The sequence below is a fragment of the Kitasatospora sp. NPDC094028 genome (assembly GCF_049543595.1).
GTDB lineage: Bacteria > Actinomycetota > Actinomycetes > Streptomycetales > Streptomycetaceae > Kitasatospora.
The window spans coordinates 55,417-97,256 of record NZ_JBMVFA010000033.1 but is presented as its reverse complement, the minus strand read 5'-3'; the positions used below and the strand labels follow the sequence as shown (position 1 = coordinate 97,256).

The 41,840-nt window shown below is 72.3% G+C and carries 30 protein-coding genes and 1 pseudogene (1 of these 31 running past the window's edge); 14 read left to right on the top strand and 17 right to left on the bottom strand.

What is annotated here, in order from left to right:
• Positions 1 to 175: 175 nt before the first annotated feature.
• Genes ACPC54_RS33840 through ACPC54_RS33830 form a run of 3 tightly spaced genes read right to left on the bottom strand, consistent with a single transcriptional unit; the run spans position 176 to position 3,576 of the window.
• Positions 176 to 1,102, bottom strand: coding sequence for a PhzF family phenazine biosynthesis isomerase (locus tag ACPC54_RS33840; RefSeq protein ID WP_498970278.1), 927 nt, complete (start codon positions 1,100 to 1,102; stop codon positions 176 to 178).
• Positions 1,099 to 2,622, bottom strand: coding sequence for a leucyl aminopeptidase (locus ACPC54_RS33835; protein WP_498970277.1), 1,524 nt, complete (start codon positions 2,620 to 2,622; stop codon positions 1,099 to 1,101). Before ACPC54_RS33835 ends, ACPC54_RS33840 begins: the two co-directional genes overlap by 4 nt.
• Positions 2,623 to 2,664: 42 nt before the next feature.
• Complete coding sequence (locus ACPC54_RS33830; RefSeq protein ID WP_498970276.1) at positions 2,665 to 3,576, bottom strand: DMT family transporter; 912 nt, start codon at positions 3,574 to 3,576, stop codon at positions 2,665 to 2,667.
• Between the two features lie 163 nt (positions 3,577 to 3,739).
• On the opposite strand from ACPC54_RS33830, the gene ACPC54_RS33825 reads away from it, so the two are divergent.
• Together ACPC54_RS33825 and ACPC54_RS33820 are read left to right on the top strand one after the other, a co-directional pair.
• Positions 3,740 to 4,693 carry a LysR family transcriptional regulator gene (locus ACPC54_RS33825; RefSeq protein ID WP_498970275.1) on the top strand — a complete coding sequence of 318 codons (954 nt, stop codon included), beginning with the start codon at positions 3,740 to 3,742 and terminating at the stop codon, positions 4,691 to 4,693.
• Complete coding sequence (locus tag ACPC54_RS33820; protein ID WP_498970274.1) at positions 4,690 to 5,649, top strand: DUF2510 domain-containing protein; 960 nt, start codon at positions 4,690 to 4,692, stop codon at positions 5,647 to 5,649. Before ACPC54_RS33825 ends, ACPC54_RS33820 begins: the two co-directional genes overlap by 4 nt.
• An 80-nt stretch (positions 5,650 to 5,729) precedes the next feature.
• Here ACPC54_RS33820 and ACPC54_RS33815 read toward each other — a convergent pair whose 3' ends face one another.
• Positions 5,730 to 8,267: a collagenase gene (locus tag ACPC54_RS33815; RefSeq protein WP_498970273.1), complete on the bottom strand. Its 2,538-nt coding sequence runs from the start codon at positions 8,265 to 8,267 to the stop codon at positions 5,730 to 5,732.
• Positions 8,268 to 8,584: 317 nt separating this feature from the next.
• Here ACPC54_RS33815 and ACPC54_RS33810 point away from each other — a divergent pair, with 317 nt between their 5' ends.
• Positions 8,585 to 10,567, top strand: a complete 1,983-nt coding sequence (locus ACPC54_RS33810; protein WP_498970272.1) for a hypothetical protein — start codon at positions 8,585 to 8,587, stop codon at positions 10,565 to 10,567.
• 85 nt (positions 10,568 to 10,652) lie between these two features.
• On the opposite strand, the gene ACPC54_RS33805 is transcribed toward ACPC54_RS33810, so the two are convergent.
• The gene (locus ACPC54_RS33805) at positions 10,653 to 11,921 is read right to left on the bottom strand and encodes an RNA polymerase sigma factor (protein ID WP_498970271.1); all 1,269 of its coding nucleotides are present in this window, start codon (positions 11,919 to 11,921) and stop codon (positions 10,653 to 10,655) included.
• Positions 11,918 to 12,292, bottom strand: coding sequence for a YciI family protein (locus tag ACPC54_RS33800; protein WP_498970270.1), 375 nt, complete (start codon positions 12,290 to 12,292; stop codon positions 11,918 to 11,920). Before ACPC54_RS33800 ends, ACPC54_RS33805 begins: the two co-directional genes overlap by 4 nt.
• A gap of 248 nt (positions 12,293 to 12,540) precedes the next feature.
• Between ACPC54_RS33800 and ACPC54_RS33795 the strand changes: the two genes are divergently transcribed.
• On the top strand, positions 12,541 to 14,028 hold the full coding sequence (locus ACPC54_RS33795) for an MFS transporter (protein WP_498970269.1): 1,488 nt from the start codon (positions 12,541 to 12,543) through the stop codon (positions 14,026 to 14,028).
• A gap of 397 nt (positions 14,029 to 14,425) precedes the next feature.
• Positions 14,426 to 16,522: a transglycosylase domain-containing protein gene (locus ACPC54_RS33790; protein ID WP_498970268.1), complete on the top strand. Its 2,097-nt coding sequence runs from the start codon at positions 14,426 to 14,428 to the stop codon at positions 16,520 to 16,522.
• Positions 16,523 to 16,561: 39 nt separating this feature from the next.
• Here the strand turns inward: ACPC54_RS33790 and ACPC54_RS33785 are convergent, their stop codons facing one another.
• Positions 16,562 to 17,203 carry a TetR/AcrR family transcriptional regulator gene (locus ACPC54_RS33785; protein WP_498970267.1) on the bottom strand — a complete coding sequence of 214 codons (642 nt, stop codon included), beginning with the start codon at positions 17,201 to 17,203 and terminating at the stop codon, positions 16,562 to 16,564.
• A gap of 145 nt (positions 17,204 to 17,348) precedes the next feature.
• Between ACPC54_RS33785 and ACPC54_RS33780 the strand changes: the two genes are divergently transcribed.
• The 8 genes from ACPC54_RS33780 (at position 17,349) to ACPC54_RS33745 (ending at position 28,057) form a co-directional block, all read left to right on the top strand.
• Positions 17,349 to 20,615: a bifunctional cytochrome P450/NADPH--P450 reductase gene (locus ACPC54_RS33780; protein WP_498970266.1), complete on the top strand. Its 3,267-nt coding sequence runs from the start codon at positions 17,349 to 17,351 to the stop codon at positions 20,613 to 20,615.
• 227 nt (positions 20,616 to 20,842) lie between these two features.
• Positions 20,843 to 22,438 carry a flavin-containing monooxygenase gene (locus ACPC54_RS33775; RefSeq protein ID WP_498970265.1) on the top strand — a complete coding sequence of 532 codons (1,596 nt, stop codon included), beginning with the start codon at positions 20,843 to 20,845 and terminating at the stop codon, positions 22,436 to 22,438.
• A 202-nt stretch (positions 22,439 to 22,640) separates the two neighbouring features.
• Positions 22,641 to 23,420, top strand: coding sequence for an amino acid ABC transporter ATP-binding protein (locus tag ACPC54_RS33770; RefSeq protein ID WP_498970264.1), 780 nt, complete (start codon positions 22,641 to 22,643; stop codon positions 23,418 to 23,420).
• A 30-nt stretch (positions 23,421 to 23,450) separates the two neighbouring features.
• Positions 23,451 to 24,275: a glutamate ABC transporter substrate-binding protein gene (locus ACPC54_RS33765; RefSeq protein ID WP_498970263.1), complete on the top strand. Its 825-nt coding sequence runs from the start codon at positions 23,451 to 23,453 to the stop codon at positions 24,273 to 24,275.
• A 78-nt stretch (positions 24,276 to 24,353) separates the two neighbouring features.
• Positions 24,354 to 25,019: an amino acid ABC transporter permease gene (locus ACPC54_RS33760; protein WP_498970262.1), complete on the top strand. Its 666-nt coding sequence runs from the start codon at positions 24,354 to 24,356 to the stop codon at positions 25,017 to 25,019.
• Positions 25,016 to 25,951, top strand: a complete 936-nt coding sequence (locus tag ACPC54_RS33755; RefSeq protein ID WP_498970261.1) for an amino acid ABC transporter permease — start codon at positions 25,016 to 25,018, stop codon at positions 25,949 to 25,951. The genes ACPC54_RS33760 and ACPC54_RS33755 overlap by 4 nt, the downstream gene beginning before the upstream one ends.
• A gap of 340 nt (positions 25,952 to 26,291) precedes the next feature.
• Entirely contained in the window at positions 26,292 to 27,095 is an 804-nt protein-coding gene (locus ACPC54_RS33750; protein WP_498970260.1) for a papain-like cysteine protease family protein, read from the top strand.
• Between the two features lie 14 nt (positions 27,096 to 27,109).
• On the top strand, positions 27,110 to 28,057 hold the full coding sequence (locus ACPC54_RS33745; RefSeq protein WP_498970259.1) for a hypothetical protein: 948 nt from the start codon (positions 27,110 to 27,112) through the stop codon (positions 28,055 to 28,057).
• Positions 28,058 to 28,370: 313 nt separating this feature from the next.
• Here the strand turns inward: ACPC54_RS33745 and ACPC54_RS33740 are convergent, their stop codons facing one another.
• Together ACPC54_RS33740 and ACPC54_RS33735 are read right to left on the bottom strand one after the other, a co-directional pair.
• Complete coding sequence (locus ACPC54_RS33740; RefSeq protein ID WP_498970258.1) at positions 28,371 to 28,814, bottom strand: SRPBCC family protein; 444 nt, start codon at positions 28,812 to 28,814, stop codon at positions 28,371 to 28,373.
• A 156-nt stretch (positions 28,815 to 28,970) separates the two neighbouring features.
• A complete protein-coding gene (locus ACPC54_RS33735; protein ID WP_498970257.1) occupies positions 28,971 to 29,564 on the bottom strand; it encodes a TetR/AcrR family transcriptional regulator in 594 nt (197 codons plus the stop codon).
• A gap of 166 nt (positions 29,565 to 29,730) precedes the next feature.
• On the opposite strand from ACPC54_RS33735, the gene ACPC54_RS33730 reads away from it, so the two are divergent.
• Entirely contained in the window at positions 29,731 to 30,678 is a 948-nt protein-coding gene (locus tag ACPC54_RS33730) for an alpha/beta hydrolase family protein (RefSeq protein WP_498970256.1), read from the top strand.
• A gap of 415 nt (positions 30,679 to 31,093) precedes the next feature.
• On the opposite strand, the gene ACPC54_RS33725 is transcribed toward ACPC54_RS33730, so the two are convergent.
• From ACPC54_RS33725 to ACPC54_RS33690, 8 genes and pseudogenes are all read right to left on the bottom strand, one after another.
• Positions 31,094 to 32,434: a GH1 family beta-glucosidase gene (locus ACPC54_RS33725; RefSeq protein ID WP_498970255.1), complete on the bottom strand. Its 1,341-nt coding sequence runs from the start codon at positions 32,432 to 32,434 to the stop codon at positions 31,094 to 31,096.
• Positions 32,435 to 32,822: 388 nt separating this feature from the next.
• Positions 32,823 to 32,894: a 50S ribosomal protein bL37 gene (locus tag ACPC54_RS33720; protein ID WP_498970280.1), complete on the bottom strand. Its 72-nt coding sequence runs from the start codon at positions 32,892 to 32,894 to the stop codon at positions 32,823 to 32,825.
• A 38-nt stretch (positions 32,895 to 32,932) separates the two neighbouring features.
• Complete coding sequence (locus ACPC54_RS33715; protein ID WP_498970254.1) at positions 32,933 to 33,754, bottom strand: SDR family NAD(P)-dependent oxidoreductase; 822 nt, start codon at positions 33,752 to 33,754, stop codon at positions 32,933 to 32,935.
• 479 nt (positions 33,755 to 34,233) lie between these two features.
• Positions 34,234 to 36,675 (bottom strand): sensor histidine kinase, encoded by a 2,442-nt coding sequence (locus ACPC54_RS33710; protein ID WP_498970253.1) that lies wholly within the window; start codon positions 36,673 to 36,675, stop codon positions 34,234 to 34,236.
• Between the two features lie 457 nt (positions 36,676 to 37,132).
• Positions 37,133 to 39,979, bottom strand: a complete 2,847-nt coding sequence (locus ACPC54_RS33705; protein ID WP_498970252.1) for a hypothetical protein — start codon at positions 39,977 to 39,979, stop codon at positions 37,133 to 37,135.
• Between the two features lie 168 nt (positions 39,980 to 40,147).
• Positions 40,148 to 40,324, bottom strand: a complete 177-nt coding sequence (locus tag ACPC54_RS33700; RefSeq protein WP_498970281.1) for a hypothetical protein — start codon at positions 40,322 to 40,324, stop codon at positions 40,148 to 40,150.
• Between the two features lie 67 nt (positions 40,325 to 40,391).
• Positions 40,392 to 40,499, bottom strand: a pseudogene (locus ACPC54_RS33695) (2-polyprenyl-3-methyl-5-hydroxy-6-metoxy-1,4-benzoquinol methylase); the annotation flags it as partial.
• Between the two features lie 189 nt (positions 40,500 to 40,688).
• Positions 40,689 to 41,840, bottom strand: the 3' portion of a protein-coding gene (locus ACPC54_RS33690; RefSeq protein WP_498970251.1) for a cytochrome P450. The gene runs 267 nt beyond the window's last position; 1,152 of the gene's 1,419 nt are visible here — the last part of the coding sequence; its start codon lies off the right edge, out of view; it ends in the stop codon at positions 40,689 to 40,691.

The window sequence follows — 41,840 nt, the reverse complement described above, 5'->3', positions numbered from 1 at the left end:
CAGGAAGTGGTGTTTCAAGGGATTGGCCGCCCCGGGACCGTCCGCGCCGATGCGTGTCCGGTGCTCCCTGCCGAGCGACTGGGAGACAGTACCCCTATTCAACGCCCGAAACAAATGCCGGGGCCAGGCCGCACAGGCGCCAGCGCCGCCCGCACGGCCCGGCCCCGGCCTCGGGTCAATGCCGCAGCTCGGCCCGGAAGGCGACGGCCGCCTCGCCGGTGACCGACGCCAGCACCCTGCCGCCGCCGTCCGTCTCGGCACGGACGTGGACGTCGCCCGGCCGCCCCATCGCCACGCCCTGCCGTCCGGTGAAGGCGAGTCGGCCGCCGGGCGCGGCCACCAGGCCGTACCGGAGCAGGTAGGCGCCGAGCGGGCCGTGGCCGTTGCCGGTCACCGGGTCCTCGGGGATGCCGATGGCCGGCGCGAACATCCGGGACCAGGTGAGCGGGCCGGGTCCATCCACGGCCAGGGCGGCCCGGGTCGCCCTGGCCCCGAGGGCGAAGACGAAGAAGCCGTTGCTGCCCACCTCGTGGCTGAGGGCCGTCAGCGCGCCCGCGTCCGGCCGCAGGGCGTCCACCGCGGCACGGTCGCGCAGTCCGATCAGCACCTTGGAGTGGCCGGTGGACACGATCCGGACCGGGCCGTCCTCGGCGAGGTCGGCGGGGGCGGCGCCGAGCGCCCGCAGGAGCCGGCCGACCTGGGACCGGTCAAGTTCCGGGCCGAACTCGGCCGGCCCCTGGTGCATGCCGATCCGGACCCGGTCCCCGTCCGCGTGGACCTCCACGCGCTGCAGCAGTCCGCCGCCCGTCTTCTGGACCACCGTGCACGACGGCAGTCCGTACTCCACGGCCCGGGCGTAGTGCGTGCCGATGGTCGCGTGCCCGCAGGTCGGGACTTCGGTGGTGGGGGTGAAGAAGCGGACCCGCACCTCGTGGTCGGGGCCGTCCGGGGGGAGGACGAAGGCCGTCTCGGAGTTGTTGAGCTCGCGGGCGATCGCGAGCATCTGCCCCTCCGTCAGCCCGTCCGCGTCCAGCACCACGCCGGCCGGGTTGCCAGTGAACGGTGTCGTGGTGAAGGCGTCGACCTGGTAGAGGGCCCTCATGGGGCGACCTCCCGGGCCGCGGTGTCGGCCTCCCGGGCCAGCCGGATCAAGGTCCGGACCGCCGCGCCGGTGCCGCCGGTGGGGGTGTAGCCGTGGGCGGCGCCCTCGTTGAAGGCCGGGCCGGCGATGTCCAGATGGGCCCAGCGCGTGCCGTCCGGGACGAACTCCTTGAGGAACAGGCCCGCGGCCAGGCCGCCGCCCATCCGCCCGCCGCTGTTGGCGAGGTCGGCGACCGTCGACTCCAGGCCGTCCAGCAGGTCGGCGGGCAGCGGCAGCGGCCAGGCCTGTTCGCCGCCGGCCGCCGCGGCCGCGAGGACGCGGTCGCGGAAGGCGTCGTCGTCGGACATCACGGCGAAGACCTGGTTGCCGAGCGCGATCCGGACGGCGGCGGTCAGGGTCGCCACGTCGACGATGGCGTCCGGCCCGTCCTCCCCCGCGCGGACGATGGCGTCGGCGAGCACCAGACGGCCTTCGGCGTCGGTGTTGCGCACCTCGACGGTCCGGCCGCCGTACATCCGGAGCACGTCGCCGGGGCGCAGGGCCGAACCGGACGGCATGTTCTCCGCCAGCGCCAGCCAGCCGGTGAGGTGGACCCGCAGGCCGAGCCGGCTCGCGGCGACCACGGCGGCGAGCACCGCCGCCGCGCCGGACATGTCGCGCTTCATGATCTCGTTGAAGCCCACCGGCTTCAGCGAGATGCCCCCGGAGTCGTAGGTGATGCCCTTGCCCACGAGGGCGAGGCGGGTCGTCGCGTCCGGGTGGGCGTGGACGATCCGCACCAACCGGGGCGGTCGGGCCGATCCCCGGCCGACCCCGAGGAGGCCGCCGTAGCCGGCCCGGGCCAGGGCCGGCTCGTCGAGCACCTCGACGGTGAGCCCGTGCTCCTCGCCGACCGCCCGGACCGCGGCGGCGAAGCTCTCCGGATACAGGTCGTTGGGTGGGGTGTTGACGAGGTCGCGGCAGCGGTTCAGCTCCTGGGCGATCACCGTGCCGCGGTGCGCGCCGGCCTCCGCGGCCTTCCGGTGGCCGGGGTCCGCGAGGATCACCAGCTCGCGGACCGGGGGTTCGTCGTCCCGGCCGGTCCGGTAGACGCGGAAGGCGTACGCGCCGAGCAGGCCGCCGAGCGCCACCGCCTCGGCCGCGTCGGCGGACGCGGTCGGAAGGGCGAGGACGGCCCTCCCGGTTCCGGCCAGGGCCCGGGCGGCCACGCCGGCCGCCCGGCGCAGCGCCTCGGCGTCGGGCACCCCGTCCGGCCGGGCCGGGCCGAGGCCGACCGCGAGCACCATCCGGGCCGAACTGCCCGCGGGGGCGGGGAGTTTCACCGCCTCGCCCTCGGCTCCGGTCATGCCGAGGGTGCGGAGGCCGGCGAGGATTCCGGCGAGTCCGTCGTCGAACGTCCCGGCGACGGCCTCCGCTCCGGACACGACGGTCGGGCCGGCCGGGCCCTGGACGACACCGATCACGACGGAATCCGCGGGCAGCGCCCCGGCGGAGGAATCACGCACCGTCAACACGGTCATGTTCTGGGGTCCTTCTCGTTCAAAGGGGGGCGGGTGGGTCTGTCAGCTCGCGGACCGGGCGGACGGACCGGCGGCGATCGGCGTCCCCTTGAGCCGGGTCAGGGCGACGCCGGCCAGCACGATCACCATCCCCAGGGCGACGCGCGGGCTGACGGGCTCGTCCAGGACGAGGGCACCCAGCCCCACCGAGACGACCGGCAGCAGGTAGCCGACCGTCGCGGCGTGGGTGGCGCCTTCGTTCGCGATGATCCGGTAGGTGAGGTGGAAGGTGATCCCGGTGGCGCAGATGCCCAGGACGGCCGTGGCCAGCAGGCCCTTCGCGTCCGGGTGGATCGGCGTCAGTCCGCCGGCCGGCAGGGTCAGCGCGGTCAGCGCGGTGGCGGCGAGGAGTTGGGCGGCGGACAGGGCGATGGTGGGAACGCCCCGGCCGACCAGGGTGCGTCCCATGTAGACGAATCCGATGGCGTAGCTGATCGCCGCCACGACGATGGCCGACGCGCCCCAGCCGACCTGCCCGGCCCTCTCCCAGGGGGCGAAGATCAGCAGGACGCCGCCGAACCCGAGGAGCAGCCCGCCGAGGCGGACCCGGCGGACGGCGGGCTCCGCGCCCAGGACGATGCCGATCAGCAGCGACCACAGGGGGGTCATCGCGTTCAGGACGCCGGCCACCCCGGAGTCGACGGTCTGCTCGCCGATGCTGAACATGGCGAACGGGAGCGCGTTGCAGAAGAAGGCCGCCGTGAGGATCCGGCCCCAGATCGCGCGACCGCGCGGGAGGCGGTGCCCGGCCTTCAGGCACCCGACCGTCAGGACGCCGGCCCCCAGCAGGCAGCGGGCGAGGGTGACCTGAACGGGAGACAGCACGGTCAGCGCCAGCTTGATCCACAGGAAGGTCGATCCCCACAGCAGGGCGAGCACGGCCATCCGCACCGACGCCCTCGTTCCGTCCTTCACCCTTCTCCTCCCAAGTCCGTGGCCGGCTCCGTGGCCGGCTCCGTGGCCGGCTCCGTGGCCAGGTCCGTAGCCACGTCCGTGGCCCGGCCGACGCCTTGAACGATGCCCGGGGCGATCTGGAAGGACAAGCGAAGAAAACTGCACGAGCGTTAAGCTGAGCTGCATGCTTGATGTGAGACGGATGCAGGTTCTGCGGGCCGTGGTGAGCAGCGGGTCCATGACGGCGGCAGCGGAGCAGTTGGGGTACACGCCCTCCGCCGTCAGCCAGCAGGTCGCGGTGCTGGAGCGGGAAGCGGGGATCGCGCTGCTCGAACGCTTCGGCCGCGGTGTCCGGCCGACCGCGGCGGGCCGGCTGCTCACCGGCTACACGGACGTCATCAGTCGGCACCTCGCCGAGGCGGAGACGGCACTCGCCGACCTGCGCGCCGAACGCTCCGGCCGGCTGGCGGTCCGCTATTTCACGTCGGTCGGCTCCACGCTCGTGGCGCCTGCCGTGGCCCGGGTGCGGCGGGAGCATCCGGGCGTGCGGATCGACCTCAGGCTGGGCGAGCAGCAGGACCCGCTGGCCGAGGTGGAGCGGGGTGACGCGGACGTGGCCGTGGTGGTCCGGCCGGACGGCAGGGGCCGCCCCGGTGTCCGGCTGATCCCCCTCATCGACGACCCGTTCCACGCCGTCCTGCCGGCCGGGCACCCGCTCGCCGCACGGCGGGCGCTCGCCCTGGCCGACCTCGCCGCCGAGCCCTGGATCGGCAGCGAGCCGCCGGGCCCCTGCCTCGACATCATGACCGACGCCTGCGCGGCGGCGGGCTTCACCCCGAACGTCGTCGCGGCCAGCGAGGATTACGCCTCGGCGATCGGTTTCGTCGCGGCCGGCCTCGGCGTGGGCCTCGTCCCCCGGCTCGCGTTGGGCGGTCGTCACCCGGGGGTCGCCGTGCGCAGGCTGCACCGCCCGCAACCGGTTCGGTCCGTCTACCTGGCGGTCCAGGAAGCCGCCGCGGCCCAGCCCGCCTTGCGCACCCTGCTGGACGCTCTGCACGAGGCCGCCGCGGCGCGGGGGCGGGAGACGCCGACCCGCGCTGTCCGGGCCGGGACGCGGCCGGATACCGTACGCCGGTGAGCGATTCGATGTCTCCCGGGTGGTACCCGGTACTCGGTGCGGACGGCACCCCCGGTCACGAGCGCTGGTGGGACGGCCGCGCGTGGACCGACGACGTCCGCCCACTCCTTGCCGACGCCCGGCCCCAGACCTGGCAGGCCCAGGCCCCGGCCCCGTACCCGCAGGCCGGTTACGGCTATCCGCCTGCCCCCGGGTACCCGGGCTACCCCGGCCAGGAGGCCTACCCCGCTCCGGCCTACCCCGGCCCGGGCTACCCTCCGCCGAGCCCCCGGCGGAGCCGGACGGGCGTGCTCGTCGGCGTCGCGGTCGGTGTGCTGGCCGTGGGCGGGGCCGTCGCGGCGTTCGTGTTCCTCCAGGGCGGTGACCCGAAGGCCGGCCCGACCCCTGGCCCGACCGTCGTCGTCAGCCGCAGCGACAGCCCGTCGCCGAACCCCACGCCCAAGCCGGCGCCGTCCGCCACCGGCGTCGCGCCGGACTCCCAGCACGCGATCACCGTCCCGCTCCTCGACGGCTGGAAGACGGAGGCCGGTCACCCGGGCGAGTCGCTGTTCCTCAGCACCGGCAGCTACACCGGGCCGAACGGCAAGCCGTGGGTCCGGGGCGATTTCATGGTGGAGAAGGACACCGTCAAGGGCGCCACGGCCAAGGAGGCCGCCGACACCGCGATGCCCCGCTGGGCGGAGGCGATGTACCACGGGATCACCGAGCACACCGACTACGGGTCCGGCGAGACCACCGTGGACGGCGTGCCCGGCTACGTCACGCGCTGGCACGTCCGCAGCTCGTCCGGCGTCCAGGGCTACGTGCTGGTGGCCACCTTCCAGGCCAAGGGCGGCGGGTACGTGATGTTCGTGGGCTCGGTGGACGACGACGCGCAGGCGCCGGACAAGGACGCGCTGGAGAAGATCCTCGGCGGCGTCAAGGTGGACTCCGGCGGTTCCGGCAGCAGCACCTGATCCCGACCGCTGCCGGGAACGGGCGGCGGCCCGGAGGAGTGCTCCGGGCCGCCGCGCGTGGATCGGTACCGAGTGGGGGCTCAGTACTGGGTGCTGATGGTCACGCCGCTGAAGTCGGTCTGGGCGTAGAGGCTGATGTAGCGGTAGCCGGCCGTGGTGTTGGTGACGGTCAGGCTCTGGTTGGTGCCGGCGTTGGTGGAGCCGTTGGTGTAGGCGTTCGGCGTGGCCCAGGTGTTCGGGTTGTAGAGCAGGTACGCGGTGCCGGTGCCGCCGGAGCTGTTGACCTTCAGGGTCGTGTTACCGGCCGGCAGGTAGATGTAGTAGTACTGCAGGTTGCCGGCGGTCGCGGACTGGCCGGTCCGGGAGCAGTTCTTGTCCAACACCCGGGTGTCGGCCGCGGTGCAGGCGTTGGGGCCGGTGACCGTGACGGACTGCGAGATGCTGTTGGTCCTGCCGCCGTTGTCGGTCACCGTGAGGCTGACGGTGTAGCTGCCGGCCGCGCTGTAGGTGTGCGAGGGGCTCTGGGTGGTGGAGGTGGCGCCGTCACCGAAGTTCCAGGCCCAGGAGGTGAGGCTGCCGCTGCCGGACTCCGTCGACTGGTCGGCGAAGTTCACGGTCAGGCCGGAGGGGGCGGCGGCGAAGGCGGCGGTCGGAGTGCTGCTCGCCTGGCAGGCGCCGGCGGCGCAGGCGTCCAGCCAGGTGTTGAACTCGGCGTCGTACGCGGTGCCGATCGAGTTGTAGGTCGCGTAGCCGCCGGCGTAGTCACCGGTGCGGAAGTGGCTCAGCATGGTCGAGATGACGTCCGGGTGCTTCTCCTCCATGAAGCGGACGGCCAGGTAGCCCCACGGGTAGGTGCGGGTGGTGTCGCTGTTGTCGTAGGTGTTCTGGAACAGCGTGCTCAGCTGGTAGGTGTGCTTGGGCGCCTCGGCCATCGCGCCGGTGTCGGTGACGCCCCGGTAGGTGTAGGAGACGTACTCGGCGACGCCCTCGATCCACCAGACGTCCGGCACGGAGATCTGCTGGGTGAAGTTGCCCTTCATGTCCAGGCGGCCGTCGAGCGCGTGGGTGTACTCGTGGTTGAGGTTCCAGATGCCCGCGGTGAAGCCGTCGTTGCCGTTCTGGTAGGTGAGCGAGAGCGGCTGGTTGTCGGCCTTGGTCGGGTCGCCGATCAGGGTGATGCCACCGTTGTTGGTGCTGACGTCGTAGATGCCGGGCGCGTAGGTCTGGTAGTCCAGCGGGGAGGCGAACACCACCATCTGCAGCGAGTTCTCGTACTGCCCGGGGATCGGGCCGTTGTCCTTGACGAGCTTGTGGACGAAGGTGTCCTGGTTCTGCAGGCTGGCGCAGACGGCGGCCAGGTCGGCATCGGTCAGGCTCTGCGCCAGGATGCTGTGCGTGGCGTCGCAGGTGTGACTGATCGGCAGGGCGGCCGCCTTGAGCTTCGCGGACAGGTCGCAGACGCCGTAGTAGGAGCAGTTCGCCTGGTCGTAGAAGGCGACCTGGTTGGCGACGCCGACCCAGAGCCCGGCGGTCGGGCCGGTGATCGACGAGATGTCCAGCAGGCCCTTGGCCAGCGGCCGGACGGTGTTCACCAGCGCCGGGTGCTCGACGAACCGGGCCGTCTCCAGACCGGCGTTGGACGCCAGGAAGGAGTTGGTGCCGCCGAGCATGCCCTTGTGCTTCAGCGCGAAGGCGTCCAGCGTGTTGATGATGCTCGGGTCGGCGGTGACCGCCGCGACGTAGTCGGCGTTCTGGTGGCCCCGGAAGATCGGGGTGTACACGCTGTTCGCGAAGTTCACCATGTACCAGGACGAGTCCCACGTGCTGTCGTACGCGTTCAGCACCCGCTGGTAGGTGCCGAGGAAGTGGGCCTGCAGGTTGGCGCTGTCGGTGAGGATCATCGCCTGGCCGGCGACCTGGCCGTTGCCGTCGTTGACGTCCAGGAAGTGCGGGCTCGCCACGAGGGTGTCGAGGGCGGCCTGGACCGCGCCGGTCAGCGTGGAGTCGTACGGGCCGACGTCGTTCGAGTCGTAGTACTGCACGAAGTAGCCGGCCTGAAGGAAGTAGACCAGCTGGTAGATGCCGGTCGAGTTGTCGCCGGTGTAGGTGGCGGCCGCGCTGCGCAGGCCGTTGGCGACCGCGATCATCTGGCTCTGCTTGAACACCCCGTTGGCGGCGCGGCCGGTCAGGTGGAAGAGCGAGCTGATGCAGTCGACGCTCGCGCCCTGGACGTACGCGACCAGGTCGGCGCCGGTGCGGCTGCTGAAGTCGGCGGGCGTGCAGGAGGTGCTGGCCGCGCGGACGGCCGGGTTCGCGGTGCCGGTCGCCTTGGCGAGCTTGGGCGTGGGGGCCTTCGGCGCGGCGGACTGCGGTGAGCGCGGCGGCAGTTGCGCGGGCGCCAGGCGGCCCTGCTGGGTCTGCGCGTCGGTGTGGAGACCGAAGGCGCTGCCGGTGGGGGCTATGCCGTCGCGGTGCGCGGCACCGGGGGCCGGGCTGGCCTGCTGGCCCGTCTTCGCCGTGGGGGCGGCGAAGCTCGGGGCGGCGGCCAAGCCGGTGACGGCGGTGGTTGCGGCGGCGAGCACGGCCATCATCTTCGACAGCCGGATTCCGTGACGCATCGTCACTCCTTGCGTGGGGGTGTGGGGTCGAGCCCCGGAGCGCGAACGCGTCGAGGTCTCGCTCGGCACGGTGTCACGTGTGACCGGTCACAATCAATAAGGTGTGACATAGCAATGAACGGCCGATGGCCATAGCACGGCAGAGGGCACCGACCCGAAGCCGCACTGGAGACGGACGAACAACCGTGCGCTAGGTTCTCCGGGGGCCGACCGCGATCCGACCCCAACCCTCCTGTCCCGCAGGACTGTTGAACCGGAGTCGGCCCGACTCGCCCTCCCCGCACCGCTGACACGCACGAAGGGATCCCTCACCCGTCATGCGCAAGCTGACACTGCAAGCCGCCGCCACCTCCATGGCCCTCCTCATCGGCGGCGGCGCCCTGACCACCGCGGCGGCCCAGCCCGCCGCCGCCGAGACCGCCGTAACCGCGACGGCGCCGGCCGCGCCGGACCCCGGCCCGACCCAGCCGGCGACGCTGGTGCCTCCGAGCACGGGCACGACCACGGGCACGACCGCGGCCGTCGTGGCGACGCCGGCGCAGGGCAGCGCGCCGGCGACCGCCGCGACCGCCCCCGGCCTCGCGCTCTCCTCCTACGACTCCGCCAGCGGCAGCGCCGTGCTCGCGCCCGCGCCCGCCGCCGCCGGAACGCGGGCGCCGTCCGTCGCGGCCGCGAACCCGGACGCGAACCCGAGCGCCGACTCGGCCACCGCGGCCGCCGTCCAGCCCGGGCAGCTGATCGACAGCCCGCCCACCCCGGCGGCGCCGCACGGCGCGCTGGTCGCCGTCACCGGCGTGCAACCGGCCGCCGACGGGAAGGTGACCGTCAGCACCCGCCCCGCCACCCTCCCCGAACTGCTCGGTGCGACCAGCACCAGCCTGCACAGCGCCGTCAGCCCCGCCGCCTTCCAGGTCCAGCCGCAGATCGGCGGGATCCAGGTCACCACCGACCTCGGGGCGTCCGCCGGCTCGGGCTCCGTGTCCGGCAGCCTGGGGCTGAGCGCCAACGCCACCGTCCCGCTGTCCGACGGCAGTTCGGCGACGCTCTCCGGCTCGGTCTCGCTCACCCCGGCCATCGACTTCTCCTACCGGGGCGGCGTCGGCCTGATCGACCCCCAGCAGGCCCGGGTCGGCTTCACCCTCGGCGCGCACGCCGACTGGCACGTCAGCGCCAGGCTGAGCGGTAGCACCACGCCGCTCCGGATACCGCTGGCCACGTACAGCGCCAGCCCCGTGGTGATGGTGGGCGCCCTGCCCGTCGTGATCAACCTGAACTTCACCCTCTCCGCCGACATCGGCGCGGACGGCACCGTCACCCTCGACGCCGAGCAGGCGTACGACGGCCAGTGGGGCGTGCACTCCGACTACGTCAAGGGCCCCGGCTGGACCACCACCACCGACCCAGGGACCTCCACCGTCAGCCCGCTGCGCCTCGACCTCAGGGGCTCCGCCTCCGCGAAGGCCGGCCTGCTCGCCGAGGGCTCGATCGCCCTGTACGACACGGTCGGCGTGAAGGCGTCCATCGAGCCGTACCTGCGGGCCGCCGTCAACGGCTCGATCGTCCTCGACGGCACCGGCACCACGCCGAGCATCAACGGCACGGCCGCCCTCTACGGCGGACTCGACATCAACGGGGCCCTGATGGCCCGCCTCGCCGTCCTCGGCACCCCGATCCTCTCCGCGGACCTGCCCTTCCTCGCCTTCCACCGCGAATGGCCGATCACCTCGGTGAGCACCGGCACCCCGCCGCCCACCGTGACCTGGACCACGCTCAGCACCCCGCTGGGCGACGACAACCAGTCCGCCTACCTGAAGACCCGTCCGGACTGGGACGTGTCGGCCGTCAAGGCCGCCTGCCCGGACGGCAGCCGGCTGATCGGGCTCAGCCACGGCGGCGACGACGGCCTGTGCACGGACGCGGTGAAGCCGAACGCGTGGGACGCCGGCCACGCGTACCTCGTCGACCACGGCGGCACCTACGTGACCACCGACTGGGCGCCGGGCTACGCCAAGGCCCAGTGCCCCGCCGGCTCCTACGTGTCCGGATACAGCCGCAACGGCCGGACGATCGGCGTGCTGTGCGCCAAGTCCGCCGCACCGCTCGGCACTTCGAGCCGCACGGTGTGGTTCGACAAGGGCGACAACCGGCCCGCCGTGGCCGGGGGCGGCGACTTCGCGTACGGCTTCGCCAAGGGCCAGTGCGCCGACGACGAGTACGTCGCCGGGGTCGCCTACAGCCAGCCCTGGTGGCAGCTGTGGGCGGCGCGCCCGTACGCGCTGCTCTGCCAGAAGCTCGCCTGACAGCCACAGGAAGCATCCTGACGCCCGTTCGGCCGGCACCGCGCGACGCGGCGCCGGCCGAACGGCGGGGAGGACGCGGGTGCGGTCAGGCCCGCCGGTCCACGTCGTGGCCCGTCTCGGCCAGCCGGCGGCGCAGGTAGCGGCGCTCGGCACCGCTGCCCGCCAGCTCCAGCGCCTCGCGGTAGGCCGCGGCCGCCTCGCGCCGGCGGCCCAGCCGCCGGAGCAGGTCGGCGCGGGTCGCGGGCAGCAGGTGGTACCCGGCCAGCGCCGGCTCCTCCTCCAGCCGGGCGAGCAGGTCCAGTCCGACGGCCGGGCCCTCGGCCATCGCCCTGGCCACGACCAGGTTCAGCTCCACCACCGGCGAGGGGGTGAGCTCGGCGAGCGAGCCGTACAGGCGCGCGATCCGGGCCCAGTCGGTGGCGCCGGGCGTGGGTGCCGTCGCATGGCAGGCCGCGATGGCCGCCTGGAGCTGGTAGAAGCCCGGCCGGCCCCGGCGTCCTGCGGCATCGAGCACGGCGCAGCCCTCGGCGATGGCGTCGCCGTCCCACGTCGAGCGGTCCTGCTCCTCCAGCGGCACCAGGTCGCCGGCGGCGTCCAGGCGGCCGTCCCGCCGGGCGTCGTGGAGCAGCATCAGCGCCAGCAGCCCGGCGGCCTCCGGTTCGTCCGGCATCAGGAGGACCAGCAGGCGCGCCAGCCGGATCGCCTCGGCGCACAGCCCGGCGCGGATCAGTTCCGTCCCCCCGGTGGCGCTGTAGCCCTCGTTGAACAGCAGGTAGAGCACCGCGAGCACGCCCGCCGTGCGTTCGGGCAGCAGGTGGCCGGGCGGGACCCGGTACGGGATGTGCGCGTTGCGGATCTTGGCCTTGGCGCGGACCAGCCGCTTGGCCATCGCCTGGTCGGAGACCAGGAACGCGCGGGCGATCTCCACGGTGGTGAGCCCGGCCAGGGTGCGCAGGGTGAGGGCGACCCGGGCGTCCAGCGGCAGGGCGGGGTGGCAGCAGGTGAAGATCAGCCGCAGCCGGTCGTCGGCGATGCCGGAGTCGTCGGCGGTGCCGCCCTCCGGCGGCGGCTCGGGGTCGGCCGTGGTCATCGCGAACTCCCGGTACTTGGCGGCCTCGGTCCGGCTCCGGCGCAGCCGGTCCACCGCCCGGTTGCGGGCCGTGGTGATCAGCCACGCCCCCGGGTGGTCGGGGACGCCGTCGCGGGACCAGCGCTCCAGGGCCCGTTCGAACGCGTCCTGGGCGCATTCCTCGGCCAGGTCCCAGTCGCCGGTCCAGCGGATCAGGACGGCGACGATCCGGCCCCATTCGGACCGGAACGCCTCGGCGACGGCGTCCCGCGCCTGCGTGGTCACCGCTCCCAGATCGGTCTCACCTCGATCGTTCCGTGCTGCGCCCCGGGGATCCTGGACGCGACCTCGATGGCCTCGTCGAGGTTCCGGCAGTCGACCAGGTAGTAGCCGCCGACCTGCTCCTTCGTCTCGGCGAACGGGCCGTCCGCGACCAGCACCTCGCCGTCGCGCACCCGCACGGTCGTGGCGTCGGTGGTCGGCCGCAGTCGTTCACCGCCGAGCAGCACGCCGCGACGGCCCATCTCCTCGCCGAAAGCGCCGTACTCGGCCAGCATGGCCGCGCCCTCCGCGGGGGAAAGGGCGGCGATCCGGCTCTCGTCCGTACAGATCATCAACAGGTAGCGCATGTCGTCCTCCTCGTTCCGGTCGGTCACCTGTGGGACGAACGGGACGGACCCGGATGGACACGGATGGATATGGGTGGGCACGGATGGGCGGACGGCTCGGGTCAGGCCTCCTCCATCGTCCGCCGGGCGGCATCGGCGGGCAATCGGCGGGCAATCGGCCGGCAGTCGGACCGCCGTCGCTGTCCATCGGGCCCGCGGCCGTTCGTCCTACCTGAGGAAGGCCGGCGGAGCGTGGGCCCCGCCGGCGGACATCGGTACGAGGAGGTGCCGTCGCCATGGCCACCGATGCCACGGCCGCCGTCCCAGCCCCCGTCGCCAGGCCTGCCGCACAGGCCTGGACCCTGGTGCTCGCATCCCTGGGCGTCTTCATGACCGCCCTGGACACGCTGGTGGTCACCACCGCGCTCCCCGTCCTGCGAACCTCGCTGCACGGCAGCCTGGCCGACCTGGAATGGACGGTGAACGCCTACAACCTCTGCTTCGCCTGCTCGCTGCTCACCGGGGCCGCGCTCGGCGACCGCTTCGGTCGGCGCCGGATGTACTGCGTCGGCCTGGCCGTGTTCACCCTCGCCTCGGCGGGCGCCGCGCTCTCCCCGACCGTGGGCGCGCTGATCGCCGCCCGGGCCGTCCAGGGCGCGGGCGCCGCGCTCGTCATGCCGCTGACGCTCACCCTGATCAGCGAGGCCTTCCCCGCCGGGAAGCGCGGCATGGCGATCGGCCTCTGGGGCGGCATCGCGGGCCTCGCGGTGGCCGCCGGACCGGTCGTCGGCGGAGCCGTGGTCCAGGGCCTCAGCTGGCACTGGATCTTCTGGCTGAACGTGCCGATCGGCCTGGCCCTGATCCCGCTCGCCGCGCGCAGGCTGCGCGAGAGCTTCGGCCCGCACGCCCACCTGGACGTGCCGGGCCTGCTGCTGGCGGGCGCCGGGTTCCTCGGCCTGACCTGGGGCCTGGTGCGGGCCAATTCGGTGGGCTGGGGCAGCGTCGAGGTGACGGCGTCGCTGGTCGCCGGGGCGGCCGTGGTCGCCCTGTTCCTGTGGTGGGAGCGGCGGGCACCGACGCCGATGCTGCCGCTCGCGATGTTCCGCCGGCGCGGGTTCGCGGGCGCCAACGGCGTGAGTTTCTTCCTCTACGCCGGGCTGTTCGGGGCGTTGTTCCTGATGGCGCAGTTCTTCCAGTCCGCGCAGGGCCTCACCCCGCTCCAGGCGGGGCTGCGGCTGCTGGCCTGGACGGCGGCGCCGATGGTCGTCGCGCCGCTCGCCGGGCGGCTGGCCGACCGGTACGGCAACCGGCCGTTCGTCGTCCTCGGCCTCACCCTCCAGGGCGCCGGGCTCGCCTGGGTCGCGGCGATCGCCGAACCCGGCCTGGGATTCGCCGAGTTGGGCGTCGCCCTGGCGATCGCCGGGATCGGGACCTCGCTGGTCTTCCCGACCGTCGCCAACGAGGTCGTGGCCTCGGTCGACGGCGAGGACATCGGCATGGCCGCCGGGACCAACAGCGCGATGCGCGAACTCGGCGGCGTGTTCGGCGTCGCCGTCCTCGCCTCCGTCTTCGCCCGCCCGGGCGCGTACACCGCGCCGGCCGTCTTCGTCGACGGGTTCACCACGGCCCTCTGGGTCGGCGTCGGCCTCACCGCGGTCGGGGCCCTGATCGGCGCCACGCTGCGCCCGCGGAAGCTGGCCGGGCAGGCGGAGCCGATCGAACCGATCGAGACGGTCGGGACGATGGAATCAATGGAGCGGGTCGACCCGGCGCCCCAGCACTGAACCCCCGGCGCCGGTGCCGGCCCGGGCCGGCACCGGCTTCCCGTCCGCGTGCAACGTTCCGCCCCGCTCACGGCGTCAAAGAGGTACGGGCCTGCGCGAGGGAGAGCGACGCGGGCGAGGGGACGCCGGGGGGAAACGGAGTCCGGACACTCGACGGAATTCCGGCACATTCACTCAGTTCGTACACCATTCACCTTTCCGGGAGTGACTTTGCGACTGTTGCACAGCCGTGACAGTCGTGTGCGAAAAACCGTTCGACCGGCGCACTTCGGAGGTTTAGCATTCCGGAATGGAATCGACTCCCCCGCCAATAGCGAATTCGTCCGACGCCGCGGAGCCCCGCCCGCCCCGCAGGACGGCGCTCCGGTTAGCTCGTCACGGTGCGACCTTCCTGGGCGTGAGCGTCGTGTCCGGCGTCCTGCTGGCGGGCCTCGCCCTGCCCGTCGCCGGTGGCATCGGGCTGACCGCCAAGAACACCGCGGAGGGCTTCGACGACATCCCCGGCGACTTCAAGACCCCGCCGCTCACCCAGGCCACCCAGATCTTCGACGCCAAGGGCGGCCTGATCGCCAAGGTCTACGAGCGCGACCGCACCGTCATCACCGCCGAGCAGATGTCGCCGTTCATGCGGCACGCCCAGGTCGACATCGAGGACGCCCGCTTCTACGAGCACGGCGCCGTCGACCTCAAGGGCGTCCTGCGCGCGCTCAGCAAGAACGCGGAGAGCGGCACCAACGCGCAGGGCGCCTCGACGCTGACCCAGCAGTACGTGAAGAACGTCAACGTGGAGAAGGCCGGCAACGACCAGGACGCCGTACTGGAGGCCCAGCGCAAGACCCTGGGCCGCAAGATCCAGGAGCTCAAGGTCGCGATCAAGCTGGAGGAGGAGCTGACCAAGGACCAGATCCTCACCAACTACCTCAACATCACGTACTACGGGAACAGCGCGTACGGCGTGGAGGCCGCCTCCCAGCGCTACTTCGGCAAGAGCAACAAGGACCTGACCGTCGCCGAGGCCGCCACCCTCGCCGGGATCGTGCAGAACCCGTCCCAGTACGACCCGGTCCGCTACCCCGACAGCACGGTCAAGCGTCGCAACGTCGTCATCGACAAGATGCTGGAGAACAAGCACATCACCGCCGACCAGGCGAAGGAGGCGAAGGCCGCCCCGCTCGGACTCAGGTACCAGGAGCCGCGCAACGGCTGCATCACCGCCAAGGCCGGCATGGGCTTCTTCTGCGACTACGTGCGCCAGGTGGTCAAGCACGACCCGGCCTTCGGCAAGAGCGCCGAGGAGCGCAAGAAGCTCTGGGCCACCGGCGGCCTGAACATCCGCACCACGCTCGACCCGGACAAGCAGGCCGCCGCCCAGAGCGCGGTGAGCGACAACGTGCGGGTCACCGACACCGTGTCCGCCGCCGCCACCATGATCGAGCCCGGCACCGGCAAGATCCTCGCGATGGCCCAGACCCGCCCCTACGGCCTGGACCAGAACAAGAACCAGACCGTCGTCAACCTCAACGTCGACGCCTCGATGGGCGGCGGCAACGGCTTCCAGCCCGGCTCCACCTTCAAGCCGATCGTCGCGGCCGCGGCCCTGGAGGCGGGGCTGCCGGCGACCCAGGAGTACTCGGCCCCGAACTCGCTCGAGTACCCGACGATGAAGACCTGCGAGGGCACCTGGAGGAACGAGGCCCGGCCCAAAACCGTGGTGCCCAACGAATCCGCCGGCGAGAAGGGCCCCTACCAGCTGAAGATGGCGATGGCCCTCTCGGTCAACACCTACTTCGTGCAGATGGAGCAGGAGATCGGCCTCTGCGCCGTCAAGCAGATGGCCAACAAGCTCGGCATCACCACCAAGGCCAGCGGCAAGCCCCTGGACGAGGTCCCCGCGATGGCCCTGGGCGTCGAGGAGATGAGCCCGCTGACCATGGCCAACGTCTACGCGACCTTCGCCGCCGGGGGCACCCACTGCACCACGATCGCCATCACCGGGATCACCACCGTGGAGGGCAAGGACGTCCCCGTCCCGGCCGGCCACTGCGAGCAGGCGTTCTCCGAGCAGACGGCCCGGGCCCTGAACACCATCCTGAACGGCGTGACCGAGAACAAGGGCACGGGTGCGGCCCTCCACCTGTCGGACAACCGCCAGATCGCCGGCAAGACCGGCACCTCGGACCACAAGCGGGCGGCCTGGTTCAGCGGCTACACCCCGCAACTCGCCACCTCGGTCTGGCTCGGCGGCCCCGCCGGCGGCGTCGAGATGCGCGACATCACCATCAACGGGCACCACCACGACGAGGTGTTCGGCGCGGACGGCCCCGGACCGATCTGGCGGGACGCCATGGACCAGGCCCTGCGCGACACGCCCGAGAAGTCCCTGCCGATGGCCGACATCCCCGACCCGGTGACCAAGCCCGACCCCAGCAGCACCCCGACCGGGACCGGCACGACCAAGCCGAACCCCACCTCGTCCGGCCCGCAGCAGCACTGACCGTCCGCCGGTCCGCCGCTCGGCGGACCGGCGGACCCTTCAGCGACCGGCGCCCCGGCCGTCACGATCGGCGCAGAGCCGGCTCTCCAGGCCCGTGACGATCGTGTCCAGCAGCAGGTGGAACATGCGGTCCCCGGCGGCGCTCGGGCCGTCAGCGCCCGGGCCGTCAGCGCCGCCTTCGTCCCCGGCTGCATCGGGACCGGCCGACCCGAGGTTCGACCACTGGTCGAGCGCACCGTTGAGTTCCGCGGTGAGGACCCCGAGGACGGCGGCGCACGTGAGGGCGGCGATCCGCGGCACCTCCGAGCGCGGCACTCCCGCTGCGACCAGTGTCGCGGTGAGCGCGGTCCAGAACGGGTCCTCGGGCCGGATGAAGTCCGGCCGGCCGAACGAGTAGGCCATCAGCCTGGGGTGCCGGTGCGCCATCGCCCGGAAGTCCGCGGCGAGCAGGCGGATGCGCTCCTGCCAGGGAGCGCCCTCCGGCGTCACGGTGCGGAACTGCGCTCCGACCATCCTCGCCACGCCGTGCATCAGGGCGTCCTTGTTCGGCACGTGGTGGTACAGCGACATCGGGTTCGCATCCAGCGCGGTCGCGAGTTTGCGCATGGTGAGCGCCTCGACCCCGTCCGCGTCGATGAGCCGCAGGGCGGCGGCATGGATCCCGGCCTCGGTCAGAGGCACGTCTCTCTTCCTGGTTCCCCGCGGAGCACGCGTCGCCTTTTCCATACGCCGTATGGTATCACTTCCATACAGCGTATGGTTCCGTGGTGCGCCACGGCACCGACCCATGCCCCTGCCCGCCCTCCTCCTCTCCAAGGAGCACGCCATGGCCACCCGACCCGCCAACGGCCTCCGCCCCATCCCGTCCCCGCGCGGGATACCGCTCCTCGGCCACACACCGCAGATCCCCGGCACCAACCCCGTCGCGTACTTCGTCGAACTGTCCAAGCGGTTCCCCGAGGGCATCTACGGCATGGACATCGCCGGCATCGAGCAGGTCTTCGTCTACGACCCGGACCTCGTCGCCGAAGTCTGCGACGAGACGCGGTTCTTCAAGCAGATCGAGAAGACGCCGCTGCAGCACGTCCGGGACTTCGCGGGGGCGGGCCTGTTCACGGCCCACCAGGACGAGGAGGAATGGGGCATGGCGCACCGCGTCCTCCTGCCGGCGTTCAGCCAGCGGGCCATGAAGTCGTACTTCGGGCAGATGCTGGAGATCGCCCGGAACCTGGTCGCCAAGTGGGAGCACAGGGAGGGGCAGCCGGTCGACATCACCGACGACTACACCCGGCTCACGCTGGACACCATCGCCCTGTCGGGGTTCGGCTACCGGTTCCGGTCCTTCGACGAGGAGGAACTGCACCCCTTCCTCGACGCGCTGCTGGGCACGCTGGTGGAATCGCTGCGGCGCTCGCAGGAGCTTCCCGTGCTGACCAGGCTCCGCAAGGCGGACGGCCGGAGGTACCGCGCGGACATCCGGCTGATGCGCGAACTCGTCGAGAAGGTGATCGCGGAGCGCCGCGCGGGGAAGGGCGGCGGCGAGGAGGACCTGCTGGGCCTGATGCTGGAGGCCGCCGACCCGCAGACCGGCAGGCTGCTCGGCGACGACAACGTCCGCGACCAGGTGCTGACGTTCCTGATCGCCGGTCACGAGACCACCAGCGGCCTGCTCTCCTTCGCCACCTACTCGCTGATGCGCAACCCGCACGTGCTGGCCCAGGCCTACGCCGAGGTGGACCGGCTGCTGCCCGGCGACACCGTCCCGGACTACGACACCATCATGCGGCTGGACGTCATCCCACGGGTCCTGGACGAGACCCTGCGACTGTGGGCCCCCATCCCGATCTTCGGCAAGGCCCCGCGCGAGGACACCGTCATCGGCGGCCGGTACGAGCTGAGGAAGGGCATGCGGGTCAACATCCTCGAAGCCCCGCTGCACACCCACCCCACGGGGTGGGAACGGCCGCACGAGTTCGACATCGACCGCTGGCTGCCGGAGCAGCGGGCCGCACAACACCCGCACGCCTACAAGCCGTTCGGCAACGGCGTGCGCGCCTGCATCGGCCGCCAGTTCGCGCTCACGGAGGCGCGCCTGGCCCTGGCGCTCGTCCTGCAGAGGTTCAAGCTCTCCGACCCCGACGACTACCGGATGGACGTCCGGGAGACGCTGACCCACAAGCCCGGCGACTTCCGACTGGTCGTGCGGGCCCGCCGGGAGCACGAGCGGACCGTCTTCGGCGCGGCGGACCCGCGCAGCGCCGCCCCGAACGGCGCCGGCACGAGCAGCGCCGCCCCGAACGACGCCGGCACGCAGGCGCGGGCCGCGGTCAGCGGCGTCGGGACGAAGCTCGCCGTCGCGTACGGCTCCAGCCTCGGCTCGTGCGAGGACCTGGCCCGCGCGATCGCCGACCGCGGCGAGCGCTCCGGGTTCACCACCACCCTGGTCAGCCTGGACGAGCTGGGCGACGACCTGCCCACCGAGGGCCTGCTCGCCGTCATCGCCGCCAGCTACAACGGCAAGGCCCCCGACAACGCGCGGCGCTTCGACGACCTGCTCGCCGCCGGACTGCCCGAGGGCTCGCTGTCGGGCGTCCGGTTCGCGCTGCTGGGCGCCGGCAACACCCAGTGGGTGGCCACCTACCAGGCCTTCCCCAAGCGCATCGAGGAAGGCCTGCTCGCCGCCGGCGCCACCCCGGTCGTCGAGCGCGGCACCGCCGACGCGGCCGGCGACTTCGACGGCATGGCCACCCGCTGGACGGACACCCTGTGGACCACCCTGGCCGAGGAGTACGCCGCCGACACCGCGGCCGCGGACGGCCCGCGCTACCGCGTCCGGCTCCTCACCGAGGCCGAGGTGCGCCCCACGATCGTCGCCGGGCACGCCCACCCGCTGACCGTGGTCGCCACCGAGGAACTCGTCGGCGACGCGACCGGGCTCTGGGACTTCCGGATCGAACCGCCGCGGCCGTCCGCGAAGTCCGTCACCATCGAGCTGCCCGAGGGCGTCACCTACGACACCGGCAACCACCTGGCCGTCTTCGCCAGGAACGAACCGGCCCTGGTCGACCGCGCACTCGCCCGGCTCGGCGTCGACCGCGACCAGGTCCTGTGCCTGGACCAGCCGGCCGGCGGCCGCACCCACCTGCCCGTGGGCACACCCGTCACCGCGGGCCTGCTGCTCACCGAGTTCCTGGAACTGCAGGACGTGGCCACCCGCGCCCAGGTGCGCGTGCTGGCCGAGCACACCGCATGCCCGTGGACCCGGCCGCAGTTGGAGGCCTGCACGGCTGACTGCGAGGAAGCCGAGGAGCGCTACCGGCAGGAGGTCCTCGGCAACCGGCTGTCGGTGCTGGACCTGCTGGAACGCTTCCCCGCCGTCGAACTGCCGCTGGCCGCCTTCTTGGAGCTGACCGGCCCGATCCGCCCCCGCTTCTACTCCATCTCCTCCTCCCCGCTGGCCGACCCGCGCCGGGTGCGCCTGACCGTCGGCCTCCTCGAAGGCCCCGCCCCGTCCGGCGACGGCCGGTACCGCGGCACCTGCTCCGCCTACCTCACCGGCCTCACGCCCGGTGACGTCGTCTACGGCTACGTACGCGCACCGTCCCCGGCCTTCGCCCCGCCGGCCGACCCGGCCACCCCGCTGATCCTGGTCGGCCCCGGCACCGGCATCGCCCCCCTGCGCGGGTTCCTGGAGGAGCGCGCCCGGCAGCACGAGAACGGCACACCGGTCGGCCTGTCCCAGGTGTTCGTCGGCTGCCGGCACCCGGAGCACGACTACTTCTACCGCCAGGAACTGCAGGCCTGGGAGCAGGCCGGAATCGCCCGGCTCCACACCGCCTTCTCGGCCCTGGCCGGCCACCCGGCCCGGTTCGTCCAGGACGCCGTCACCGCCGCCTCCGACACCGTCTGGCAGGCCCTGGAATCCGGCGCGCACGTCTACGTCTGCGGCGACGGCCGCCACATGGCCCCGGCCGTCCGCGAAGCACTCGCCGCGCTCCACCGCGACCGCGCCGGCAGCGACGACGACACCGCCCGCCAGTGGCTCGCGGAACTGGAGGCCGAAGGCCGCTACCAGCAGGACGTCTTCGCCTGACCCGAACACCCCGTCCCGGCACCCCGCACCCGGCCACGCAGACTCAACAGCCGACCTCCGCACGGCCTCCCGGCCACCACCGAGAGGCCATGCACCCCACCCCGCCCGGAGGCCGACCACCTCGTACCCGGAGTTTCACCCGTCCGTGGAGGCGCGTGGACCGCGGTCCGCCGCCCGCCGCTGCTACGGTCGGTGCTCCTTGCTGATCGCGACACGGGGAGAGGGACGTGGTCGACGCCGCCGGGGCGGGGGCCTCGCACGAGGTGGAGGTGGCGATCGTCGGGGCCGGGCTGTCCGGTCTGGCCGCTGCCATCACCCTGCGCAATGCGGGCTTCGAGGACATCGTCGTGCTCGAAAAATCGGACCGGCTCGGGGGCACCTGGCGCGACAACACCTACCCCGGATGCGGCTGCGACGTACCGTCCTTGCTGTACGAGTACTCCTTCGCGCCCGGGCCCTGGACGCGCGCCTTCGCCTCCCAGACCGAGATCCTCGGCTACCTTCGGGCCGCCTCCGCCGAGCACCAGACGGACGAGGTGATCCGCTTCGGCAGCGAGGTTCAAGGCGGCCGTTGGGACCCGAGCGGCCGCTGGCACCTGCGCACGAGCGCGGGCGACGTCTTCGCCCGCGCGGTCGTCCTGGCCACCGGCCCGTGGAACCGCCCCCGCTACCCCGACCTGCCCGGCCTGACGGCCTTCCCCGGCGCGGTGTTCCATTCCGCCCGCTGGGACCACGAGGTCGACCTGTCCGGCCTCCGGGTCTCCGTCATCGGCAACGCGGCCTCCACCGTGCAGTTCCTGCCGGAGCTCCAGCGCCGTGCCGCGCGGGTGGACGTCTTCCAGAGCACCGCCCCGTGGGTGCTGCCCAAACCGGACTACACCCTCCCCCGCAGCCTGTACCACCTGCTGCAACGCCGGCCCGCGGTACGCCGATTCGTCCGCGCACTCCATGCCCGTGTCCAGGACGCCATCGGACTGGCCCTGCGCCACCCACAGCTGCTTCCGCCCCTGGAAGTCGCGGCCCGACTCCACCTGCGCCGCGCCGTCCCCGACCCCGAGCTCCGACAGGCCCTGACCCCCGGTCACCGGCTCGGCGCCCGACGACTTCTCACCTCCGCCACCTACTACCCGGCCCTGCTCTCCCCCCGTGTCCGCCTGCACCCGACCCGTGCCGTCGCCGTCGACGGCCGCACCGTCGTGGGTGCCGACGGACGACGCACGGACGCGGACGCGGTCATCCTCGCCACCGGCTTCCACATCGGCGATCTGCCCCTCGCGCCCCGCCTGTACGGCACGGACGGCCAGAGCCTGGCCCAGACCTGGAGCCCCGGCCGCCACGCCTACCTGGGCACGAGCGTCAGCGGCCACCCCAACCTCTTCCTCCTCCTGGGCCCGAACGTCCTCAGCGGCACCACGGCCGTGCCCACCGTCCTGGAGGCCCAACTCCGTTACATCACCGACGCCCTCCGCCACCTGCGCCACGGTCGGCACACGGCCCTCGATGTGCGGCCCGACGTCGAACGCGCGCACAACATCGCCGTACAGAAAGCCCTGAAGTCCACGGTCTACGCGACCGACGACTCCAGCTACTACTACGGCGCTCCGGGCCTGAACACGTTCTGCTGGCCGTGGTCCACCCGCCGCCTGCTGCGGCAGCTCAGCACCTTCGACCCGGACGCCTACCACTGGTCCGGCGGCCTCCTGCCTTCCCAAGGCGCCAGCACGGCCACGGGCCAACCCGCCACACCCCCGGCCACGCGCACCGGGCTGCCCAGCCAAGGCAGCGGACCCACCCGCGGCTCCCGCCGGACGGCCGAACGCTAGCCGTCAGCGCAAAGACTGCACCGGATGCGCGGCGTTCCAGGACGTCGACCGGTCCGGACGTGCGACGAGCGTGCCGATGGCCTGCCGGATCCCCGAGGAGGATGTCGGCAACCGCCTCCTCGACCACTGTGGTGCGTAGGTCGGCCATGGTGCCGATGACGTGGCGTTGCGGCTTCCTGCTGGAGGCCGGACGATGAAGCCGATGAACGAGGCAGCCGTGACGAAGGAAACCCCCACCCCCGCTTCGGGCGATCTGGTCGTGCTGAGCAAGGTCAACAAGCACTTCGGCGATCTCCATGTCCTCCAGGACATCGACCTGACCATCGCCCGTGGTGAGGTTGTCGTGGTGATCGGGCCGTCCGGTGGTGGGAAGTCCACGCTGTGCCGGGCCATCAATCGCCTGGAGACCATCGACTCCGGTGACATCGTCATCGACGGCAAGCCCCTGCCACCCGAAGGCCGAGAACTGGCTGCGCTGCGGGCCGACGTCGGCATGGTCTTCCAGTCGTTCAACCTCTTCGCGCACAAGACCGTGTTGCACAACGTGATGCTGGGCCAGGTCAAGGTCCGCGGGAAAGAGAGGAAGGCGGCCGAAGAGCGGGCGCGCCGGCTACTCGACCGGGTGGGTGTCGCCTCCCAGGCGGAGAAGTACCCCGCACAACTCTCCGGTGGCCAACAGCAGCGCGTCGCGATCGCCAGGGCACTGGCCATGGACCCGAAGATCATGCTCTTCGACGAGCCGACCTCCGCGCTCGATCCCGAGATGATCAACGAGGTGCTGGAGGTGATGCGGCAGCTCGCCTCCGAGGGCATGACCATGGTCGTCGTCTCCCACGAGATGGGATTCGCCCGTTCGGCCGCCAACCGCGTGGTGTTCATGGCGGATGGCCGGATCGTGGAGGAGACAACGCCCGATCAGTTCTTCAGCAACCCGCGCAGCGAGCGGGCCAAGGACTTTCTCTCGAAGATCCTTCACCACTGACCGGGACCCTTGAGCATTAGGGACGATCACATGAAGCTTCGTAAGGTCGCCGTCGCGGTCGCCGCTGCGCTCGTGCTGTCCGTGACCGCCGCAGGCTGCTCGTCCGGCGGCGGCGGGACGAGCGGCAAGACGATCACCGTCGGTATCAAGTTCGACCAGCCGGGCATCGGCCTGAAGACCCCCGACGGCAAGTACACGGGCTTCGACGTAGACGTGGCCACCTACATCGCCAAGCAGCTCGGCTACAAGCCCGGCGACATCGTGTGGAAGGAAGCCAAGAGCGCCGACCGCGAGACGCTGCTCCAGCGCGGCGATGTCAACTTCATCGCCGCCTCGTACTCGATCACCCCTGCGCGCGAGCAGAAGGTCGACTTCGCCGGCCCCTACCTGCTGGCGCACCAGGACGTACTGATCCGGGCGGACGACGACTCCATCAAGACGCCCGCGGACCTGAACAACAAGAAGCTCTGCTCGGTCACCGGCTCCACCTCGGCGCAGAACGTCAAGACGAAGATCGCGCCCAACGCTCAGCTCCAGGAGTACGGCGGCTACTCGGAGTGCCTGACCGGTCTGGAGAACAAGGCCGTCGACGCCCTGACCACCGATGACTCGATCCTCGCCGGCTACGCCGCGCAGGCCCAGTTCAAGGGCAAGTTCAAGCTCGGCGGTTTCAAGCTGAGCAACGAGAACTACGGCATCGGGGTCCAGAAGGGCAGCGATCTCAAGGCGAAGATCAACACAGCCCTGGAGAAGATGGTCAGCGACGGATCCTGGGACACGTTCGTCAAGAACAACTTCGGCCCGGCCGACTATCACAACGAGCCCGCGCCGAAGATCGGCGTCATCGTCAGCTGACGCGGGTTACCCACGGCGCGCCGCCCGTGGGCGGCGCGCCTCGCCCTTCAGCCACGCGGAAGGCTGTGAGAAGACGACATGTTCGATTTCCTTGATCGGTACGACCTACTGGGGGCCTTCTGGGTGACGGTACAGCTCACCTTCTACTCCGCCATCGGGGCCCTGGTCTGGGGAACGGCACTCGCCGCCATGCGCGTCAGCCCTGTGCCGCTGATGCGTGGTTTCGGCACCGTTTACGTCAATGTGGTCCGGAACATCCCCCTCACCGTGATCATCGTCTTCACCTCCCTGGGCCTGTTCCAGACGCTCGGCGTCACGCTCGGCTCCCACGACTTCAAGACGATCGACTTCCGGCTCGCCGTGCTCGGTCTGATCGCCTACACCGCGGCGTTCGTCTGCGAGGCCCTACGGTCCGGCATCAACACGGTGCCCGTTGGTCAGACCGAGGCGGCGCGCGCCATCGGCCTGAGATTCCCCCAGGTACTGACGCTCATCGTCCTTCCTCAGGCTTTCCGTTCTGTCGTGGGTCCACTTGCGAATGTGCTGATCGCCCTGACCAAGAACACCACGGTGGCCGCCACGATCGGTGTCGCCGAGGCCGCGGCGCTGATGAAGACGATGATCGAGAACGAGGCCCAGGTCATCCTCATCTCCGCCGTCTTCGCGTTCGGATTCATCTGCCTCACCCTCCCGACAGGGCTGCTCCTCGGCTGGGTGAGCAAGAAGGTGGCGGTGAAGCGATGACCCGGTCGCGCGTGCTGTACGACGCCCCGGGGCCGCGTGCCAGACGGAACAACGCGCTGTGGACGGTGCTGTTCCTGGTCGCCCTCGCCGCCCTGATCTGGTGGGTGGTCCAGAGTCTCGCCGACAAGAACCAGCTCGAATGGGTCAAGTGGCAGCCCATCTTCACGGACTCCCGCGCCTGGACGACGTTCCTCCTGCCCGGGCTCAAGAACACACTCATCGGCGCCTCGCTCGCCATGGTCATCGCACTCCCGCTCGGAGCGCTGTTCGGCATCGCCCGGCTCTCCGACCACCGCTGGGCGCGGGGTGCGGCCGGCACCGTCGTGGAGTTCTTCCGCGCCATCCCCGTACTGATCCTGATGCTCTTCGCGAACGCGGCCTACGCCAAATACACCGGTGTCAGCTCCGACAGCCGACCGCTGTACGCCGTGGTCACCGGTCTCGTCCTCTACAACGGCTCGGTGCTCGCGGAGATCGTCCGGGCCGGAATCCTGGCCCTCCCCCGGGGCCAGACCGACGCGGCCAAGGCGATCGGCCTGCGCAAGAACCAGGTCATGCGCTATGTGCTGCTGCCGCAGTCGGTCACCGCGATGATGCCGGCGATCGTCAGCCAGCTGGTCGTCATCGTGAAGGACACCGCGCTGGGCGGCGCGCTGCTCGGCTTCTCCGAACTGCTGGCATCGGTCCGCCCGATGAGCGCGAACTACGGCGCGAACACCATCGCGAGCTTCACCGTGGTCGCGGTGCTCTTCATCATCCTGAACCTCGCGCTCACGTCCTTCGCGAGCTGGTTGGAGGGCAGGCTGCGGCGCGGCAGGAGGTCGACCGGCGCGGTGGTCACCGCCGGCGCGGTCGAAGAGCTGGCCACACCGGGCGAGCACGTGAGCCGCGACGATCTCGGCGGAGCGAACGGCACCTCGGGCAGCGCATAAGCCCTTCTTCGGACCTCTGAATTTCCCCTTCTGAAACCGTCATCGTGAGTAACATTGCACTCACTCTGTGAAATTTCACAGAGTGAAATATGACCATGCGCGGATAACGATAAGATAACAGTGGACTAGACCACTGAATCCACTGATCGACAACCAGCCTTCAGGTACTGCTCATTGACTCCGGGCGCCCACCACCTAAGCGTGCAGCCACGAAGCGGCCCGGACTTCTCCGTTCCGGTTTTGACGCGGCTCTGCCAGACTCCCCCGCATTCGGTTTCACCTAACGGGGAGTGAGATCTGACGCATGAGCAGACACCGCAAAAAATCGCGTCGGGCGGCGATGACGGCAATCGCCGCCGTGCTGGCCGCCGCGGCCGCGCTGGGCATCGGTGCCGTGGCCCAGGCGGGGCTGGTCAAGGGAACCGTCATCGGTGGGCAGGGGAACTACAGCACCGTCAACGAACGTGTGCTCCCCTCACTTTCAGCCCGGGCCTCCGGCCAGGCCGCACCGGGCGACCGCATCCCGATGATCTGCCGCACCACGGGGGACACCGTCGAGAACGACAACCGCTGGATCTGGTCGGGCGCCTACTACATCGCTGACGCCTTCATCAGCGAGGACACCGGGAACCTGCCGCTCTGCAACTCCACCCGGCCCACCAGCTGGACAGCACTCGACATCACCATGCAGAAGCAGGTCCAGGACGAGTGGTGCTGGGACGCCTCCGGCCTGACGGTCGCCACCTACTGGGGTTACAACCAGTACAACCAGTACGACTTCTGCCGCCTCGCCCAACAGGGCCGCTGGCTGGACTGCAACGACCGGCCCGCAACGCTCGACGACATGGCCAACGGCCTGTCCGCCATGGGCTTCCGCAACAGCGGCTACGACCTGGACCGCAACGCCTCGTTCAACGAGGTCACCAACGAGATAGCCAACGGGCGGCCGTTCGCGGTGCGCATCGGCTGGACCTCGGGCGGCGGGCACATGAACGTCATCTACGGCTACGACAGCACCAGCAACATGATCGCCGTGGGCGATCCGTGGCCCAGTACGCAGACGTACACCTGGTGGAACTTCGATACCTACGTCAGCAACGGCTCGTTCCGATGGACCCACTCGCGGGTCGGCATGCACGCGTGAGGAGACAACCAACCATGAGGACACTGAAGGTGGTTGCCCTCACCACCGCCGCACTCGTGAGCGTCGGCGCCGCCGCCACGACAGCCCGGGCCGACAGCGGGGGCGATGTCCCGGACTACGGCGCCGCTCAGCAGGTGCTGCGCTCCGGACAGACGCAGGACACCGTCTCCCGCTTCCTCGGCGCCGCGAGGACGGCGACCGCCCCCGGAGCCGGGACCGGCGCCGACGGCGGCAGTACGGGCGGTCGGCCGAACACCCCGAACGCGGTCGCCGCGCCACCGTCGTTCCAGCTCAGGGACCCGGTTCCGATGTACGAGCTGTCGGTGGACTTCGTGGCGGGCAAGGCCCAGCCGACACCGCGGAACGCGCTCAGGCTGTCCTACCTCGCCTCGCGGGTGAGCGCGGCCGACGGTCACCAGGCCGCCGTACTGCTCGCTCCGCCGGACAAGGCCGGCGGCTGGCGGCTGGCGGGCATCCAGGACGGTGACAACGAGCTCAAGCTCGCCGAACGCGCTACCCCCGACGCCCGCACCTTCACCGAGCCGCAGATCCACGCCTGGTACCGGCTCACCGCGAGCGGCAACGTCGAGCCGCTCAACAGCGAGGCCACCACAGGCCTCGGCGGCAGACAGAGCCTCCCGCTGGCCGCCTACCAGAAGCTGGTGACGGGTCGGTACGCGGACAAACTCCCCGGATCCGGCTACGACCGGAAGGGGCTCGCCGGAGGATTCGGGCTGTTCGACGGCACGGGGACAGCAGCCGGGTCACCGCCCGGAACGCCGCCCCAGGTCCTGCCCGAAGCACCATCAGGGACGCAGCGTCCGACGACCTCGTCGGCCTCTGCCGATCAGTCGTCCCCGACGTCATGGCAGCTGCCGGCGGTCGGCGCCGCCGCGCTGGCCGGTGCCGCGGGATTCTGCCTGCACCTGCGCCGTCGCGGCCGCGGCGCACCGAAGGACTGACACCCGAACGGCGGACACGAGGAACCGGGCGACGGACAACACGTCCTTGGGCGCCCGGTGCCTCGTGCTCCCCGAGCAGTAGAGGGTGTGCAGCTTCGGAAACCACGGCCCGGCCAGGGCCGACAGGCCTTCAGCCGGTTCCAGGCGTGCGCCGTCGCGGTCGAGCAGCGCGGCGAGGATGCCGGGAAGGGCACGGGTCGCCGCCCCCGGCTTGGCCGTGGTCGCAGGACCGCCCCGCGTACCGAACGCCACGCCGCGGGATTCGCCTGCTGCGCCGGACTGCGCGCGGGGACCGGCTGCCGTGTACGTGAGGTCAGGACCGCTCGATGGCCGCTTTGATCCGGCGTCCGAAGTCGGGAGCATCCTTGCGGGCGGCGTGCACGGCCGGGCCGAGCAGGACCTTGCCGAGGCCGTGGCCTTCGAGCACGTTGAAGATCCGGACCCGGGTACGGCCGTCCGGCAGCGGTTCGAGGTCATAGCCGCCGTCGGCGGTGATGAGGTTCTTGCTCTGCTCGCTCCACCGGACGGTGCGCGGCGCCTCCACATCGGTGATGCGGAACTCGCGGGACGTCTTCATCCCGGCATCCTTCACGGTGCTGCGGAAGACCGTTCCGACTGCGGTCGGGCCGTCCGGAGTCTTCGCGATCTCCAGAACCCGGGGGCTGAACTCGGGGTCGTGGCGGCCGTCAGCGAGATAGGCGAAGACCTCCTCCACCGGGCGGTCGACCTCGACGCTGGCCTCGAACTGTCCCGACATGTCGGCTCCTCGCGACGGGCCTGGCAGATGCTTCACAGCCAGGATTCCAGAGAGTCCCGGCCAACGCCTCCCGGCCGCGGGGGCGCAGCATGAGGCCGGCGGCGCCGATCCCCGGCAGCCGCTCGGGCTGCACCCGCCGCGCAGTTACCGTCGACGTCACTCCGACGGGCGGCGCTGCAGTCCGCACAGGAGCAGTTCGATCAGGCGCCGGGGATCGTACTGCGGGTCTCCGCCTCCGATGCACAGGTTGCCGATGCCGCGCATGAGTTCGTAGGGCTGGGTGCCCGCCCTGATCTCACCGGCATCGACCGCGGCGTCGAGCAGCCGCGCGCAGACCGGCAGCAGACGGTCGAGGAAGTAGCCGTGCAGCGCGGCGAAGCCACTGCTGTCCGACTGCATCGCGTCGGCCAGTCCGTGCTTGGTGACCAGGAAGTCGACGAACAGGTCGATCCACTGACGCAGGGCGATGAACGGCGAGTCGGCGCCGGCCAGCAGCTCCGGGCCCGCCTCCGCGCACTCCTCGATCTGGTGGCGGTAGACGGCCGTGACGAGATCGGCCCGGGTCGGGAAGTGTCGGTAGATCGTTCCCGTTCCCACACCCGCCTTGGCCGCGATCCGGCGGATCGGCGCGTCGACGCCGGAGGCCACGAAGACCTCGGCGGCGGCGGCGAGCAGCGCCTGTTGATTGCGCAGCGCGTCGGCCCGCTTGCTCCGGGCCGAGGCGCTCCCCGTGGGGCTTTCGCTGGACACGACTCTCCCTCCGATACTCGTTGACAAAGCGGAACGTTGTTCCGGATAGTAAACGGGACAGCGTTCCGTTTCAGGTTAGCCGAAGCGGGGCGCAACTGCCCCTTGCCCGCCGCCACCCGACCAGGGCCGGCCGCGGCACTCGTCACAGTGAGGAGAACCGCTCATCATGAGCGCATCCACCCACACCGCACCTGCCCCCGTCCTGTCGTACAGCCCGGTGGTCCTGCCCGTACCCGGACGTCCCGTGGACCTCCAGGTACGCGTCACCGCTCCCGCGTCCGGAACCGGCCTTCCCGTCATCCTGCTCTCCCACGGCCACGGCCCCTCGAACAACCTCTCCTCGCTGAACGGCTACGCGCCGCTCGCCAACTCCTGGGCGGCCGAGGGATTCGTCGTCCTCCAGCCCACCCACCTCACCTCCCGGACGCTGAGCCACCTGGTCGCCGGCACCCCTGGCGCACCGGACTTCTGGCGCTCCCGCGCCGAGGACATGAGCCACATCCTCGACCGGCTCGACGTGATCGAGCGCACCGTGCCGCAGCTCGCGGGACGGATCGACCACACCAAGGTCGCCCTCGCCGGGCACTCGCTCGGCGGCTTCACCGCCGCCCTCCTGCTGGGGGCCGGACTCAACGACCCCGACACCGGGAACGTGGTGCACCTGGTCGAGCCGCGGATCAAGGCGGGCGTCCTGCTCGCCGCGCCCGGCAGGGGTGGCGACGTCCTCAACGGGCCCATGGCCGAGCAGTGGCCGATCATCGGAGCCGTCGACTTCTCCACCATGACCGCTCCCGCCCTGGTCGTCGCAGGCGACAAGGACGACTCCCGACACTTCACCGACATGGGTCCGGACTGGCACGCCGACCCCTACACCCTCGCCCCCGGCCCCAAATCCCTGCTCACCCTCTTCGAGGCGGAGCACGGACTCGGCGGGATCGCCGGATACGACGCCGCCGAGACCACCGACGAGAACCCCGAACGGGTCGCCGCCGTCGGGCGGCTCACAGCTGCCTACCTCCGCAGCCGGCTCCACCCCGGCGACACGGCCTGGCAGACCGCTTGCGAGGCGCTGGGAACCGACCCCGACCCGATCGGGCGAGTCGAAGCCAAGTAGACCGCCCGGACGCTCGGCGTCGGGGTCACGCCGGGCGAGGACGGCCCCGCACAGCCCCGACCGGATCGGTCGATCGCGTCGGTGGCACTCGCTCACGGTTCGTCGTCGCAGGACACCCGCGCTGTCAGGGTGATTCCCAGGGCCCCTGCTGCCCGATGGCGGGCAAGGAGGGGAGAGCTATACGCCGTCAGGTTCCGCAATGAGGTGACGGCGGCCGGCCGGAAAACCTTCACCCGAGTCCTGGCGTCCGGAACGGTTCATCGGGGGCCGGTCTTCCGCCCGGTCGGGCCATCGGATTCGTCGAACACCCTCTCATCTCCCTCCACGTTGGTACGTGGCCGTGAGGGTCCTCATCCCACAGCGCCTGCCAACCGGCATCGAGCCCGACAGATGCCACGTCCACGGCGTCGCCCAACTACCGCACATTGCGAGCCCGATGGGCGGAGATCACGTCCCGGTACCAGGCGTACGAGGCCTTCGGCGTCCGTCGCTGCGTCTCGAAGTCGACGTGGACGAGGCCGAAGCGCTGGTGGTAGCCCTCGGCCCATTCGAAGTTGTCGAGGAGGGACCAGATGTAGTAGCCGCGGACGTCGATGCCCTCGGCGACGGCCTGGGCGAGGGCGTCGAGGTGGGTGGAGAGGTAGTCGATGCGGGGCTGGTCGGGATCGACGGACTCTTCGACGGAGCAGCCGTTCTCGGTGATGGTGATGGGCGGGAGGGCCTTGCCGTACAAGTCGCGCAGGCCGAGGAGGAGTTGGCGCAGGGTGTCGGGGACGACGGGCCAGCCGAAGGCGGTGTGGGGGGCGTCGGGGATGTCGACGAGGGTGAAGGGGAGGTCGGGGTCGGAGGGGGCGGCGACGCGGGTGGGGTTGTAGAAGTTGAGGCCGAGGCCGTCGAGGCCGGGGGCGTGGATGAGGTCGAGGTCGCCGGGGTGGACGGCGCCGTAGATGTCGTCGGGGACGCCGAGGGCGGTGAGGTCGGGGTAACGGCCGAGGAGGACGGGGTCGGTGAACAGGCGGTTGTGCAGGGCGTCGTAGGCCGCCGCGGCGGCCACATCCTCGGCGGAGTCGGAGGCGGGCTCGACCGGGGTGAGGTTGTTGGAGAGCATGACGTCGAGGCCGCGTTCGTGGAGTGCCGAGGCGGCGAGGCCGTGGGCGAGGAGCTGGTGGTGGGCGGCGGGGAGGGCCTGGAACATCAGGGTGCGGCCGGGGGCGTGGGTGCCGAGGGCGTAGCCGAAGACGGTGTGGACGAAGGGCTCGTTGAGGGTGATCCAGGCGGGGACGCGGTCGCCGAGCCGGTCGGCGACGACGGTGGCGTACTCGGCGAAGCGGTACGCGGTGTCGCGGTTCAGCCAGCCGCCCTCGTCCTCCAGGGCCTGTGGGAGGTCCCAGTGGAAGAGGGTGGGGAGCGGGGTGATGCCCGCCTCCAGCAGCGCGTCGACCAGGCGGTCGTAGAAGGCGAGTCCGGCCGGGTTGACGGCGCCCGCGCCGGTCGGGAGGACGCGCGGCCAGGCGAGGGAGAAGCGGTAGCCGTCGAGTCCGAGCCCGCGCATCAGTGCGATGTCCTCGGCGTACCGGTGGTAGTGGTCGCAGGCCACCGCCCCCGTGTGCCCGTCGCGGACGGCGCCGGGGCGGGCGCAGAAGGTGTCCCACACGGAGGGCCCGCGGCCGTCCTCGTCCACCGCCCCCTCGATCTGGTACGCGGCGGTGGCGGCGCCCCAGCGGAAGTCCGCGGGCAGGTCGTGGCGATCCGGCATGGCAGCCTCCTGACACGAAAACGCGAGGAGAACTCATGTTACTGACGCCGCACCAAAGCGCCAGACAGTGAGCCGTGGGTCGACCGCACCCTCGAAACCCCGGACGGCACCACCGCCGACGCCGCCCACCGCCAACTGCGGCGCGAGGTCATCGCCGTGCAGAACACCGAACTGCACCGCCTCTACGAGGAACACCGCATCAGCGACACCACCCGCCGCCGCCTCCAGCGCGACCCCGACCTGGAGGAGGCAGGCCTCGGCGAGGCGTGACGGCCCGGGCAACGGCTCGGCCCCTGGGACACCGCCCGTCCGCACAGCCGGACGGCGGGCCGCAGGGGCCGAAGGAGGTGGCGCGCCCGGTGCCGGTGGCACGCGGCACCGGGTGGGTCTACGCGGGTTTGCGGCCGTGGTTGGCCTTCTTCTTGCGCCGGGCCTTCTTCTTGCGGGCGCGCTTGGACATCGTGCCCTTCCTCTCGATCGACGCGTCGGGCGGGTGGTTCAGGCGGCCTGTCCGACCAGTTGGTCGGCGAGCTTGGCCAGGCGCTTCAGCGAGCGCTCCTCCTGGGCGGCCTGGGCGGTCTGCGCGATGACACCGCCGTCGAAGTAGGCACCGTTGGCGACGACCGTCTCCGGCAGGCAGAGCCGCACCACGGCCGCCGCGCCCTCGGCGGCCGGCGCGCCGACCCGCCCGTACAGCGGCAGCAGCGCGGTGTCGCACAGGCCCGGGTTGAGGCTGACCGCCGTGATGCCGGAACCGGCCGGGGCCATGTCGGCCGTCGCCATGGTCAGCGCCAGCTGCGACTGCGCGTACGCCGCCACGCGCGAGTACTTCTTCACCCGGTGCGGGTCCGACCAGTTCATCGACGCGGTGCGGTGCAGCGACGACGACACGTTGACGATCCGGGCGTCCCCGGCCGCCGACAGCGGGGCGCGCAGCAGCTTCGCCAGCAGGTGCGCGGCCAGGAAGTTGACCTGCAGCGAGACCTCGTTGCCGTCGTCGGTCAGGGTGCAGCGCTCGGGTGCCATCACGGCGGCGTTGTTCACCAGCAGGTCCAGCGCCGGGTAGTGCTTGACCACCGTGCCGGCCAGCACGGCGACTTCCGCGAGCTGCGTGAAGTCGGCGGCCAGTTCGACGAGTTGGTCACGGCGGACACCCGCGTCGACCAGGCGGGCAACGGCCGCCTCGGCCTCGGCGGTGGTGCGGGCGTGCACCAGCACGGTGGCACCGTGCCCGGCGAGCAGCCGGGCGGTCTCCCAGCCGATGCCGGAGGAGGCTCCGGTGACGAGGGCGGTGCGGGCGGACAGAACAGTGTCGGACATGACCCATCCCAGGGTGGAAAGGCACCGACGGGTGCGGGGGCGGCACGGAGCCGCGCGCCTCCGGGGCCGCCGGTGCGAGAAGGTGTGATGCGATAACGCCCGTCCGTCCCCCTGCCCTCGGAGCCCGCCGGGGCGGGAGGACGGACGGCGGTGATCGGCACGGGCGCGGCCTGACGGCGCCGGGCCCGTGCACGCGGCCGGTGACGAGCGGGAAGGAGCTCGGTCCTACCGGACGGCGGTGGCGACCGCGACGGCGACGACGATCCGCGGCCGGCTATGCGGCGGGCGGTCGTGGTGGCGTGTCGAGCGGTGCATGTCCCTCATCAAAGCCCGCCCCGATGCCCGGGGCAAGCCCGTTCACCCTCCCCGGCGAACCCCTGACGAACCCCTGACGGGCCGCCGACGAGTCCTTGACGAGGCGTTCGCCACCGCAGGCGTTCGCCACCGCAGGTGCCGGCACGGCAGGCGCCGGCACGGCATCAGGCCACCGCGCGAGCCAGGCTGACCACATAGGCGGTGCCGCCGCCCGGTGCTTCCTCGACGGCGAGTTCGCCGTTCATCGCCTCCACGAAGCCGCGCGCCACCGCCAGACCCGGCGCCTCCCGGGCAACGGCCTCGTCGCCACGTACGGTGATCCGGACGTCCACCCGCCCGGCCACCGGACCGGCGTCGATCACCACCGACCCCGCGCCCGTCCTCCCGTAGGTCAGGACGTCCACCAACACCCGTTCCAGCAGCCCGGGATCGACGAGCACCCGCGGCAGACCGGGCGCCAGGTCGATCCGGACCCCGGCCACCCCGTCCGCAGCGGCCCGGACCACCTCGCCCACCGCGGTCGGCCGCAGCACCACCGGCATCACCCCGGCCCGCAGCCGGCTCAGGTCCAGCAGGTTGGCGACCAGCCGCTCCATCCGCTCCACCTCGGCACCGATGCGCGCCTCGGCCGGGTCCGCAAGCCGCTCGGCCTCCCGGCGTACCGCAGCCAGCGGCGCACGCAGGTCCTGCCCGACGGCCTCCAGCAGGGCGGTGTGCAGCGCGTCGGTGTGCGCCAGCACGTCCGCCGCCGACGCCCGCGCGGCCAGCCGCTCCCGCTCCCTGGCCAGCTTCAACTGCGTGACGTACGGTCCGAGCAGCCGGGTGTCCTCCTCGGTGAGCAGGGCGCCGCGCAGGACGAGCACCGCGTCCTCGCCCAGGTCGACGGAGAAGGACGCCTCGGCGGGCCGCAGCGGCACCGTCGCCCCGGCCGAGGCCACCGACTGCCAGAGCGCCCCGGTGCGCACCAGCACCGCGACGCCGTCCAGACCGAACACCTGCCGCAGCTCCGCCACCAGTTCGGGCAGCACCCGTGCCCCGGACTCCACCGTCTCCCCCGCCAGCCGGGCCAGCACCGCCGCCTCCGCCCGCGCCCGGCCCGCCTGCTGCGAGCGCCGCGCCAGACCGTCGATCAGATGCGCGATCACCCCGGCCACCGCGAGGAACAGCGACAGCGCCGCCACGTCCGCGCCCCGCTCCACCGCCAGGCTGTGCCAGGGCGTGGTGAAGAAGAAGTCCGCGGCGAGCGCCCCGGCCGCCGTGCTGCCCGCCGCGGGCAGCAGCCCGCCCAGCCGGGCCGTGCCCGCCACCACCAGCAGCAGGCAGAGCAGCACGCCGGACAGGCCGAGCGAGGCACGCAGCGGCGACAGCGCCCAGGCCAGCGCGACCGTCCCGACCGGTCCGAGCAGCCACGCCAGCCGGCGCCGCCGCGCCGGGACCAGCGCCGGGCGATGGCGTCGGGGCGCGGGCGGCACCGCCAGCAGCCCCGGCTCGGGCGGCGGCAGCACCCGTACGTCGATCGGGCCGGCCAGCCGGATCACCCGGTTGATCACCGAACCGGAGAGCAGTTCGCGCAGCCGGCTCCGGCCGGTCGGCCCGAGCAGGATCTGCGTGGCGCTCTCCGTCCGGGCGAAGTCCACCAGCGTCCGGGCCACGTCGCCGCCGCTCACCTCGACGTAACTGCCGTGCAGTTCCCGCAGCAGCGCCCGCTGCGCCGCCAGCCGGGGCGGCTCGCGCTGCACCGTGCCGTCGTCCAGCCGGACGTGCACGCCGATCAGGTCCCCGTGCACCCGGGTCGCCGTGCGGGCTCCCCGCCGGATCAGGTGCTCGCCCTGCGGCGCGCCGTTCAGCGCGACCAGGATCCGTTCCTTCGTCTCCCAGGGCGCGCGGATGCCGTGCCGGGCCCGGTAGTCGGCCAGCTCCTCCTCCACCCGGTCCGCCAGCCACAGCAGCGCGAGTTCTCGCAGGGCGCCCAGGTTGCCGGCCCGGAAGTAGTGGTCCAGCGCGACGTCGATCCGGTCCGGCGCGTAGATCTCCCCCTGCGCCATCCGCGCGCGCAGCGCCTGCGGGCTCAGGTCGACCAGCTCGATCCGCTCGGCGGCCCGGACCACCTCGTCCGGGATGGTCTCGCGCTGCGCGACGCCGGTGATCTGCTCGACGACGTCGTTGAGGCTCTCCAGGTGCTGGATGTTGAGCGTCGTCGCCACGTCGATCCCGGCGTCCAGCAGCTCCCGCACGTCCTGCCAGCGCTTCGTGTGCCGCCCACCGGGCACATTGGTGTGCGCGAGTTCGTCCACCAGCGCGAGCGCCGGGCGGCGCGCCAGCAGGGCGTCCACGTCCAGCTCCGCGAGCTCCGTGCCCCGGTAGGAGACGGGCCGCCGGGGCAGCACCGGCAGGTCCCCCAGCTGCTCCTCGGTGGCGCGCCGCCCGTACGTCTCGACCAGGCCGACCACCACGTCCAGCCCCTCGCCGCGCAGCCGCCGCCCCTCCCGGAGCATGGCGTACGTCTTGCCCACCCCCGGCGCCGCTCCCAGGAACACCCGCAGCTTCCCCGTCACCGTCTCCGCCTCCGCCTCCACGTCCACGTCCACGTCCACGTCCACGTCCATGCTGCGCCCGTTCGGCCTGCCGCCCCTACCCGACGTGGACACGCGGGCGCCGGGAGCGGTCCGGTTCCGCCTCGCGCAGCACCTCCCGGGTGACCGGGGCGACCTCGCCCTGTCCGAACAGGAAGAACCGCAGGAAGTGGCCGAACGGGCCGCCCTCGGTCCACTCGAAGTAGATGTGCGGGATCTGCCCCGCCCGGTCGACGTCCGGGTGGGCGCGGCCCTCGCCTGGCTCTGCCTGGTCGACGACCCCGTCCCCACCGAGCTCGGCGCCTTCCTCGACGCCGAGGTCACCGACGAGCCGGCCGCCCTCCTGGCGCCCGTCCCCTGGCTGCGGGACGCCGACGAGGACGGGCAGCGCACCGTCCTCGCCCGGATGCGCCGCCCCGAGGACTTCGCCTGGCTCGCCGACCCGGTGTCCTGCCGCTCCACCGAGCCCGCGGCACCGAAGGGCCAGGTGTCAGGACTGCTCGCCCGCCCGCAGTTCGGTGGCGATCTGGCGGCGGCCGGCGACCAGCGTCTCCGCCACCACCCCGAGGCCGACCAGCAGGGTCAGGCCCGCGGTGGGCAGCAGCACCGGCATCGGCACCGGGGTGATGACCTCCCCGACCCGGACGCCGACCAGCGTCGAGATGTCGAAGGCGCCGCCCAGCAGGGCGACCGCCGCGACGGCGACCAGGGCGCCGCCGACGGCCGCCGCGACGGTCTGCGACAGCGCCTCGGTGAGGATCAGCGCGAGCCCCTGCCGGGGCCGCAGGCCCATGGTGCGCAGCCGGGCGAGCAGGGCCGTGCGGTCGGGGGCGGCCCGGAACAGCGTCAGCAGGACGGCGAGCAGGGCGAATCCGGCGCCGGCGGCGGCCGCGTACCAGAACAGCCGCCCGGCGGCGTGCTGCAGCGGGTCGTCGCCGAGCGCGGCGGCGGTCTCCCGGCTGCTGTGCACCGTGTAGCCGGCGGGCAGGCCGTGGGTGTCCTGGCCGACGGCCGTGGCGGAGTCGGCGATCAGCTTGGCCATGCCGACCGGTTGGGCCCCGCCGTTGGTGCGCAGGGCCGCCCGGACGGCTTCGGGGTCGACGTCGCCGACGGCGAACCACTGGTTGACCCGCTTGGCGTCCGGCAGGCGCTCCCAGGCGGGGCCGGCGGGCACGACGGCGAACGGCTTGCCCGGGTCCGGCAGCGCGGGCGTGGCGGCGACGGTGTCGGCGACGGTGAGGCGCAGGTCGTTGCCGTTGGGCGTGCGCACCTGGGAGGGCCCGGTGGCCAGGCGCTTGGCCAGGTCGCGGCTGACCAGCGCGGGCACCGGGGTGTCCCGGCCGCCGGCCGTCCCGGCGAGCTTCGCCGGATCGAACTCGCCGGCCCCGAGGGTCCGGGCGATCTCGGCGTACGCCGCCGGATCGACCACCATCACCAGGTAGGCCTCGGTGTAGTTCTGGTCGGCGCTGAGGAAGCGGGCCTGGGGCTCGACCCAGACCGCGGTCGAGGCCCGGACGCCCGGCAGCGCGCCGGCGGCCTCGGTGAACGGACCGGTCAGGGTGGCGTACCCGGGCAGGGAGACGCCGACGTCCCCGCCCGTGGCGATGCGCGCGGCCCGGGTGCGCACGTGGTCGACGGTGTCGAGCACGGTGGCGCCGAATCCGGTGGTGGTGACGGCGATCAGCAGGGCGAGCAGCGGCAGCACGGAGGGCTTGCGGCGGCCGGTGTTGTCGCGGGCGGCCCGGGCGAGGCCGAGGAAGGCGATCAGGCCGCGCCCCCGGCCGGCGAGGGCGGACAGCCGGCCGATCACCACCGGTTCGGTCCGGGCCAGCAGCAGCCCGCCGGTGACGGCGAGCAGGAACGGGGCCGCCACCAGCAGCGGGTCGAGCCCGGCGCCGGTGCCGACGCCCCGGCGCCGCACCTCCGCCACGGCCGCGGCGGTGACCGCCAGGACGGCGAGTTCGCCGACCAGGCGGCGCCGGCCGCCGGCCGCCCTGCGGCGCGCCCACAGCGGGACGGCCCGGAGCGGGAAGGCCAGCAGGGCGAGCAGGGTGGCGGCCAGGGCCGCCAGCACCGACTGGCCCCACCGGGGGGTGGGCAGCAGCACCAGGGCGAGCACGGTGGCGAGCGTGGCGGCGGGCAGGACGGTGACCGCGCCCTCGCCGAGCAGCCGGCGCAGCACCCCGGCGAGGGAGCCGGCGCGGGCCTGCAGCAGCCTGAGCTCGGCGGTGCGCCGGTCCGTACTGAGGGCGGCGGCCAGGAACAGCACCACGGTGGCGACGCCCGCGACCCCGGCCGGGCCGATCGTGCTCAGCGGCAGCACGGCCCGGTAGCGCTCGTCCGCCCGGGTGAGGAGGTCGGGGAGCCCGGAGGTGGTGTGCAGGTCGAGGCGCCCGGTGGTGCGGGCCAGGGTGGTGGCGTCGCGCCCGGTCAGGAAGGAGCTGAGGGCGCCCTGGGTGCGGTCGAGCCGGTCGACGTGCAGCGAGGCGGGGTCGACGGGCAGCCGCCAGAAGTTCTCGGCGGTCGAGCCCCAGCGGGCCAGCGCGGGCAGGCTGCCGCCGTCGACGAATCCGCTGGTCATCCAGTGCTCGCGGGTGGGTTCGGCGCGCAGGCAGGCGCGGGCCGGGCAGCCGAGGTCGTCCCAGGCCGGGTCCTGCGGGTCGTTGACCCGGTAGAGGCCGACCACGACGGCGGTCCGCTTGGCGCCCGAGCCCTCGACGCCGTTGTCGATGACGTCGCCGAGCTTGATGCGGATGGTCTCGGCGGCCTTCTCGCTGATCACGATCGGCAGCGGACCGCCGACGACGCCGGGGGTCGGCCAGGTACCGGCGGTGAGGGTGGCCCGGGCGGCCAGGTCGTTCAGGTAGAGCAGGCCGAGGACCGGGTCGGTCCGCTTCTCCGCGATCCGGACGTACTCCGGGTTTCCCATGTTCTGGTCGGCCGCGGCGCGGGCGCCGTGGGTCTGCCCCGAGCGGGTCAGCGTCAGTTGCCGGCCGACCAGCTCGGTCAGTTCCCGCTGTACCCGGTCGAGTTCGGCGGCGTCGTCGCCGTCCCGGGTCCTGGAGGCGGTCTGCAGGGTGGTCTGGTTGAGGCCGTTCCGGCCGACGAAGTCCTGGAGCGCGGTGTCCGCGCCCCGGTCCGCGATGCGGGGGAAGGCCGCCGCCAGGAAGACGGTGACGAACGCGAGGGCCGCCATGAGCAGCGCGGTCGTCGGGTTCGCCCGCAGCCTGGTGCGGACCCAGGGTGCGGGGCGGGCGGCGCCGGCGGCGGGCACGCGGGTGTCGTCCCCGGTGCCCACCGCTCGCGCGCGCCGTCCGCGCACGCCGAAGCCGAGCATGGCGTTCCTCCCCTGTCGCACCCCCGGTCGCATACATCCCGTCGCCGGATAGCGGATGATGCTGTCAGATTCGATCAGGGAACGGAAGGAATTTGCGCGAATTACCCGAACAATGAGCGGATCTCGCGAATTCTCGGATTCTCCACCCGAAATTCTGAACCGAACACGTCACCGCATCCGTTTATCCGGACGCTCCTGCACAGTCCCGTCCGGCAGCGGCTTCACCCCCGCCGCGCCGTAGCGGATGCGGGTGGACCGGCCGCTGCGCATCCGGACGCCGTAGCCGCGGCCCAGGGCCCGGGCGAGGAGGTCCCGGACGACCGGGACGACGCCGAAGACCTCCACCGGGACGCCGTTGGCCGCGCAGGCCTCGGCGAGGCGCCGGGACGTCGTGGATCAGCACCTCGTCGACGCCGTGCCGCCGGGCCACCTCCGCGCTCCTGGCGGACACGTCGACGCCGATGTGGCGGTAGCCCTTGCCGGCGATGTGCGGATGCAGCAGGCCGCCGCCGCAGGCCACGTCGACCAGGACGGCGCCGGGGCGGGCGGCCGGCGGGACGTACGCGGCCCGGGTGCGGGCGCACCAGTGCAGGATGGCCAGCGGGCCCCGGCGCTGCCACCACAGCGTCGACCAGGAGTCGTACTCGGCGGGCTCCGCCGGGTGGCCGGGGCCGGCGGTCCCGGCGGTCCCGGCGGTCCCGGCGGTCGTTCAGTCGGATTCCGCCCGGAACGGGCAGCCCTCCGTGGCGGCCGGCCGGGCCGTGGCGGGGGCGGGCGCGCGGCGGGTGACGCGCATCGGGAGTCCGCCCTTGGGGCGCAGGGTCACCATGGGTTCGGACACCGGGGTGTGCCCCGGCAGGCCGGCCAGGCCGACGCGCTGCGCGAGGGTGGCCAGCACCACGTGGCCGTTGAGCATGGCGTGGTGGTTGCCGATGCAGACCCGGTGCCCGGCGCCGAACGGCAGGTAGGCGTGACGGGGCAGCCGTTCCTCCCGCTCCGGGGCGAACCGGTCCGGGTCGAACCGCTCCGGGTCCGGGAAGTAGTCGGCACGTCGGTGCAGCACGTAGGGGCTGAAGACCACGGTCGCCCCGGCCGGCAGCCGGTGGCCGAGCACCTCCACCTCCCTGGTGGCCTGGCGCGAGAAGTAGTAGACCGGCGGGTAGAGGCGCATGGCCTCCTTGAACACCTGGAGGGTGTACGGCAGCCGGGGCAGGTCCTCCAGCACCACCGGCCGGTCGCCGAGCACCTCGTCCACCTCGGCCAGCAGCCGCGCGTAGCAGTCGGGGTGCTCCGCGAGCAGGTGGAGGCTCCAGGTGAGGGCCGTGGCCGTGGTCTCGTGACCGGGCATGAACATGTTGAGCGCCTCGTCCCGGATCTGCCGGTCGCTCAACGGCGTGCCGTCCTCGTGGCGGGCCTCCATCAGGAGGTTCAGCCAGTCGTCCGGGCGGTCGGCCTGCGCGCGCCGCTCCGCGAGGAAGCCGCGGAAGGTCCGCTCCAGCCGTTCGATCGCCCGCCGGTAGCGCAGGTTGGCCGGGGTGGGCCACTCGATGGTCAGCGGGACCAGGGCGCTCGCCTGCGCGTCGAAGCCGTGGATGGCGTCGGTGAGCGCGTTGCCGAGGTCGTCCGCCTCGGCGAGGATGTCGCGGCTGAACAGGTTGCGGCCGACGACGCCGAGCACCACCTTCACCATCTCGCGACGCACGTCCACCACGTGGCCGTCGGGCCAGGCCCCGGCGACCTCGCCCGCCACTCGGGCGGCCACGTCGACGGAGGCCTTCACGGCGGCGGTGCGGAAGCGCGGCTGGATGATCCGGCGGTTGCGCGTGTGCACCTCGTTGGACGCGGTCAGCAGGCCGTCGCC

Excerpts from the sequence above, each read along its gene's own strand:
- ACPC54_RS33835 (WP_498970277.1), bottom strand. The coding sequence starts at position 2,622 with ATGACCGTGTTGACGGTGCGTGATTCCTCCGCCGGGGCGCTGCCCGCG.
- ACPC54_RS33715 (WP_498970254.1), bottom strand. The coding sequence starts at position 33,754 with ATGTCCGACACTGTTCTGTCCGCCCGCACCGCCCTCGTCACCGGAGCC.
- ACPC54_RS33705 (WP_498970252.1), bottom strand. The coding sequence starts at position 39,979 with ATGCTCGGCTTCGGCGTGCGCGGACGGCGCGCGCGAGCGGTGGGCACC.
- ACPC54_RS33730 (WP_498970256.1), top strand. The coding sequence starts at position 29,731 with ATGAGCGCATCCACCCACACCGCACCTGCCCCCGTCCTGTCGTACAGC.
- ACPC54_RS33825 (WP_498970275.1), top strand. The coding sequence starts at position 3,740 with ATGCTTGATGTGAGACGGATGCAGGTTCTGCGGGCCGTGGTGAGCAGC.
- ACPC54_RS33745 (WP_498970259.1), top strand. The coding sequence starts at position 27,110 with ATGAGGACACTGAAGGTGGTTGCCCTCACCACCGCCGCACTCGTGAGC.
- ACPC54_RS33765 (WP_498970263.1), top strand. The coding sequence starts at position 23,451 with ATGAAGCTTCGTAAGGTCGCCGTCGCGGTCGCCGCTGCGCTCGTGCTG.
- ACPC54_RS33770 (WP_498970264.1), top strand. The coding sequence starts at position 22,641 with ATGAACGAGGCAGCCGTGACGAAGGAAACCCCCACCCCCGCTTCGGGC.
- ACPC54_RS33760 (WP_498970262.1), top strand. The coding sequence starts at position 24,354 with ATGTTCGATTTCCTTGATCGGTACGACCTACTGGGGGCCTTCTGGGTG.
- ACPC54_RS33795 (WP_498970269.1), top strand. The coding sequence starts at position 12,541 with ATGGCCACCGATGCCACGGCCGCCGTCCCAGCCCCCGTCGCCAGGCCT.
- ACPC54_RS33780 (WP_498970266.1), top strand. The coding sequence starts at position 17,349 with ATGGCCACCCGACCCGCCAACGGCCTCCGCCCCATCCCGTCCCCGCGC.
- ACPC54_RS33710 (WP_498970253.1), bottom strand. The coding sequence starts at position 36,675 with ATGGACGTGGACGTGGACGTGGACGTGGACGTGGAGGCGGAGGCGGAG.
- ACPC54_RS33815 (WP_498970273.1), bottom strand. The coding sequence starts at position 8,267 with ATGCGTCACGGAATCCGGCTGTCGAAGATGATGGCCGTGCTCGCCGCC.
- ACPC54_RS33740 (WP_498970258.1), bottom strand. The coding sequence starts at position 28,814 with ATGTCGGGACAGTTCGAGGCCAGCGTCGAGGTCGACCGCCCGGTGGAG.
- ACPC54_RS33755 (WP_498970261.1), top strand. The coding sequence starts at position 25,016 with ATGACCCGGTCGCGCGTGCTGTACGACGCCCCGGGGCCGCGTGCCAGA.
- ACPC54_RS33750 (WP_498970260.1), top strand. The coding sequence starts at position 26,292 with ATGACGGCAATCGCCGCCGTGCTGGCCGCCGCGGCCGCGCTGGGCATC.
- ACPC54_RS33810 (WP_498970272.1), top strand. The coding sequence starts at position 8,585 with ATGCGCAAGCTGACACTGCAAGCCGCCGCCACCTCCATGGCCCTCCTC.
- ACPC54_RS33725 (WP_498970255.1), bottom strand. The coding sequence starts at position 32,434 with ATGCCGGATCGCCACGACCTGCCCGCGGACTTCCGCTGGGGCGCCGCC.
- ACPC54_RS33840 (WP_498970278.1), bottom strand. The coding sequence starts at position 1,102 with ATGAGGGCCCTCTACCAGGTCGACGCCTTCACCACGACACCGTTCACT.